Origin of the sequence: Candidatus Pantoea edessiphila (assembly GCF_002933335.1) — a bacterium.
In the GTDB taxonomy this organism is placed as follows: domain Bacteria; phylum Pseudomonadota; class Gammaproteobacteria; order Enterobacterales; family Enterobacteriaceae; genus Pantoea_C.
Genome location: NZ_PDKS01000003.1, coordinates 1 through 57,671 on the forward strand (window position 1 = coordinate 1; position 57,671 = coordinate 57,671).

Sequence of the window (57,671 nt, forward strand, 5' to 3'; positions counted from 1 at the left end):
CGAACTCAGAAGTGAAACGTCGTCGTGCCGATGGTAGTGTGGAGTTTCTCCATGTGAGAGTAGGTAACTGCCAGGTTCTAATATTTATACAAGTTTTTGTTTGAAATTGTTTTCCAAATAACAGATATTAGTATTTCCATTTTGAAATTCTTTATCATTTATTATTTTATTGTGTAGATCTATATTAGTATTTACACCATCTATTATTAATTCTGATAGAGCATTTTTCATACGGACTAACGCTTCATTTCTGTTTTCTCCATGCGTTATTAATTTGCCAATCATTGAATCATAATATGGTGAAATATTATATCCTGTATAAATATGTGATTCCCATCTTATTCCAAAACCACCTGGTGCATGAAAACGATTTATCTTCCCTGCATTTGGAACAAATGTACTTGCGTCTTCGGCATTAATTCGGCATTCTATAGCATGACCACGAAAAACAATATCTTTTTGTTTTATCCATAAGGTTTCATTATCAGCAATCCTTATTTGTCCTTTAATTAAATCAATATCAGTAATCATTTCTGTTAGTGCGTGTTCTACTTGAATACGAGTATTAATTTCTATAAAGTAAAATTTTCCTTTTTTATAAAGAAATTCAAAAGTACCTACTCCTTTATACCCGATTTCGATAAATGTTTTAGAACAAAGTTCTCCTATATGTTTTTTTAGTTCTGGTGAAATATTTAAGGCAGGAGATTCTTCTAATAATTTTTGGTGTCTACGTTGTATAGAACAATCGCGTTCTCCTAAATGAATTGCATTTCCTTTTCCATCTGAAATGACTTGAATTTCAATATGTCTAGGGTTTGTTATATATTTTTCCATATATATAACATCATTATTAAAAATAGATTTTGCTTCTATTTTTGTAATATTGATATATTTTTCTAGATCTTTTTCTGTATAAACAATATGCATACCACATCCTCCGCCGCCCCCTGAAGCTTTAATAATAACTGGATAACCTATTCTTTTAGCAATTTCAGAATTTTTTTGTATTTTATTGCTTAATGGTCCATCAGAACCTGGTATACAAGGGATACCAAATTTTTTCATTTTATTAATTGCAGATATTTTATCGCCCATTAAACGAATAGTTTCTGATTTAGGGCCAATAAATATAAAACCTGAATGTTCAACTTGTTCAGCAAAATCAGCATTTTCCGAAAGCAAACCATAACCTGGATGAATAGCTGAAGCTCCAGTAATCTCAGCAGCAGAAATGATGGCAGGAATATTAAGATAACTTTTAATTAATTGTGCTGGCCCGATACACACTGTTTCATCTGCTAATAACACATGTTTAAGATCTCTATCTATATCAGAATGAACCGCTACTGTTTTGATACCTAATTCTTTACAAGCTCTTAAAATACGCAATGCAATTTCACCACGATTAGCTATTACTATTTTATCTAGCATCTTATGTCCTAATACTCAATAATAATTAGAGGTTCATTAAATTCAACTGGTTGGCCATTTTCTACTAAAATTGCTTTTACTATCCCGGAAGCATCAGCTTGTATTTGATTCATCATTTTCATTGCTTCTATTATACAAAGAGTATCACCTATATTAATTTTTTGGCCTATTTCAATAAATACTTTAGCTTCAGGACTAGGAGTAAGATAAAATATACCTACCATTGGAGAACGTACAATATAATTATTATTTTTGTTTAATATTTCTTTACTATCTGTTTTAGATTTAACTATATTTTGAGCAATAAGTGATGTATCAGAAGTAGAAAAATGTTGATTTTTTGTAAAATTATTATTTTTGTAGAATCTATTAATAGTAATAGATTCTTTTTTATCCGATATTTTTAGTTTAGAAATATTGTGTTTTTCTGCTAATTCAATTAATTTTTTTATTTTATAAATATCCATCTAGAATGTTTCCGCATTTTATGTGATTAATTGATTTTAGAAAGTTTTTGTATCGCTATTTTTAAAGCCCATATATAACTCTCAGTTCCAAATCCACATATTAAACCTTCTGATATATCAGCAAGATAAGAAATTTGTCGAAAAGACTCACGTGAATATATATTAGAAACATGTATTTCAATGAAAGGAATACTTGATGCTAATAAAGCATCCCGTAATGCTATACTAGTATGAGCGAACGCAGCAGGATTGATAATGATGTAATTTACATCACCAATAGCTTCATGAATACGATCTATTAATTTAACTTCAGAATTAGACTGTAAGTGGCTTAATTTTATATTTAAATTGTTAGCATATTGTATTAAATCATTTAAGATATTGTTTAGACTTATATAACCATATTTTTCTGGTTCTCTTCGTCCTAATAAATTTAAATTAGGTCCATTTAACAATAAAATATGAGATTTATATTCCATTAAGATTATTGACTCCTTTTAATTATTAACTAATAATTATTCTAAAATAATTTTTGGTTTATAAAAAATTATAGTTATATTTTATCGATAAAATACTATAATATTTGATTAAAATAATTAATTATTATGTTCATATAGTTTTATATGTTTCACATGTATAAAATAAAAGTAATTAAATATTTATTTATTTGACTAGATTTATAATTTTACTTGTTAATTTTATCTAATTAAATTAATTTATGCATAATTAATTTAATTAGATAAACTTGTATAATTTGATTTTAAGTAGTAAGCTTAAAATTTAACGGGGTATTTATTTTTAAACAAATATTGAGAGTTTTGTTTCTAATTAATATTTTATATAAACAGTAAACATTTAAATGTATTTGGGTGTGAACTTGTAATTATTTAATCATATATTATATATTGATTATTAACATCAAGTATTTCAACGATATTAAGATATAAAGACTCATTTAATGTATTATTTTTATTGTAGTCATTAATTGAATATATTTTATTAAATTAATTCAAATAGCTGTATACCATATTTTTTCTGATTCATTGTATGGGATTTTTTCTTAAAAGTATGTTTAAAAAATTTCGCGGTATGTTTTCTAATGATTTATCTATTGATTTAGGCACTGCAAATACTTTGATATATGTTAAAGGTCAGGGCATTGTGCTTAATGAACCTTCTGTGGTTGCAATTAGACAAGATCGCACTGGTTCACCAAAAAGTGTAGCAGCTGTTGGATATGATGCAAAACAAATGCTTGGCAGAACACCAGGAAATATTGCAGCCATACGTCCGATGAAAGATGGTGTTATAGCAGATTTTTTTGTAACAGAAAAAATGCTTCAGCATTTCATTAAACAAGTACATAGCAATAGTTTCATGCGCCCAAGCCCTCGAGTTTTAGTTTGCGTTCCTGTAGGAGCTACTCAAGTTGAAAGACGGGCTATTAGAGAATCTGCACAAGGAGCAGGAGCCAGGGAAGTTTTTTTAATAGAAGAACCAATGGCTGCTGCTATTGGCGCAGGTCTTCCAGTTTCTGAAGCTGCAGGATCTATGGTCATAGATATAGGAGGTGGCACCACTGAAGTAGCAGTAATATCATTAAATGGAGTTGTTTATTCATCTTCAGTACGTATTGGTGGTGATAAATTTGATGAAGCTATAATCAATTATGTTCGTCGTAATTATGGATCTTTAATAGGGGAAGCAACAGCAGAACGGATAAAACACGAGATTGGTTCAGCTTATCCCTGCGATGAGGTAAGTGAAATTGAAGTTAGAGGTCGTAATTTAGCTGAAGGAGTGCCTCGCAGTTTTACATTAAATTCTAATGAAATTCTTGAAGCATTACAAGAACCTTTAACAGGTATTGTAAGTTCTGTTATGGTAGCATTAGAACAATGTCCTCCCGAGCTAGCTTCTGATATTTCAGAACGAGGTATGATCTTAACTGGAGGAGGTGCTTTATTACGTAATTTAGAAAGATTACTTATAGAGGAAACTGGTATACCAGTGATCATTGCTGATGATCCCTTAACCTGTGTTGCAAGAGGAGGAGGTAAAGCATTAGAAATGATAGACATGTATGGCGGTGACTTGTTTAGCGAAGAATAAATAAATTTTTACTTGTTTTATAGATTATATGTTATGACAAAATGAATTTCACAAGGTTTTTTTTTATTAGGTTACGTTTATTTCTGGCGATAGTGTTAAGTATTATACTTATTGTTGTAGACTGCAAGATAGGTTTGTTTACTAGGATTCGTAGCTATGTAGACACATCTATAGGTACTTTGTATTCTTTTATTAAAAAACCTTCACAATTTTTAAATAACACATTAAGAAACTTTTCTTTAAATAATCAAATACAATCAGAAAATAAAAAATTAAAACATGAAATACACTTAAAAAATATTGAAGTAATTTTATTAAATCAATATAAAAAAGAAAATGAGCATTTGCGTAAATTATTAGATGCTAATTTACATCAAGATGAACGTATAATGCTAGGTAGGGTCATGTTTTCTAGCTCTATTCCATATGCTAATCAGGTAATTATAGATAAAGGTAAAATAGATGGTGTATATAAAAATCAGTCTGTTATTTCAGATAGGGGTATTGTAGGACAAATTATTTCTGTCAATCGCAATACGAGTCGTGTTTTGCTATCTTGTTGTTCTTTAAATGGAATTGCTGTAAAAGCAATACGTAATAATGTACATGCAATTGTATTAGGAAAAGGATGTAATAAAGATTTTCAATTAAAATATCTAACTAGCAATGATATGCAACGTAGTAAAGATCTTCACCTAGGTGATATTATTGTTACATCTAATTTAGATAATAATTTTCCTGAAGGTTATCCAGTTGGTATAGTATCTTCAATAAAAATATATAACAAAGCACCCTATGTTTATATTCAGATACATCCTATGACTAATTTTAAAAATTTAGACTATTTATTGCTATTATGGAAAAAGGATAATGCCAATAATCACAATATAAAACTAGATTCTAGCGATAACACAAGTGATTCTAGCGATAACACAAGTGATTCTAGCGATAACACAAGTGATTCTAGCGATAACACAAGTGATTCTAGCGATAACACAAGTGATTCTAGCGATAACACAAGTGATTCTAGCGATAACACAAGTGATTCTAGCGATAACACAAGTGATTCTAGCGATAACACAAGTGATTCTAGCGATAACACAAGTGATTCTAGCGATAACACAAGTGATTCTAGCGATAACACAAGTGATTCTAGCGATAACACAAGTGATTCTAGCGATAACACAAGTGATTCTAGCGATAACACAAGTGATTTAAATCATCAAAACACAAATGATTAAGTAATGTAGCAGAATAAAATGAATGGATAAATGATTGATAACAATAAAATATGCCTGCCAAGTTATTACTACTGATAAAATTATTAAATTAAATCAACATATAATAATTACCAAAATAAATACATTTATTCTATCTAACAGGTTCTGTTATAGTTAAATTAGGGTCTCATAATTGAATAAATATTATTTTCGAAACAATAGTTTTATTTATTTATCTTTTGTTGTAGCTTTTTTATTACAAATAATGCCTTGGCCACATATCATTTACATATTATGTCCTTCTTGGTTTTTGTTGTTTTTGATATATTGGATCTTAGCTCTGCCACATTCAATCAATGTAAGTGGTAGCTTTTTGTTAGGTACAGTGATGGATATCACTTCAGGATCTAAATTAGGTATTGGTTCTTTAATATTTAGTGTTATAGCATATTGTATAACTTTAAATTTTCAATTAATTCGTAGTTTAAATTTGATCAAACAAACCTTTTTAGTTATTTTTATATCTATATTTATGAATCTAACTATATCTGTTATTGAATTTTTTATAATCAGCGCTTCATTCAGGAATGAAATTTTTTTAAATAGTATTGCTAACGGAATTATTTGGCCCTGGTTTTTTTTATTATTACAAAAATATTATAAATAGCATAAATTATACTAATATTTATTATTTCTTATAGTAAAACAGGAATTAAGGATGAAAATTTCTATTTTAGGTGCAGCTGGAAGTATAGGACAAGCTCTTTCACTATTATTAAAACTTTATTTACCAAAACATTATGAATTACTATTATACGATATTAGACCTGTTATAAACGGTATAACATTAGATATTAATCACATTCCTAGTGACGTGGAAGTAAGAGGTTTTAGCGGAGATAATATTTCATCAGCATTAATCAATGCAGATATAGTTATAATAGCAGCAGGAAAACCTCGTAAGCCTGGTATGAAACGAGAAGATCTATTTAATATTAATGCTAATATAGTTATTAATTTAACTAAGCAAATAGCTTTAACATCACCTAATGCTCTAATAGGGATTATTACTAATCCTATCAATAGTACTGTAGTAATTGCTGCAGAAGTACTAAAACAACATGGTTGTTATCATAAGAATAAATTATTTGGCATCACTACTCTTGATATTATGCGCGCTAAAATATTTGTAAGTGAAAGTAAAGAGAAAAAATTAAATAATATTCATGTGCCAGTAATAGGTGGTCATTCGGAAAAGACTATTTTACCTTTGCTATCTCAGATAATGGATACTAATTATAATGATAAAGAAATAATTAAAATTACTGAACGCATTCAACAAGCTGGAAGTGATGTAGTGAATGCTAAAATGGGAAATGGTTCAGCAACCTTGTCCATGGGATATGCTGCCACATGTTTTTGTTTATCTCTAGTAAATGCTCTACAAGGTGAAGAAAATATTGTAGAATTTGCATATATAGAGGGAGATGGCAAATATGCAAAATTTTTTGTTCAACCTTTTATACTTGGAAAACATGGAATTCAAGAACATAAAAATATAGGATTATTGAGTATTTTTGAGCAAACTATCTTAGATGAGATAGTACATGATATAAATAGAGATATTTTTCTTGGGGAAGATTTTGTTAGAAAATATTTTGAAAAATCTAATTCATAAATTTGAAAAATTTGCTATTAATCTGTTTATTTGTAAAGTGTTTTTCTTTTACTGATTCTATTCGCATTTGAAAAGGTGGAAAAGGTATTGTTATATTGTTTTGAGTAAATTTTTCTATAATTAATTGATTTATTTCATGACGTAAGGGCATACGATGACCCATTTCAGCTACATATACACGCAATTCAAATAACATAACACCTTGTTGTAAATCCACTAAAAATACTTCAGGAGAGGGATTTTTTAGAACATAACTGCAGCATTCAGCAACATGTTTTAAAATTTTTGTCACTTTATAACTGTTATTAATATTAATTGTCGGAATAGCTATAACTACACGTGTAACTGAATCTGATAATGACCAATTTACGAACTGTTCAGTTATAAATGCTTTATTAGGTACTATTATTTCCTTTCGATCCCAGTCGGTAATAGTAGTAGCACGTGTATTAATTCTAGTAATACTACCAGTTAAATCACGTATAGTAACAGTATCTCCAATACGTATAGGTCTTTCAAATAGAATAATTAATCCAGATATACAATTAGCGAATATTTCTTGTAAACCAAAACCTAAACCAACTCCCAATGCTGCAACTAACCATTGTAATTTAGACCATTCTATTCCTATAACAGAAAAACCAAATAACACACCAAGTATAATCGTAATATATTTGATTAACGTAGAAATAGTATAATTTGTTCCCGGTCTTAAATTTAAGTGTTGCAATAGTACTAATTCAATTAAAGCAGGCATATTACGAACTAATTGTAATGTAATAATAAAAGTAAGAACAGCAGCTAGCAGGGCACCTAATGTAATTGGGTGATAATTACCATGATTTGAATTAGTTGTATTCCATAATAAAATATTGTCAAAAAAACCAAGCGCCAAATGTATTTCTGACCATGAAAAGATTAACAATAATAATGCAAGTAAAGTTAAAATCCATCTGACAAGTTTTAATGATTGAGCACTAATTACGTCTAAATTAACTACTGGTTCTTCAATTTCTATAGAATCAGCATTCTGCATACTTTGCTCTTTTTCTTCATCACTTCGCGCTCTAAGAGCCAATATTTCGGCACGTTTTTGTTTTGCACGATCAAAGCTTAATCTACGATGTTGAATAAGCATCCAACGTCGAATAACATGGTACACTATTAATATCATTAACCAAATGGTATTAGATATTTCTATGTGTAATAAAATAGATTTAGCAGTTGATAGGTAACCTAATGCAGAAGCAATTGCAGCAATAATTGGAATTACAATTATAATATTCCATATTGTATTGTTTATAAAATTATTACTTTTGCCTCCTTTATTAATATAAAGTGGAATATGTGATTTTTTTAAACTCATACTACCTATACTAATACTAATACATACAAGGATAAAACATAAACGACCTAAAGATGAAGATAAATTATGTTCTTCTAGATTGTCTAGAATAGTTAACAAAATAACAAGTGGCAAAATAAAACATAATGTTACTAAGTAGTTATTAGTTCCACGGCGAACTAAAATCTGCGACCAACGAAAATGCATGATAAATAGACCATTTGATCTAGAAAAAACATTTAGGACAATCAATATTGTTATGATAGGTGTGGTTTTAATTATACCATCACCTAAAGCGATCACACTCGGATAAGATGATGATTGTTGTAAACCATAACCTATCTGTAACCAAAGTAATGGAAGCGCCATAGCCATTAACAGTGATAATATAACGACACGAATAGTTAATATAAATCTATCTTGTGTTACTTTACCTACTTTAGCGGCATAATGTTCTAAAAAATCATCACATTTATGACGTAAAGCAAAACTTAGAATTACCAATAGTAATGCACCTATAATTGGTAATACCGTATTTAAATGTAAAAAAGTATTCAGCACTCCTTCTCTTATATGAGTTAAAATACCTAAAGATAATAAGTATTTTATGTCCCTGATAATATCGATTATATTATTAAAACCTATAGGATATGTATCAGCAATCCAAAAAAGATGTTCTTGTGATAACTTTTTTACTTTTCTTAAGGCATCTTGTAATTTTATAGTTGATGTTTTTAGTTTTGTATTTTCAATAATCAAGCTATCACAACCAGAAATTAATAAATTGATTAACTCATGTTTAATCAATATTTGTTTTCTTAAAAAATCATCGGAAGCAATAATAGATGTTGTATTTAAAATATTTCTTCGTTCTTTTTTAATTAGATTTTCTTTATTTTTTATTAAATATTCATAATGTAATCGTTGTAAACGGGTTCTAGTTATATTTTGCTCAATTGTGTTTAATTGGGGCATTTCAGGAAGCTTAGCTATACGTAACCTCAATGTTTCACTTAATAAAATCGAATAATTTAATCCATTTGATTGTTCATTTAGCATAGAATTCAAGTATTTAATTTTATTGATTTGATTGTTTATCAACTTTTGTTTATCGCTTGTTTGGCATATTAATTTAATTTGATCAGCTAAAGCGATAGAAAAATCTTGGTTTAAACGTATATAATTTAAGATTGATTTTTTTAATTTATCATGTTTGGTAATTTTTCTAATTTCTGTAAGTGATTTTATTTGGTATGTGTTCTTTAAGTTATTACGTAACTGATGAAGATGGTTCTTTAAATAAATCACCTTAATATGATGAATTTTAGAACGTAATCGAGCTAGTTCTTGTCTATTGTTTGCTGATATTTGTTCTAATTCTAACTCATCAGCATATAATTCTTCATTAATAATTTCTTGCTGATTAATATTTTTTTGATAGTTATGTTGATTTTTATTTCTTATTAGAAGTTCTTCTGTTTCTGGATTTTTATAGGTATATATATAATGATTTATTTCAGTGATTTTCTGAGGTAATTGTGATAATGAATTGCTTATTTCAGCTATTTTATCTTTTTCTTTTTGAAACTGATGTCCTTCTTCCATGAGTTGGATCATTGTTTGCAAAATTTCTTGGTTTTCATTACCGTAATGTGATTTATTTATATATCTATTGAAATTTTTTAAAATATCAATCTGCTGTTCCATGTTAACATGTAACCTTGGAAATATATTGATAATTTCTTTATATTTGTTTATATTTTTTATATGTTGATTTTGGTTGAGAAAAAAATCTTTATTTTTTTGAGATAATAAAAATATTCCATTATTTTGATTATTCGTAGTGTCTACTTTCTCTTTTGTTTGTTTTTTTAATTGGTAAAAATCAGAAAAATTAAGAGCAATAGCTGATTTATTAACCCATAAACATAGAAATATAAAAATGATTACACGCATGAGTGATTATACTTAATTTATTTGGTCTTTTTAGAAAAGATAGGTGATTTTACTACAGCAAGAGATGTACCTACAGTAACATGTTTCTTATATTCTAATCCAGCAATGAATTCCATTCGATCAGGAGTAAATAAACTAATTACAGTGGAACCTAACTTAAAAAATGCCATTTCCTGGCCTTTTAACAATGTTATTGAATTTTTATTATTAGCTTCAGGATAATACCATTTTTTAATCAATCCGCCGTGAGGAGGAATTATAGTTCCTGCCCATACAGTTTCAATACTGCCTACAATAATAGCACCTACCATAATTTGTATTAAAGGTCCAATATAAGTATCAAAATAAAAAATTATTCTTTCATTCCGAGCAAATAAGTTAGGTATCCTATTTGTAGCAATTGAATTTACTGAACAAAGATTACCAGGAACATATATCATAGAACGCAATACGCCATTACAAGGCATATGAACACGATGGTAATTATTAGGTGCAAGATAAATAGTAATAAATTTACCATTAAAGAATTTGGCAGACATTTTTTGATCACCAGCTAGTAATTCTTCTATATTATAATAATGACCTTTAGCTTGAAAGAGTTTATTGCCTTTTATATCCCCAATCTGGCTAATTTTACCATCAGCTGGAACAGTGATTATATTTGGATCAGGATTTATCGGACGTAAATGTGCCTTTAGAAGACGCACAAAAAAACTATTAAAAGTTATATATTCATGATTATTTTGTTTAACAGCTTCTGACATATCTATCTTGTAAAACCAAACAAATATCTTTATTATTAATTGTGTCAATAAACTAAAGTTGCTATTAGCAATTCTACCTACAATTGTAGTTAACCATTTTTTTTTAAAATTATTATCTAAATAAAATTTAAAACAATTAAACACTTTACATCCTGTTTTACATCCTATTTCTATGTGTCTATTTTTATGTATACTGATCTAATAATTTTTTACTAAAAAGTATTTTTAGTAAAAAATTAAAAATAGAAACAAAATCCAAATTTTTAATTAATTCAAGAACTAACTATTAACAGATGTAAATTTAATCAAGTATTTAAATTTTTAAGATAATAACACCATAATTACATTACAACAAATATAATTAACATGGGATATAAATATAAGATATATATTATAAAAATGACAATTTATTACTAAATGCAATACATTAAAATTAATATAATAGTATTATTATTTTCATTTATATTGTGAATTATGTGTTTATGAATAACTTTTATTATAGCATATGCATTTTATATTAATAATTTTTTTTGAAATAAGATTAATAAAATAAAAAAATCATTCGCAAATGTTTATTTAATAATTAAAAAACAATTAAAATTTATAAACTATAATCAAATGATGTGATTGTAATTTTTATATATTAAGTAAAAATTAAGGTCAAATTTTATGATGATTTCGGAAAATAATTTAATTTGGATAGATTTAGAAATGACTGGTTTAGATCCAGAAAAAGATCGCATTATTGAAATAGCCACGGTAATCACGGATATAAATTTAAATATTTTAGCAAAAGGTCCTGTGATTGCTGTATATCAAAGTGATAAACAAATTCAACATATGAATGATTGGAATTTGCAAGTTCATACTAATAGTGGTTTGCTAAACAGGGTAAAAGAAAGCAAGTATAAAGAAAAAGATGCAGAGGAATTAGTTGTGGAATTTTTAAAACAATGGGTTCCAGAAAAAAAATCTCCGATATGTGGTAATAGTATATGCCAAGATCGTCGATTCCTTTTTAAATATATGAATAAATTAGAGGCTTATTTTCATTACCGTTGCCTTGATGTAAGTACATTAAAAGAATTAGCAACTCGTTGGAAACCAGAAATTTTATATAATATAAAAAAAACTTGTTCGCATGTTGCATTAAATGATATACTAGACTCCATAGCAGAATTAGCTTACTATAGAAAATATTTATTTACACTTTAATCTTAAATAATTATTGAGGCTGATATTTAAAAAGATAATTCACATACCTCCCTAGCATCATTTATATCACATAGCGATTTTGCGGGAATAGCTCAGCAGGTAGAGCACGACCTTGCCAAGGTCGGGGTCGCGAGTTCGAATCTCGTTTCCCGCTCCATATCTATATAACTATTTATTAGTGTTATTCAATAATAAAATTTCATTATTTTCCTGTTTAGTAAATGTATTTTTAAATATATATGATCAGTTATTATTGTAATGATCATATATATTTATTCATCTCCTGAAAATGTAAATCATATTGATATCATCTATAATCATCATGATATTACTTAAAAATTGGATAAATCAAATGATAATTATCTTGAATAACATTTGGAGATCTTATAGTTGATTAAAAAAACAAAAAACAATTACATAAATCATCTACCATTTTCTGTTTGGCCTGTGCATTCGTTAAATCAATTAGAACAAGATGGTGCTAAATACCTTGGCATTAATTTATATGAATTTATGTTGCGTGCTGGCAATGAAATTTATAAACACATTTCTATTCACTGGCCCAATGCAAAACATTGGTTGTTTTTATGTGGCAATGGAAATAATGGTGGGGATGGATATATAGCAGCTCGCATAGCTAAAATATCTGGAAAACAAGTCACATTAATTTCTTATACAGGAACTAGGATAACACATTCTAAAGAAGCTCAATTAGCCTACAAATCTTGGTTATTAATACATGGAACAATTAATGAACCAAGTATATCTTGGCCTGATAATGTAGATATAATTATTGATGCTTTATTAGGTACAGGTATTAATCGTATTCCTGATCAAATGTGTTCACAATTAATTGAAAAAGCAAATAATTATTGTGCTCCAATTTTATCTGTTGATATACCTTCTGGTTTGTTTGCATCCACCGGTTATGTACCTGGAGCTGTTATTGCTGCATCACATACTTTAAGTTTTATTGCATTGAAACCAGGACAGTTAACAGGAAAAGCCAGAGATTATATTGGAAAACTTTATTATATTGATTTAGGATTAAAATCTTTTTTGTTTAATAAAAAAGCACCAATATTACGTTGCGATTCTAGATTTTTATCACATTGGCTAAAACCACATAAACCAACTTCACATAAAGGTGACAATGGTAAATTACTAGTAATTGGTGGCAACATTGGAACTGTAGGTGCTATCTTTATGACAGCAGAAGCAGCACTTAGGACAGGCAGCGGAATGGTTAGATTACTCACTTATAAAGCAAATATGATTCCTATAATTACTACTCGTCCTGAAATTATGATAGATGAATTAACAAACGATGATTTACTGAAAAAATCATTATCGTGGGCAGATGTAATAGTTATTGGTCCAGGGTTAGGAAATAATGACATGGGAACAGAGATATTAAAAAAAATATCTGAGAGCACTAAACCCATGGTCTGGGATGCTGATGCACTGAATTTTCTTTCTGTTTTCAAAGATAAGCGCAATAATAGAGTTATAACACCTCATCCTGGTGAAGCAAGTATTTTATTAGATGTAAACACCTCTACAATAGAACAAGATCGGTTATATGCTGTAAAATCTTTAATTGATAAATATGGTGGGGTTGTAGTATTAAAGGGCTCAGGCACTATAATTGCTGATGAAAAAGGTAATACAGCGATTGCAGATGTTGGTAATGCAGGTATGGCATCAGGCGGTATGGGTGATGTATTAAGTGGTATTATAGCATCCTTGATAGGTCAAAACTTGACATTATTTGATTCTGCTTGTGCAGGCTGTGTAATACATGGTTCTGCAGCAGACGAATTAGCTTCTTATAAAGGTTCACGAGGTATATTAGCTACAGATTTATTTAAGGTTCTCTGGAAATTTGTCAACCCTAATATGAAAAATAAATATGAAAAACTATATTTGCCGACTATCTAATGAAAAAAATACGATAGAACTAGGAAAACAATTAGGTAATATATGTTTTAATTGCTCCGCAAATATTTATCTTTACGGTGATATAGGAGTTGGAAAAACAACTTTTGTACGAGGCTTTTTAAATGCAATAGGTTATTATGGTTTGGTTAAAAGTCCAACATATACATTTATTGAATCTTATACAATAAATAACAATATATTACACCATATCGATCTTTATCGAATTACTAATGAAAATGAATTAGATTTTATAGATATTTATGAATATTTCGATAACAATACTATTTGTATAGTGGAATGGCCTCAAAGAGGAAATAATATATTACCTTTGCCTGATTTAGCATTAATTTTATCTTATTCAGATAATGAACGTGAATCAACAATAATTCCATATTCATCTGTTGCTATAAATTGGATCAATCAATTATGTAATATAAGAAATTAGTTTTTATCTGACATCAATGATTTTTATATATAATTATGCATTATTTGATGTTTTGCTGTGAGTTAAATGCCTATTAATCTAAGATCTTTAACTTTATTTTTAGTCTGTTATTACTTATAAATAAATTGATTAAATAACACTTATGTGTTTTTTATTTATAACTGGCATTATCAACAAATAACTGATTTATGATACACTATCATTTTATTTATTACTCTTATAATATGTAATTATAATAATTAAATAAAAGATAAAGTATTTTTTAGTTATGGTTTTTGTGGGATAACTAATCATGGCAATCAAAGTTTTACCTCATTATTTAATCAATCAAATTTCAGCTGGAGAAGTTATTGATAGTCCTGCATCAGTTGTTAAAGAGTTAGTAGAAAATAGCATTGATGCAGGTGCTAATCGTATAGATATTCATATTAAACAAGGTGGAAAAAAATTAATTCAAATTCAAGATAACGGTTATGGAATTGTTAAAAATGAAATATCTTTAGCTCTACAACGGCATACAACTAGTAAAATAACTTCAATAGAGGATTTAGAATCACTAACAAGTCTAGGATTTAGAGGAGAAGCTTTAACTAGTATAAGTTCTGTTTCGCGTTTAACATTAACTTCGAGAACTCAGGCACACAATCAAGCCTGGCAAATTTACACAGAAGGTAATCAAATAAATCACCAAATAGTACCAGCAACTCATCCAATTGGAACTACAGTAAAAGTGTTAGATTTATTTTATAACACACCAGTTCGTCGTAAATTTATGAAAACAGAAAAAGCTGAGTTTAATAATATAGATAATATATTGAAACAATTATTATTGTCTCGTTTTGATATTTCTATATCCTTAAGTCACGATGAACATCTTGTATATTACCAGCCAGTAGTAACAACCGAGACAGAAATACAAAGAAGATTGAAATTTATTTTTGGAGCTGATTTTAATAAACATAGTTTGTCTATCAATCATAGAAGTAATGATCTATTTATTCATGGTTGGATAGCAGAGGTAAATGTTTATAGAATAATTAACGATTTACAATATTCTTATGTTAACAAAAGAATAGTAAAAAACAAATTAATTAACAATGCTATTCGACAATCATTTCGTTCTATATTGCAAAACAATTCACGTCTTGCTTATGTAATTTACTTAGAAATCAAACCTTGCCAAATTGATATCAACATCCATCCTACAAAAAAAGAAATTCGTTTCTATGAGCCTAGATTAATAAATCATTTTATTATTCAGGGTATTACTAATGTAGCAAAATGTATTATTGTAAATAATCCTACAATTAAATCATGTCACAAAGAAAATAAAAATGAATTAGAAATCAATAATAGCGAATCTCAAAATAATACTTTTTCCCTACCAGATTGGTACTTTAAAGAAGATGTATCTAATGCCATAAAAAACAATATGACAGGCATTTATAAATTACCAAGTTCATTTACTTATTCAAATTATTTTGGTCAGTTGTTAGCTATACTATATAATAGTTATGTTTTATTGAAAAAAAATCAAAAATTAATTTTAATGTCAATACCTACTTCCTTATGTTATTTAAGAAAAGCACAATTAAAACATTGTGAAACTTATTTTAAATCTCGTCCATTATTGTTTCCATTAAAAATTAAAATTAATGAGCTATACTGTAAAATTTTAAAAGATAACCATACATTAATAAAAAAAACCGGAATAGATTTAATGATAGAAAAAGATCATTTAACATTACATGCAATACCTTCGACTTTTCATGAATATAATTTAAAAAATTTAATATATGCAATGTTAAATCATTTGAATCAGCAAAAGAAAAATTATTTCAAACAACTAGTACATTGGTTAGGAAATTATGAAGACAAAAGTAAAGTTATCAGTTGGAATATTTTAAAAGCAAATATTCTATTGGCTGAAATTGAATATTTTTGTCCTGATTTACTCACAAAACCTCCAGCAAATTTGATTCAACATATTGATATTAAAAATACAATAAAAATGTTTAATGATGAATAAATTAAACATTACTAACAAGCCTAAAGCTATTTTATTGTTAGGACCAACTGCTTCAGGAAAAACTAAACTAGCAATCACATTACATCAGATGCTACCCATAGAAATTATAAGTGTAGATTCAGCATTGATATACCGTCAAATGAATATTGGCACAGGAAAACCGACACCGGAAGAATTGTCATCAACACCTCATCGCTTATTAGATATAAAAGATCCATCTGAACGTTATTCTGCATCAGAATTTAGACAAGATGCATTAATAGAAATGAAGCAAATATTAAAAAATGATCGAATTCCCTGTCTTGTTGGTGGAACCATGTTCTATTTTAAAACTTTAATTGAAGGTTTATCAATTTTACCTTCTGCTGATTTTTATATTCGTCATAAAATAGATCAAATAGCAAATGAAAAAGGTACTAATTTTTTACATGAAAAACTATGCAAAATAGATCCAAAATCTGGATATCTTATTCATCCTAATGACTTACAGAGAATTCAGAGAGCTTTAGAGGTGTTTTATATTACTGGAAAAACGTTTACAGAAATGAAAAAATTATCTAAAGAACCTTTACAATATGATTTATATCAATTTGCTATTATGCCTTATAGTCGAGAATTATTGCATAAACGTATTGAATTGCGTTTTAAAAACATGCTAGCATCAGGATTTGAAGATGAATCTAGATATTTATTCGAAAGGGGTGATTTAAATATTAATATGCCTTCTATGAGATGTGTAGGCTATCGTCAAATGTGGTCCTATATAAGTGGTGTAATAAAATATGAAGATATGGTTTATAAGGGAATTTGCGCAACCAAACAACTAGCCAAGCGTCAAATTACTTGGATGCGTAAATGGAATAACCTTCACTGGTTGGATAGTGATAATATTCAAATAGCTGCAAGTAAAGTATTAAAAATATTCAATAATAGTACTTATTAAATTGCTATTTATTATTAAGAGTGTTATAGAACAAACTATAAGATGAGTAATCTTATTGGAAAATAAAATATATTTTAAATTATACCGAATGATTATTGTATCATTTACATAAAATTTCTCAATTTTTAAATAGATAATAATCTATGATATTTTTTATTTAAGAAATATTTTAATCAACTTAAAATATATTTAACCATGAATTACAAAATATTTTCGTTAAATAATTTAACAAAAAACCAGATAGTAAACTAAACATATTTAAATGGAGTGAAGCACATGGTGTGCGATCATAACGAAAATAACAAACAAGATCATAATCCATGGAGTCAAGATAAAAATCGCAATAATAAAAACAAGAACAACAGATCAAATTTAAAAATTTATAATGTGGTGTATATATTAAAAAAACTAATAAATAAACTGAAACAACTTGGTAGTAAATCTAATAACACCCAAAAATATAATTTTGTAACTTTCAAATTGGTTTTAACAATATCAGCAAGTTTATTAGCCATTTGGTTATTAAGTGGCTTGTATACTATTCAAGAAGCAGAATGTGGCGTTGTAACTCGTTTTGGTAAATTTAATTGTTTTGCCAAACCAGGATTAAATTGGAAGTTAAATTTTATAGATAACGTTAAAATCATAAATACAAAAAAAATACGTGAATTAAATATTTCAGGTCTTATGTTAACTTCAGATGAAAACCTGGTATATGCTGAAGTTAATTTGAATTATACAATTATTAATCCAAAATATTACTTGTATTCGGTAATAAATGTCGAAGATAGCTTATTACAGGCTACTAAAAGTTCTCTCCGTAATGTTATAGGTAGAACAAGCATAGAAGATATTTTAAATAAAGGATATAGCATTATTTGTGATAACACAAAAAATCAAATTGATGAAGTTATTCGTCCTTATAAAATGGGTATTAATATAATTAAAGTTGATTTTCGATCATTAAATCTTCCTGATGAAATACAATCAGCATTTGACAATGTCATTAAAGCAAAAAAAAATCGAGAACAATCTATACAGAAAGCAAAATCTTATTTTAATAAAACTCAAATAATTGCTAGAAAAAAAGCTAAAAATATTATTGAAGAAGCTAACATGTACCAAAAACATAAGCTATTAAAAGCTGAAAGCGAGGCAAAAAAAATAGCAAAAATACTTGCACAATATAAATCTTATCCAAAAATCACTAAAGAATTTTTATACATTGAAGCAATGAAAAATATCTTGAATCATTCTACAAAAATTTTAGTTAATAATAAAAAAAACCAACTAATCTTAATACCCTCTGATCTATTATCAAATAAAAGCTCAATATTTACAGACAAAAAAACTGCAATAAATAATATCAATCATTTACCAATAGTTTCTGATAACACAGGTTGTAATAAAAATAAAATTTCAAGTAACAATGATAGTAATAATATTATGGATCAACGTAGGCAAAATGCTATAAGAGACGATATTAAGCGTGAAGAGAGAATACATTCATGCATAGACAAATAACTTTCATATTAATATTGATAATTTTAATAATATTTCAATTATCGTTTACTATAGTACACGAAGGAAATAACGCTATTTTAACACGTTTTAATAAAGTTGTAAAAAATCAAAATCATGATCCCATAGTATTAGAATCAGGTATACATTTTAAGATACCATTTATTGATGTCATTAAAATTTCAGATAATCGCATTCATACATTAAATGTACAATTAAATCATGTTTTTTCTAAGGAAGAAAAGGAAATTATTGTTAATTATTATATTAAATGGCGTATTAGCGATTTTCAAAATTATTACCTGTCTACAGGAGGGAATGATTATAAAACAGAAATATTATTAGATCATATATCTAATGATATTTTACGAACAAAAATATCTAATTTAAATATCAAAGATATTATAAGAGATTTGAATATTAACTTAGTAAAAGATTTTTGTGATTCATTAAAAAATTCAAAAACAAGCAAAACAAAAAAAATGATAGATACGGTAAACTCAGAGCATTCAAAAAGACACACATCTGTATTAAATTCCAATATTATGCAAATGTTAGGCATTAAAATCATAGATATGCAAATTAATAATATTGATTTACCTAATAATGAAATATCTTATTTGTTTAATAGAATTAGTTCTGAACGTCTATCAATAGCGCAAAACAAGATTTTGGAAGGAGAAGAAGAAGCGAAAAACATCCAAAAAAAAGCTGATTATCAAGCAACTATTATTATAGATGAAGCAAAACGTGATGCATCAATTATTCGTGGAGATACCGATCTTCAAGTAACAAAAATATTTACTGATTCGTTTAAAAATGACATAGAGTTTTACATGTTTATAAAAAGTCTCAATGCTTATAAAAAAATATTTGATAAAAATAGAGATCTGATAATATTAAATTTTGATAATGAATTCTTTAAATATATGAAACACCCTTTCATTAATATACATTAAAAATTATTGGTTATAAAATAACTAGTAACGATTCAATTGATATATTTTATTTTTAATTAGATTAGTATATAAACATTAGTTTTTGCATTAACTATGTGTTTTTAATTTATTAAATATGATTATTTTTATAAATTGGACAATTATTGACTTAGAAACAAAAATTTTATTTTCAATTTAGAGGTGATTTTGATCAATGGTTAAAAATGTAGTAATCATCGGAACTCAATGGGGTGATGAAGGTAAAGGTAAGGTAGTTGATTTACTTACTGAACGAGCAAATTATGTAGTTAGATATCAAGGAGGACATAATGCTGGTCATACAATTGTCACCAATGGCCAAAAAACTATTTTACACTTAATTCCTTCAGGAATTCTAAGAGAAAATGTGATGAGTATTATTGGCAATGGTGTAGTTCTATCTCTTGATGCTCTAATAGCAGAAATAAAATTACTAAAAAATCAAAACATTCCCGTACTTAAACGTTTGTTGATTTCTTCATCCTGTCCTCTAATCCTTGAATATCATATAGCCATGGATATTACAAGAGAAAAACATAAGGGAATTAAAGCAATTGGTACGACTAGGAGAGGTATAGGTCCCGCTTATGAAGATAAAGTATCAAGACGTGGTTTACGCCTAGGTGATATATTTGACTCAACTACTTTTGCAAATAAATTAAAAGAACTAGTCGATTATTACAATTTTCAATTAGTACATTACTTCAAATCGAACACAGTAGATTATAACAAAATATTTAGTAAAACAATGTTTATTGCTGATTATTTACGCAATATTATAGTAGATGTTCCAGAAATTCTGCATGCTGCTTGTGATCGTGGTGATTCTATCATATTTGAGGGAGCACAAGGTGCTATGCTAGATATTGATCATGGAACATATCCATATGTTACTTCTTCAAGTACTTCAATAGGGGGAGTTTTAACTGGCACCGGGGTTGGTCCATGTCATATCAATTATATAATGGGTATTATGAAAGCTTATTCTACAAGAGTAGGATCAGGACCATTTCCTACTGAACTTTATGATGACATGGGAAAGTTATTATGTCATACAGGACAAGAATTTGGATCAACTACTGGTCGTAAGCGTCGAACTGGCTGGTTAGATGCTGTATTATTACGTCGATCAATACAAATAAATTCAATTTCAGGTCTTTGTTTAACTAAACTAGATATATTAGATAAATTAGACGAAATAAAAATTTGTACAGCTTATAGAATGCCAGATGGCAATAAATTATTTAACACACCATTGACTATTGAAAAATGGAAAAAAGCTCATCCAATATATGAAACATTATCAGGATGGAATCAACCAACATATGGAATTAGAAATCTAAATCATTTACCCAAAGATGCTCGTAAATATCTAAATCGCGTAGAAGAATTACTAGGAATACCAATTGATATAATTTCAACTGGTCCGGATAGACAGGATACTATAATAATCAGAGATCCTTTTGATATTAAATAACAAATGTAAATAAAATTATACATTTTTTTACAAATCATATTAAAATTTATCATTTTTATTAGTTCACAGAATAACTTTAGTTAATTATTTAATTAATAATATTCTATTGTATTATCCTGATAAATCATTTTAAATAAATTTTATATTTTACAATTTAGTAATATAATTACATATTTAGAGGTATCCTAAATAAATAAAATTTTTATTAAACTACAATAATTTGAATATATAACATATTATTTAAATACATAATACTATAATTTATGTTTTTTTAAATTAAAATTAAATGAATTAAAAAATGATGTGATTTTAAATAACAGTGTTTATATATTTTAATAAATTAAAATATTACTAATTTATAATTAATGAATATTGATATTAGATGTTTAGTGATGTCTTAGGAACTATTATGCCAAAATATTTTTCTCATAAAAGGGAAACTAAAATACATAAAAATTCTATTCCTGGTCGTGAATTTATAATAAAAATTTTTAAGCAACAGAAAAAGCCAATAAATTTTATAGAACTAACTAAATTAATGGGATTAAGTGATAAAAATAAAATTGAGGCTTTACGTTATCGTATTCTAGGAATGAAACGTGATGGTCAATTATTACTGACAGATTGTCAGAAGAATTATATTTTACCCAAAAGAAATGTTAATTTAATCCAAGGTAAAGTAATTGGTCATCGAGATGGTTATGGTTTTTTACGAGTAGAAGGTCATAAGGATGATTTTTACTTATCAACAGAACAAATGAAATATTGTATGCACGGTGACTTTATCATAGCACAATTAATAAATAATGATCGTAAAGGACGTCAAGAAGCACGTGTAATCAAAATAAACAAACCACGTAATAAAAACATTGTTGGTCATTATCGTCAAAATAAATTAGGTGTTGGTTTTGTTGTACCAGATGATAGCAGATTAAACTTTAATATAATTATACCATCAAATTTAAATTTGATGGCTAGTGAAAATTCTATAGTAGTAGTAAAATTACTGCAGCGCCCTAAACCTAACGATAAAGCTATTGGTAAAATAATTGAAATAATTGGTAAGAATATAGGAACCAATCTAGCCATTGACATAGCAATAAGAAGCCATGAAATTCCATATAAATGGTCAGCAGAAGCAAAATTACAAATTAATAATTTCACTCAACAGATCACAGAAGACGCTAAAATAGACCGAATTGACTTAAGAAAATTACCATTAATTACTATCGATGATGAAGATGCAAGAGATTTTGATGATGCATTATATTGTGAAGAAACATATGATGGATGGCGTTTATGGGTTGCTATTGCAGATGTTAGCTATTATGTGAGACCAGGAACACCTTTAGATAAAGAAGCATTTTTACGTGGTACTTCAGTATATTTTCCATCAAAAGTAATACCTATGTTGCCCGAAATACTTTCCAATGAGCTATGCTCTCTTAATCCCCAAGTAGATTGTTTATGTATGGTGTGTGAAATGCACATATCTTCTGAAGGTAAATTAATCAAATTTAAACATTATGAAGCAATAATGAATTCGCATGCAAGATTAACTTATGATGAAGCTTATAATATACTAAAAGAACATAACAATTTACGTGATAAATATGTATTATTAAAAAATATTATTCAAAATCTTCATAAATTATATCAAGTATTGGAGAAAGCTCGTCAACATAGAGGTGGTATTTCTTTTGAAACTGCAGAAATTAAATTCATTTTTAATTCAGAAAATCGTATTGATCAGATAAAACGAGTTTTTCGTAATGACATACATAAAGTTGTGGAAGAATGTATGATTTTAGCTAATTTCGCCACAGCTAGTTTTGTAGAAAAAAGTAAAGAACCTACTTTATTTCGAGACCATGATCGTCCTAGTGACGATAGTATTAAAAATTTTAATGTTGTATTAAATGAATTAGGTATTGGACTATCAAAAGGCAAAAAACTTAAACCAATTGATTATTCTTTGCTATTAATGAAAATTGCAACCAGGCCCGATGCTGAAATGTTACAAATTATGCTATTACGTTCTATGAAACAAGCAATTTATGCTCCACAAAACAGAGGTCATTTTGGTTTAGCATTAACTTCTTATACACATTTTACTTCTCCGATTAGACGTTATCCAGATCTTATATTACACAGAATTCTTAAATACTTATTATCTCAACATAAAATAAAAAATCTATTTGTTGATACTGGCGGATATCATTATACTATTAAAGATATAACAAAACTAGGTTATCAGTGTTCTCTTACTGAACGTCGTGCAGATGAAGCTGTTCGTGATGTTTCTGATTGGTTGAAATGTGATTTCATGAAAAAACGTATAGGAAAAATATTTGATGGAATTGTTTTTAGCGTAACCAATTTTGGTTTGTTTGTCCGTTTAAACGAGTTTTTTATTGAAGGATTAATACATATTTCAACTTTAAAAAAGGATTATTATAAATTAGATATAATATCTCAGCGTCTGATAGGTCAATCCAGTGGTAATATATATAGATTAGGAGATGCAGTAAAAGTTCATATTTTAGCTGTAAATATGAATGACAGAAGAATTGATTTTACATTAATTTCTAGCCCAAAAATATTTAATAAAAAAATGCAATTTCAAAATAAAAATATAGAACATTCTAGCGTATTAGCATGAAATTTTTATTATATAATAGTTTCTCAACAACTTTTAAAAATTGTGTTAGTATAAAATCAAACATCAATAAAAATATAATATATTATGACAAATATTGTTTTTGGAATTAACGCTATACAAATTATACAAAATATAAATATTAAAAATTTAAAAGAAGTTTTTATTGTCAAAAATACAAATAACTATCGTTTGCATTTATTACATTCATTACTAAAAAAAAAGGTGTTAAAATTAATTTAGTAGACCGCAAATATATTGACAGTAAATTAAAAAAAGGTGATAACCATCAAGGTATATTAGCAACAATTAAATATATAAATCAATATTCTGAAAACTTTCTTAAAAATATTATTGATGATGTAAAAAAACCATTATTATTAGTTCTAGACTGTATTACTGATCCTCATAATCTTGGTGCTTGTATACGTACTGCTGATGCAGCTGGAGTAAACGCGGTAATAGTACCAAAAAATCGCTCAGCTTCACTTAATGAAACAGTACAAAAAGTATCTAGTGGTGCTGCAGCACATGTACCATTAATAAGAGTTACAAATATATCTAGAACTTTATGCTTATTGCAAAAACACAATATTTTAGTTGTAGGTACTACAAATACATCAGAGTCTAATTTATATCAAAAGAAATTAAATCTTCCTTTAGCATTAGTAATGGGTTCAGAAAGTACTGGTATACGTTATTTAACTCGAAAGTATTGTGATGAATTAGTAAGTATTCCAATGTATGGTTGTATATCATCATTGAATGTATCAGTTGCAACTGGTATATGTTTGTTTGAAATAATGAGACAAGAAAAATTTTACAATATCATTTAGATAATTAAAATCAGCAAAAATTTTATATCATGATATTATATAATTATATATAATTTTACTATTTAAAATATTATTGATATAATTAATTTTTATGTTTAAATTATAATTGTTTAATAAATAATTAAACTATAATTTATTAGTCATTGATTTATTTGTTTAATACTAATATCTTATTTATATTTTAAAATCGTTCCTTGCTTCTAACAGTACTTTAAAGTTAATCTAATATAAGAAGCTATAAACCTTAAGGAGCAACTACAATGCGTCATTATGAAGTTGTGTTGATGGTACATCCTGATCAAAGTGAACAGGTTTCAACCATGATAGAGCAATATACCAAGTACATAAATAAAGCTAAAGGGATAATACATCGTCTTGAAGATTGGCGTCGTCGTCAATTAGCTTATCCAATTCATAATATTAATAAAGCTCATTATGTTTTGCTTAATATTGAAATACCTCAGGAATCAATAAAAGAACTAGAAAATAGCCTGAGATTAAATGATGCCATACTACGTAGTATGGTTATACGGGTAAAAAATGCAATAACTGAGCCGTCTTGTATAATTAAAATAAAAGATGAACGTCGAAATAAACGCGAAGACTTGACTAATGAAACTAATATTTCATCTGAAATTCAAGATTCTGAAGAGTAATTTCCTCATTATTTAATATTTCATTAATAGTTCTATATTGGCATAATCATAAAAAAATTAGATATCTATATGTTAAATAATAAAATTATAATAACATAAATTAATATATTCAAAGGATAAATTATATGACACGTTATTTTCGCCGCCGTAAATTCTGCCGTTTCACTGTAGAAGGTATTAATGAAATAGATTATAAAGATATTATTATGCTTAAAAATTATATTACTGAAAACGGTAAGATAGTGCCAAGCCGTATTACTGGTACATGCGCAAAATATCAACGTCAATTATCTAGAGCAATTAAACGCGCGCGTTATTTATCTTTAATACCCTATACTGACCGTCACAAGTAATAGTTTCTATTTTTACAAAAATATTTATACGATTTGGTGGATTATATAGTGAAAATTATCGTTATTGATAAAATAAATAAACTAGGTAACATTGGTGATATAGTTAATGTTAAATCTGGATATGCTCGAAATTTTTTAGTACCAAAAGGAAAAGCTCTGATTGCTACTAAAAAAAACATTGATTTATTTGAGATAAATCAAAAAAACATGCAAGCTAAATTAGCTGAAAATATAATTTTTGCACAAGATAGAGCAGAAAAAATCAGACAATTAGGCATAGTTACAATTAAGGCCAAAGCAGGAGAGAAAGGTAAACTTTTTGGCTCTATTGGTATACGTAATATTGCCGATGCTATTACTTCTTTAGGAGTTAATATTACCAAAAGTGAAATAAGATTACCAAATGGCACGTTACGTACAATAGGGAAACATGAAATTTATCTTCATTTACATAATGATATATCAGAAAAATTAATTGTAAATATTATAACCTGCTAATTTAAGTGGTTCATATTAGGATGTTATTAATAAATTATATTGGTTAATAATTTATCCTTCTATAATACTATTATAAAACAGTATATGAATGAAAATGAAAAAAATATAATAAAAAATATTTGTGTTTTAGCTCGATTAGCTGGTGATGCTATTATGAGTATATATAACAACAATATTAATTGTAAAATTAATAAAAAAAATGATAAATCACCAGTGACAAATGCTGATATTAAATCAAACGATATAATAATTAGAGGGTTAAGTAGTTTAACACCCTCAATTCCTATATTATCAGAAGAAAATTTGATTCCGTGGGAAGTCCGCAAAAATTGGCAAGTGTATTGGTTAATAGATCCTTTAGATGGAACAAAAGAATTTATTAAGCATAATGGTGAATTTACTATTAATATTGCTTTGATTGAACAAGGAATACCTAAATTAGGAGTTGTTTACGCGCCAGCACTAAATGCTATGTATTATGCTATACAAGGAAAAGCATGGAAAATGTTAGATGGCAAGCCTATAAAACAAATTCATTCCTGTTATATATATCCTCCTTCAGTAGCAGTAAGTCGTTCACATAACTGTATGAATGAAATGAATGAATTTTTACTTGGTTTAAATAATTATAATATTATTAAAATCGGATCATCTCTTAAATTTTGCTTAATAGCTGAAGGAAAAATACAATTTTATCCAAGATTTAGTTTTACCAATATTTGGGATACGGGAGCAGGACATGCAATAGCCTTAGCTGCTGGAGCACATATTCATGATTGGAATGGAAAAACATTAAATTATATACCACGTCAATCATTATTAAATCCAAAATTTTTAGTATCTGTTAATTCATGTTATTTATGATTTTATTTTTTAAATCGCTGAATAGAAGAAACAATTTCATTTTTAGCTGTTTCAGCATCATCCCAACCAATTATTTTTGTCCATTTTCCTGTTTCTAGATCTTTATAATGTGTAAAAAAATGTACTATTTGAGCACATAACAGATCAGGAAGATCTTTCACATTATAAATGTGATCGTATTCTTTAGATATCGTAGTATGTGGAACAGCAATTAATTTAAAATCTTCACCGGAATCATCTATCATTTTTAGCATCCCTACAGGACGAGATCTGATCACAGATTTTGATTTTAATGGATAAGGGGTAGGTACTAATACATCAATAGGATCTCCATCAAGAGATAGAGTTTTATTGATATATCCATAATTGCAAGGATAAAACATACTAGTTAACATAAAACGATCTACAAATAAAACACTTGATTTTTTATCTATTTCATATTTAATTGGATTATCATTTGCAGGTATTTCAATAATAACATAAATATCATCAGGTATGTGTAAACCAGCTGAAACATTGTGTATGCTCATTCTATATATACCTCTACCTCTAAATATAAACTCAACACATCATTATAACATATTTATAAAAATAATTAATAAATATTTTTATAAAAATTTATTAATTATTATGACATAAAAAATAAAATATGATATTATATTATCATAAAGTCAACTAGGCAATCGCCGCTTTTTATGTCCATTTAAAAAGGATAATAAAAAGAGGAGGAAAGTCCGGGCTCCTAGGGTAGGGTGCCAGGTAACACCTGGGAAGTGAAAGCTTACGAATAGTGCAACAGAAAAAAAACCGCTTATTGTTCATTTATGAATAAGCAAGTAAGGGTGAAAAGGTGTGGTAAGAGCGCACCGCTCGACTGGTAACAGTCCGTGGCAATGTAAACTCCACCTGGAGCAAGGCCAAATAGAGGTTTTTTATAAGGTATGACCCGTACTAAACCTGGGTAGGCTGCTTGAATCAATAAGCGATTATTGATCTAGATGAATGATTGCCCTCGACAGAACCCGGCTTACCGGTTGGCTTTTAATTACTAATATTAAACAAACTTAATAATGAATCTAATGAAATACCTTACAATTTTATAAATAATATAGATTCCTAAATATCCGAATTTAATAGATCTTATTATTAAATTAAATGTGTGAAATCTAGTACAAAATATTAACAATATACTACTACCAATAAGTAAATATTTTTTTATACTCATTAGACTGTTCCAATAATTATCATATTTTGACATTACTGTAATCCATTTTCTTTTTAATTCTAATAAATTCATGCGTTGCTTATTTATTTCATTACATATCGAATTTATCGATTTAAACTTTTGATATTGCATTAATTTTTATCCTTAAGTATGCTCTGATCAGTTTTTAGTTCTTTACAAGAATATTTTAAGACAGTAGATTCTCTGAATTTTCTAAAAGTTCTTAATCCAAAAAAGAATGAAAATAAAAATAAAACAACACTCATTGTAGTCATAGTCATAATTCGGTATTGTGGTTTCACAGACCAAACTACTACCATTAACAGACAACAACCTCCAAAAAAAATAAACATAAACATTATTAAAATCATTAGTAAAATTTGTAAAATTTTAGATTTTTCCTCTTCTATTTCTGCACTTGCTAAATGCAACCTTGTCTCAATCATTTCTATAATTTTAGTAATAATATCTTGAGTTATTTCTATAATACTGCTACTAGGGATTTGTTTGTTTTTTGAAGTATCCATAATAATGTCTTAATATAATATCAAATAATAAAAACTTGTTTCCGCTTAATATTAATTTTTTAATAAGGCGATACAATATTTATTAATATGTATCATTACAACATTTATATCCGATATCAAAACATAAGAGTAGCCTCTACTATTACAGTTTTTAATGCTCTTTATTATTGTTTAAATATAAAAAATTAAATAATAATAAATTATATACATTGGTAGCAAAAAATTCAAAGCAAATTGATGTTTATTATTAAATAATAAATGTTCATTACTTATGTAATAATATAAAATATATTTTATAGCTTATTTTTTATTTTGTTTTTATTGAATTTATGTTTGCGATATAACACTACTAGTAAACTTATTATACCAAAAAATAGTAATATTAATGGTAATAATATTAATACAAACATTAGTTTATCTTCATAATGAATAAAAATCTTTGTTTGACTCAATACGAATCCTATAGTAACAAGTATTGAAACCCATAATAATCCACTAATCCAATTAAAAAACTGAAAACGGATGTTATTTAATCCAGACATTCCTGCAATAGTCGGTAATAAAGTACGCACAAAAGCTATGAACCTTCCGATTAGTAACGCAGCTAGTCCATGACGATAAAAAAGGCTATATGCACGTTGGTGATATGTATTAGGCAGTTGTGAAAGCCATTTTTGTACTATTACGGTATTACCTAACCATTTACCTTGCATATAACTGATCCAATAACCTAAACCAGCACTAGTACTAAGAATAATAATTATAAGTGTAAAATTAACTATTCCCTTACCAACAAGAACACCAACTAAAATTAATAGACTATCTCCTGGTAAAAAAGCTGCTGGTAGTAAGCCATTTTCCAAAAATATAATTACAAATAAAACTCCGTAAAGAAACCACATTATAGATGGATCTGATAAAGTATTATAATCTTTCTGCCATAAAGCATGTAATAAAGTTTGTAAAATATTCATTTATACTTCCTAAATTATTCATCAAATAATTTTTCATATAAAATGACGTTTTATATCCATAGGATTATTTTGTACTATAGTACATTTTGCCGAAATAGCAGAAAGTTATATAAAAAACTAAAGTTTATAAAATTAATTTTTAGTTAATTTGTTTATTTTCATAAAAAATATATAACATATAATATAAATTATTTAAATAACTGATTGATAATAAATTATTTTTATGTTTTATTTAAAATAATATTAATTGTATATTAAAAATTATAAAAATAATTTTTAATATTTATTAATTTAATAATTATGAAAGATAAATTTAACAATTAATGAAAGGATTGTATGTTTAAAAGTTATTATCATTAATAATAATGGCCCCTGCTGGATTTGAACCAGCGACCAAGCGATTATGAGTCGCCTGCTCTAACCACTGAGCTAAGGGGCCCAAGGCTAAATAATGATTTTATTTTTCAGTAAAATAAAATTTTATCTGCAGATGTAACAAATTTATTTACAAATATACTTAAAAATAATCAATATTATTTATTAAATAACTAATCATAACATAAAAAAAAAAATATTACAGCTAGTTAGAGGAAAATTTTAATCATCTAAAAAACTTCGCAAAATATCACAACGACTAGGATGACGTAATTTACGTAATGCTTTTGCTTCTATTTGTCTAATACGCTCTCTAGTAACATCAAATTGTTTACCTACTTCTTCTAAAGTATGATCAGTATTCATATCTATACCAAAGCGCATTCTCAATACTTTGGCTTCGCGAGTAGTAAGACCAGCAAGTATATCATGCGTTGCTAAGCGTAAACTTGCAGCAGTTGCCGAATCTAAAGGTAATTCTAAAGTAGTATCCTCAATAAAATCACCTAAATGTGAATCTTCATCATCACCAATTGGAGTTTCCATAGATATTGGTTCTTTTGCTATTTTTAACACTTTTCGAATTTTATCTTCAGAAATCAACATACGTTCAGATAATTCTTCCGGTGTCGGCTCTCGGCCTATTTCTTGTAACATTTTGCGAGAAATACGATTTAACTTATTAATGGTTTCAATCATATGTACAGGAATTCTAATTGTTCGTGCCTGATCAGCAATAGAACGAGTAATTGCTTGTCTAATCCACCATGTCGCATAAGTAGAAAACTTATAACCTCTTCTATATTCGAATTTATCTACTGCTTTCATTAAACCTATATTGCCTTCTTGAATTAAATCTAAAAATTGCAAACCACGATTAGTATATTTTTTTGCAATTGAAATAACTAAACGAAGATTAGCTTCTATCATTTCTTTTTTAGCTCTTCTAGCTTTAGCTTCTCCTATAGACATACGTTTATTAATATCTTTTATTTGATATACACTTAATCCTGTTTCTTGTTCTATTTCAAGTAATTTTTGTATAGAATTTAAAATATCATTTTTATATTCCAAAATTTTTTCAGACCAAGGTTTGTTTATTATTATGGCATTTTTAAGCCAATTTTGATTTGTTTCGTTTCCAGAAAATAATTTAATAAAGCTTTTCTTAGGCATTTTACAGAGAGTTACGCAAAACTTCATAATTATACGTTCTTGAAGACGAATACGTTCAATCATATTACGCATATTATTTACTAAATAATCAAATTGTTTTGGTACTAGACGAAATTCTTTAAATATATCTGAAAGTTTTCTAATTTTAGAAACAACATCTACATGATTACGGTTGTTAATTTTAATTGCAGTTCTAGTAATTTCGTATTGAGTTCTTAGAGCTAAAAATTTTTCTCGAGCTAATTCTGGATCTATATTTTCATTATGTTCATCATTTTCATCACAATCTTCTTTGCAATCTTTATCACATAACTCTGATTCTATATATGCAGATATGGGTGTTAAATCTGCTGTTACATTAGGGTCAACAAAATTTATTATTAAATCAGATAATTTATATTCTCCTAACTCAACTTTATCATATTGATCTAGGAGGTAAGTAATTGCTTCGGGATATTCAGCTACCGAACATTGAACTTGATTAATTCCTTCTTCTATTCTTTTAGCAATATCAATTTCTCCTTCACGAGTAAGTAATCCAACTGTACCCATTTCACGCATATACATACGAACTGGATCAGTAGTGCGACCAATTTCAGATTCAACGGTTGATAATACTTGAGCAGCAGCTTCCTCTAACGCATCATCATAAGTACTAGAATTGCTTTCATTCAATATTAAATCGTCAGCATCAGGAGCTTTTTCAACTACCTGAATTCCCATATCATTAATTGTTTGAATTATATCTGCAATTTGATCGGAATCATTAATATCTTCTGGCAGATGATCATTAACTTCAGCATAAGTTAAATATCCTTGCTCCTTGCCTCTGGTAATAAGAATTTTAAGCTGAGACTGTGAATTTTGTTCCATAAGACGGTATCTAAACTCCTGTTAATTAAATTGATATCTATTGGTTACGAGCTAACTTGTGGCTCATAAATGAAGCAAGAGTACTACCTCTAGCAGAACAATATTTAAATGAAACAAGGCTTAAACGGTGATTAATCGTTTAGCATGTTAGTAAATTTATTAAAATGAATTATAATTTCAAAAACTACAAAATAAGCTATTTTTTTGCAAATGTCTTGCTTAAGATCCAAAATTGGTTACGTTCTTCACTATTCAATTTTTTTATGCGATCTCTTGTAATTAATGACTCAAGTTGTTGTTCGCGTAAGTTATCGCGAATTTTACTTAATGAATCTTGAAATACTACCTTGATTTGTTCATCTACTATCATGTGGTTCCATAATGCTAATGTTTCAAGCTTATTAATAAAATTTGTTCCTCGATATAATTCTAATAATTGTGCTGTATTTGATATGTAATTTTTATTACATTGATTTACTAACTCTATAAATATAGACAAACCAACTATTTTATGGTCTGAAAAATCACTAAAAGATGGAACCAAAATTGCTAGTTTTGGGTTCTGTATTAGTAATGCTAGCAAAATTCTCATGGTAGTAAATTTAAAAGATGGTATGACAGGAGTTGTTTGTTTGTTTTTTATTTTAGGTATCAACTGCTCAATACAATAATCATCAAGAATACCCAATTTTATTCCTAGCAGTTGGCGCATGTAAATCCGCAACGTTTTACCTGGGACTTGAGAAATCAATGGTAATGCTAATGCGCTTAATTTAGTTCTACTATCATAAGAATTAAGATCTACTTGTGTTAATAATGTATCAAATAGAAAAGAAGAAAGTGGTATGTTTTTTTTGATTCTTTTTTCAAACGCCTCTCTACCTTCCTTGCGAATTAATGCATCTGGATCTTCGTTATCAGGTAGAAAAACAAAACCAAGTTGATAACCATCATTCATATAAGGTAATGCTGTTTTTAATGTTTTCCAAGCAGCTTTACGTCCAGTGAAGTCACCATCAAAACAACAAATTATATTTGTTGTTACATAAAATAATTGTTTAATATGCTCAGATGTTATTGCTGTACCAAGTAAACCAACAACATAGTTTATGTTATATTGTGATAACGTAATTACATCTATATATCCCTCAACTATTATTAAAAAATTCGGTTTTGGATTATAATTGAGTGTTTCATATAAACCATATAGTTGATTTCTTTTATGAAACAAATCTGTTTCCGGAGAATTAAGATATTTAGGAAACTGTTCTGTAAGAGCACGACCACCAAAACCTACTGTTTGACCTGTTTTATTGCGAATTGGAAATATAATTCTTTCTCGAAACCTATCATATAAAACACCATTTTCGTTACTAGTTAACATACCAGCTTTAATCAATAATTCACGGTCTTCATGTGTTTTTCCAAATTGATTGAGAATATTTTTCCATCCTACAGGGGCAAAGCCAATTCCAAAACGTTCTATAGTTTTTGAATTTAAACCGCGATTATTAAGATAATTCAAAGCATATTTTGAACTAACTTTATTTAGCTCAAATTTATAAAATTTATATATGTTATCAATTAAAACATATAATTTTTTACGAAAAAATATATTTTTTTTATGTGCAAATTGACTATTCTCAAATATTATTTCAACATTGTTTATATTAGCCAGTTCTTCTATGGCTGTAATAAAGTTGAGATTTTCGTATTTCATTAAAAAGTCTATAGCATTACCATGGATACCACAGCCAAAGCAATAATAAAATTGTTTCTCACTATTAACTGTGAAAGAAGGATTTGTTTCCTTATGGAAAGGACAGTGTGCGTAGAAATTATTTCCCTGCTTTTTTAAGCTAATACGAGTACTAATTAAATTAATAATATCGGTATTGTCAAGCAGATTAATAATAAATTTACGTGAGATTCTTTCAGTCATAAGCCCTATTAATATTATTGTAAAACAAAAACGGGCTCAAAAAAGCTATTAGTTTCTTTTTAATATTTTTATATTTAAAAATTTTTAAAATAAAATCTAGATAATTTTGTGTAGAGTTTTGTTTAATATAAACGAACATGACGTGCATTTTCACGGGCTATTTTTTTTGAATGACGTTTAATTGCAGAAGCTCTGGCACGCTTGCGTTCTACTGTAGGTTTCTCGTAAAATTCACGACGACGCACTTCAGTTAATATTCCTGCTTTTTCACAAGATCGCTTAAAACGGCGCAAAGCTACATCAAATGGTTCATTATCACGAACGTTGATTATTGGCACAATATTTACTCCTTTTGATATTTTATGAAACTATTAACATTAATAAATTCTAATTTTTTCTAGAAGTTCAAGTTATTTTAGTATATTATAGGTCTATTTGCAAAATATTAATATTTTTAAATGAATTGGTAAACATTTAGTTCATAACTATTTAAATAATATATATAGTGCTGTAAGTATTGCATAGCGTTGTAAGTATTGCAGATATAATAAACATAAAATTTTTATAAAAAATTATGGAATCAAAGATGCGTGTTTTAGGTATTGAAACTTCTTGCGATGAAACTGGAGTTGCAATTTATGATAAAAAATATGGACTATTAAGTAATAAAACATATAGTCAGGCAAAAATTCATGCTTATTACGGAGGGGTAGTTCCAGAATTAGCCTCTCGAGATCATGTACGTAAAACATTACCATTGATTTTATCATCTTTAAAACATGCTGACTTAAAACCAAACCAAATTAACGCTGTAGCATATACTGCAGGACCTGGCTTAGTTGGTTCATTGTTAGTTGGAATATCAATTGGTCGTGCTTTAGCATATTCTTGGGATATACCTTCAGTGCCTGTAAATCATATGGAAGGTCATATTATGGCTCCTATGTTAGAAAATAATCCTCCAAAATTTCCTTTTTTAGCATTATTAGTTTCTGGTGGTCATACACAGTTAGTTAGCGCAACAGGCATTGGGTTATATAAAATATTAGGTGAATCGATTGATGATGCTGCAGGTGAAGCTTTTGATAAAACAGCTAGATTATTAGGTATTAGTTATCCAGGAGGAGCTATATTATCAAAAATTGCTAGAAATGGTCAACGCAAAAGATTCATTTTTCCAAGACCTATGGCCTGTAGTAATAATTTAAATTTTAGTTTTTCTGGATTAAAAACTTTCGCTGCAAATACTATTAACAAAAATAATCTAGACGATCAAACACGTTCTGATATTGCTCTAGCTTTTGAAGATGCAATTATAGATACTTTATTAATTAAATGTAAACAAGCGTTAGATAAAACTGGATTCAATAGATTAGTATTATCAGGTGGTGTAAGTGCTAACTATATTTTACGTAAAAGAATGACTGAGATGGTTAAAACACGTAAAGGAGAAATATTTTTTTCTCGCCCAGAATTTTGTACTGACAATGGCGCTATGATTGCGTATGTTGGTATGTTGCGCATTAATAGTAATATGTCTAAAGATTTATCTATCAAGGTATATCCTCGTTGGTCATTAGCAGAACTATCAAATCCTTAAATATAATAACTAGTATGTGATATTGTATTTGTGTTATTTCATAATAATGAAAATGTTAATTTAATTAACATATATTAATATGTTTACTTTACTTTTAATCAAAAAAATTAATAATAATAATTATGGGAGCTATAACTTAGGACTATAACTTATATGAAAAAATGTTATTACTATCACAGTTAATAAATTATATTAATTAAGATAATGGATATTATATTTATAGAAGAATTAGTCATATATACTACTATAGGTATTTATGACTGGGAAAAAAAAACAAAACAAAAATTAATTATAGACATTGAAATGATGTGGGACAGTTGGTCTTTGAGTAAACAGGAAGATCTTAATATTTGTTTAAATTATTCTGATGTATCTGAAGCAATTGTAACTTTTTTAGCAAATAATCATTTTTTACTTGTTGAAAGAGTAGCCGAAGAAATAGCAAATTTGTTAATGAAACGCTTTCGTTCTCCGGGAGTATATGTCAAAGTTGGTAAACCCAGTGCTATAGCTCAGGCAAAACAAGTTGGCGTTAAAATTAAGAGAGGAATTATTTCTTCTTGTTGATGCAGCGTTTAGTATTTGTTGCTGTATTTAGATTGTACAATAATTTTTAACAATTTAAAATTGGAGCTGTCTAAAACATTTAAGAGAGTAGATGTTTTTTCTCATTTATAATGAGACCACTTTTGATAGCTTCAATTCTTCTTTTGGTTAATTCTTCAAAAATTTTTATTCCCTTCAATCCTTGCTGAATTATATTTTTTGTGGAAACTTTTTTAGCTAATTGAAAAGTAAATCGCAAATAATCACCTTGCGTATATAAAGAATTTTCTAATCCTATGCGTCCTCTTGAATTTGCTTCGATTATAATAGCTATTTGTTCAACTCGGTGTGGTTTTCTCCATGCATCTATACGATTAAAAAATTCTACTAAATATTCTATTGGCTGCTTTTCAATAATATGTATCTGATCATGTAATTCAGTTACTATAATAGCTAATTTACGAGTTGAATTTGGTACAGACCATTTATCACATAGAGATTTAACTAATGATACTCCCAGTAAACTATGACTTTGATGTTTAGGCCATTGATTAATTGGTGTTAGTGTTTTAACTACGTCATGGCAAAATGTTGCAAATCTCACATCTATAGAATCAGAGAGAACAACAGACATTGTTAAAGACATTAATGTATGTTGTCCAGTATCAATTTCAGGATGCCATTGCATAGGAGATGGTATCCCGAATAATCTACTGATTTCTGGTACTAATATTTTCAATGCTCCACATTCTCTTAATACATAAAAATATATTTGAGGATTTATTGATAGCAGAGCTTTGCTAGTTTCACGCCAAACTCTTTCTGTTGTTAAATTAGATAATTCTCCTTCTCTAACCATATGACACATTAGTTTTTTGGTTTCTTTAGCTATCCGGAAGTTCAAATGTGCAAAAGTTGCTGCAAATCTTGCTACGCGCAAAACACGCAATGGATCTTCATTAAAGGCAGGAGATACATGACGCAGCTTACGATTAAAAATATCTTTTTGACCATTATATGGATCAAATAATCTGCCATTATCATCACAAGCCATAGCGTTTATAGTAAGATCTCTTCTTTTTAGATCCTCTTTTAAAGTAATATCTGGGGCAAACCATGTAGTAAATCCATTATAACCTTTTCCTGTCTTATATTCTGTTCTAGCAAGTGCATATTCTTCTCCATTTGTTGGATGAATAAAAACAGGAAAGTTATTTCCTACCTGGTTATAACCTTTTTTGATCATCATATCCGGAGTAGCACCAACTACAACCCAATCTCTATCTTTAATAGGTATATTAAGTAATCTATCACGTACTGCACCACCAACGAGAAATATCTTCATTGATAAACTTCTCTCATAAAATTAAAAAACAACCATATTGATTTTTTAATTTTCTTAAATATGTAAAGTTAATGTTTTACTATTAATATACTATAAATTGACCTTAAATATTACTTTTTGGCATTTGGAATATCAAATGTTTTATATCTAATTAATATTTTATCAAAATTAATTATTTTTAATAAAATTTAAAATAATCTATTTATAACATATAATATAACTTTATATATGCAAATATAGTGTATGGATAAAGGCAAATGTGAATTTTCAATATTTATATATTAAAATAAAAATTAATTTATTATTTTACTTCCTATTAAGTTTCATGTATAAAAATATTTAAAATATAACAATTTTTCTACAAGACCATTGCTCATTATTATATCTTTCATTAATTATTTCAATATGTATAAATTATTATTTATAATTAGATTTAGTGATTATTTTAAAGATGATATATATTTCTAATTTAAGATTATTATATTTTAAATAAATAAAATTTAAACGATAATTTTAAATTATTTCAAGTATTTTACATAATTATACATTTGTGATTTTATATAAAAAACAATTACAGAAAAATAAAAATATTATTTTAATAAATTCATAATTATCATTAATTTATTATTAATAAATAAAATTATATGTTTGATTTTCAAAAAATATTTAAATTGAACTATTCAGTTTATGTTAATAATATCTTATAAAAGTTAAAGGTTGTTTATTGTTTTAATAACTATATCTATATGATATAATTTTTTTTTGTAATCATACTATTCATATATAAAATATTAATTTTGCAATTAATTATTTATATTAATAATAATTTAATTACTGGACAGTCAATAATGATATTAAAACAATTACAAATTATTTTTTAATTAAACAATTTAAGATAAGATCAAAAATAAAAATATGTACTTTTTATCCTAGTAATATATTTACTTTGATTCTAGTAATTCAATATAATTACCAAAAGGTTTATTAACATGAATCAGAAGTTGCTTTCTGAATTTGGAACAATTGAAGAACGTGTAGAACGTTCTATCGCTGCAATGCGCAAAGGGGATGGTGTAATAATAGTTGATAACGAAAATCGTGAAAATGAAGGTGATATTGTTTTTGTTGCTGAAACAATGACAGTAGAACAAATGGCATTAACTATACGTCATGGTAGTGGGATTGTCTGTCTTTGTTTAACTGAAACAATATGTAAAAAATTAAATTTGCCAATGATGGTAGAAAAAAATACAAGTTTTTATGGAACCAGATTTACAATTACTATTGAAGCAGCTAAAGGTGTTACTACAGGAGTATCAGCTAAAGATAGAATTACTACTATTCGTGCTGCAATAGCAGAAAACGCAAAACCTGAAGATCTTAATCGACCTGGTCATGTTTTTCCTGTTTGCGCTTGTACTGGAGGAGTTTTAGTTAGAGGAGGACATACTGAAGCTACAATAGATCTAGTTAAACTAGCAGGTTTTAAACCAGCTGGTGTTATATGTGAACTTACTAATGATGATGGTTCTATGGCACATATGGAAGAAGCTATTATTTTTGCAAAAATTCATAGCATGCCTGTAGTAACAGTTGAAGATTTGATATTCTTTCGTCAAAGAAAAAAGATGTTTTCGATATAACAAATTAAAATATAATTTATCATTTCAGCAGTAAGTTAATCTTTATAGATATTCTGATAATTTTAATATATTGATCACCATGCAATATTACTTTATCATAAATAATAACGATTGAATTGTATATTTTGTATAAATATATCAATTGAAAAGAAATTTATTTAACACATTTCCAAATAAGGAGATGTATATGCTATTAATATTACGTATTATTTTATTTGTTATTTATTTATTAGTGATTTGTATGGTTGGTATGATTTGGTGTTCATTTTCTCCTAGAAATCCATATCATGTATCTATATTTGGACGTATGATTGGAAAACTATCAACATTATTTGGAATCAAAGTTGAGCTCAGAAAATCTCAATTTACTGAAAAGTATATAGGTAATGCTATCTATATAGCAAATCATCAAAACAATTATGATATGATAATTTTATCTAAAATAATACCAGATAATACAGTAACTTTAGGTAAAAAAAGTTTATTTTGGATTCCATTTTTTGGGTTTTTTTATTGGATTACTGGTAATATACTTATCGATCGTAATAATAAAATTAAATCTTACGGTACTATTATGCATATAGTTAAACAACTTAAAAAAAAACGCATTTCGTTTTGGATTTTTCCAGAAGGTACTAGAAGTAACGGAAGAGGATTACTGCCTTTTAAATCTGGAGCTTTTCTGGCTGCTAGATTAGCTGAAGTACCTGTTATTCCCGTGGTTTTTTCAAATACTCATGATAAAATTAAACTTAATCGCTTTAGAAATGGACTAGTAATTATTGAAATGCTTTCTCCTATTCATTTAAAAAATCATAATTTATCAGTTAGAGAATTATCAAAAGTATGTCATGATGTAATGTTAAATAAGTTAAAAACTTTAAATGATGAAGTTGAGGAAAGAGAAAAAAATGGAAATATATAACCATTATTTATGAATATATCTATTATTTAGTAGAAGTTGAAATTTAAATGTTATTTATTATCACGGTATTTTAGTTAAACTTCAATTTAGGTTCTTAAAAAAATAAGAAATTTATTTTTTAGTATAAAAATATTTATACATGTAAATAAGATTAAATATTTCATCGTCATCAGCAATTATCATTGTTATTTAGTATATTGTTAGATAATACTATAACTAATTACTTGTCTTTTTCCTAGCTTATATGCAGCTAAGTTTCAATTAATATCAATATATAATATGATTATAATATAATGTTTATCTTTAATAATTATTCTATTAGATATCTGCTTAAATACATGGTTATTTATGATATATTATTGTTTTAATAGGAATAGTCATATCAAGATATGATAAAACTAAATTAAAATTTGTTTATAACAAATTTTAATTTTATTTAAAATAAATTAATTAAACATAACAATAAAGTTATTTCAAATAATAGAACAATTATTCATTAATTAATAGTATAATGCATGTTTTTTAGATATGATTAATTTAATAATACAATAAAATATTTTATATGAAAGATAATTTATAAAATCGGTTAATAATAAATATATTTATGCATAATCAATTAAATAGTGAACTTAAATGATATTAAAATATTTAAAAATCTATTTATAGATAGTATTTTATTAATTTATATGAGATAAAAAAATTGAGTACATTTAAAAGCAAAGATAAATTTAATCTTTACTATAAAGATTGGGGACAAGGTGAAGATCCTATAATATTTAGTCATGGTTGGCCTTTGAATGCTGATATGTGGGATTATCAAATGTATTTTCTTGCAAATAGCGGTTATCGTTCAATTGCATTTGATCGTCGTGGTTTTGGCCGTTCGGAACAACCATGGATTAGTTACGACTATGATACATTTTCTGATGATATTCATTGTTTAATAGAATATTTAGGATTAAGTAAAGTTACTTTAGTAGGTTTTTCTATGGGTTGTGGGGATGTATCTCGTTATATTAGTCGCTTTGGTACAACTAAAGTAAAAAAAATTATACTATTAGGCACAATAACGCCAATGGTCAGTAAAAACAAAGATAATCCAGATGGTATTGATAAATCAATATTTGATACTATAAAATTAGAATTATTAAAGGATAGACCTCAATTTATTAAGCAATTTATAAAAACATTTTATGGTAATATGTTTGTTTCTGATGGTATAAAGTTTCAAACTTTAAACATCTCTTTATTAGCATCTTTAAAAGCTACTATAGATTGTGTTACATCATTTTCTGAAACTAATTTCTATAATGATTTAAGTAAAATTAATATTCCTACTTTAATTATTCACGGCAGCAATGATCAAATTTTACCATATCAATTGACTAGTGAACAAACCCATAAATTGATACCTAATTCTAAATTAAAATTATATAAAAATGGTCCTCACGGTTTTGTATTAACGCATCAAGATCATCTAAAACAAGATATTATTTCATTTTTACAAGAATAAAATTTTGATTGCTCAAATACAGCTAAACAGTGAGTGATTAATAACGTTATTCATGTATTTAATTATTATATTAAGATTAAATATTATGACATTAATTCAACATAATTTAAATAAATTGATAAAAAAGATCCATGATATTGCTTTATTATATGGTCGTAATCCTGAAAAAATCAAGTTAATTGCAGTAAGTAAAAACAAACCGATAAGTGATATCATGGAAATAGCATCGTTAAAACAGATCAGTTTTGGTGAAAACTATGTACAAGAAGGTATAGAAAAAATTAGATCTATAAAAACGTGTTGTCTTAATCTAGAATGGCATTTTATAGGACATTTACAGTCTAATAAAAGCCGCTTAATAGCAGAATATTTTTCTTGGTGTCAAACAATTGATTCAATAAGTATTGCACGTAAATTAAATGATAAAAGGCCATTTTATTTGCCTCCTCTTAATGTATTAATTCAAGTTAATATTAGTAATGATGAAAAAAAATGTGGAACAATACCAAATAATATATTTAACATAGCAGAGCAAATTATATCTTTACCAAAATTGAGATTTCGTGGATTAATGGCTATTCCTAAGTTAGAAAATGATTATAATAAACAATTTCATGAGTATAAAAAAATGGTTCAACTATTCGATAAACTTAAGCAAGATTTTTCTGATATTGATACTATTTCATTAGGAATGAGTAATGATATGGAAATGGCTATTGCTGCAGGAAGCACAATGTTACGTATTGGCAGAGATATATTTGGTATTAGAGATAACTTTACAGACACCTAATATTATACTACATAAATAATATATTATGAATATTTTTCATCTATTTAGATAGTCATTAATGTAAAATGTATTTACCTCCATTAAGCTTATATATACATATTCCTTGGTGTATAAAAAAATGTTATTATTGTGATTTTAATTCTCATGAATTAAAAAAGAACGTATTATATCTTAACTATATAAATCATTTGTTATTAGATCTAAATAATGACAAATATTTAATTAACGATAGAAAAATATGCACTATTTTTATTGGAGGGGGAACACCCAGTTTAATTGATATAGAAGCAATGAAAATATTAATAAATGGAATAAAAGAAAGTTTAAATCTGTCTATAGATATAGAGATTACCATAGAAATCAATCCTGGAACTGTTAATGTTGATCTTTTATCCTGTTATAAAAATCAAGAAATTAATCGAATATCAGTTGGTGCGCAAAGTTTTAGTGATAAACATCTAGTTCGTTTAGGAAGGATTCATAGTTCAACAGAAACTCATAATGTAATTCATTTAATCAAAGATCTTGGAATACATAATATTAATATTGATTTAATGCATGGGTTACCAAATCAATCTATACAGGAAGCCTTGAATGATTTACACCAAACTATTTTATTTGATATTCCTCATATATCGTGGTATCAATTAACTATCGAACCCAATACCATGTTCGGTTCGAAAAATGTTATTTTACCTAATGATAATAAATTATCGCGTATTTTTAAAGAAGGGCACAATTTATTGATTCAATCTGGTTACAAACAATATGAAATTTCAAATTATGCAAAATCAAATTACTATTGTAAACATAATCTTAATTATTGGTATTTTGGTGATTACATTGGTATTGGCTGCGGAGCACATGGAAAAATAACATTATCTGATGGCAAAATAATACGTACTGTAAAAAATCGCCAACCAAAAGAATTTATGAAAGGATTTTATATTAATAAAAGATATATAGTTTCTGATATAGATAAACCTTTTGAATATTTTATGAATAGGTTTCGTTTGAATAAAATTGTATCTAGAAAAGAATTTGAAATTTTTACTGGCTTGAAGGAAGACTATATCCGTTATAATATGGATAAAGCAATAACTGCTGGTTATGTTATTGAAACTAATAAACACTGGCAAATAAGTAAAAAAGGAAGGCGGTTTTTGAATGACCTATTAGAATTGTTTTTAATAGAAGGATAGAATTATAATAATATTGTGTTGATTTGAAATAATCATTCAACAAGTTTTCTTAGATTACTTTATTGTTCTAAATATTAATTCGTAAATTTTGTGTCCTAAGAGATTACTGCGTTGTTCAAACTTAGTAATAGGGCGATCTTTAGAAAGCATAATATCATCTTGCGAGTAGAGAGATTGGTTTTTGTGGTTGTTTATGCTATCTATCGTTTTTACTATATAAGAAGCATAATTTTTACAATCTGTTACTATATGAAGTAGAGAACCACTATCTTTAAGTTTTTGTCTTGCTAAATTAGCAAACGATGTATTTACAAGTCTACGTTTATGATGACAATTTTTAGGCCATGGATCAGGGAAAAATAGTTGTATTTTATGAAGTGAATTATCTGGAATCATGTTTTCTAATACATCACGAACATCGCAATATATAAGTCGCAGATTTTTAATGTCTGTTTTTTTTAATTCCACTAAACAATTAGCTATTCCTGGCAGATATACTTCGATTCCTAAAAAATTTTGTTGTGAATTATTTTGAGCCATCTGAACTAAAGAATTTCCGTTACCAAATCCAATTTCCATAATGACTAATTTATCAGATCCAAATAATTTAGAAAAATTAATTAATTTTGGTTGGAATTGAATTACTATATCTGACCAATGACTATTTACTGCATTAAGTTGATTTCTAGTTAATTTTCTTTCTCGTAACACAAAAGTACGAATTCGATCATATGATTTACATATACTAATTTTAGTATTTATGTTACATTTTAACGATAAGTTATTTTTCATATTGATATATATTTTTGCAATTTGCTTTTAACATAATTGGTTTATAATAATCATACAGTTAATAATATAATATCTTATATTATTAACTGCAACTAATTTTTTAACGATTTATAAGTGAGTTTATTTTAGTAATTTATTTATATTATTTCTTTGAAGATTACGGTGTTTATACTATGAGTCGTATAATTTTTTGTAATTTTTTAAAACGTAAAGCTGAAGGACAGGATTTTCAAGTTTATCCTGGTAATATTGGTGATCGTATATATAATGAAATTTCCAAAGAAGCTTGGGGGAAATGGATTGAAAAGCAAACGATATTAATTAATGAAAAGAAACTTAAACTTATTCATCAAGAAGACCGAAAAATATTAGAAAATGAAATGATAAAGTTTTTATTTAAATAAAAATCTATTTTATAGATAAGGAAAATTTAATACTTATACTTTATATCAACTGAAAAACATATATATCCTAAACTTAGGATATATATAAAAAATCCAATTAATTATTGCAAGATGAGTTGTTAATCCAATCCTGTAAAATGATTGCTGCAGATTTGGAATCAATATGATTTTTAGACAAAGATCGATATCCTCCACATTTAAATAATTCTGAACAAGCTTCTCTTGTACTTAATCTCTCATCCTGCATGTAAGTATTGATGCTAAATTTAGCATTTAAATTATTGGCAAATTTTCTAGCACAATAAGTAAGATATTGTTCAGTACCATCCATATTTAGTGGTAAACCTACTATAATTACACTAGGCTGCCATTTTTTAATTAACTTTTCAATTTGTATCCAATTTGGTATGCCTTCTTTAGCTTTTAAAGCACTTATAGGACTCGCTATACCAGTAACTAATTGACCGATTGCAACACCAATATTTTTTTTTCCAAAATCAAAAGCTAATATAATTTTCGTATACATTAGGATTTCCTGTATTACTATACTTATTCATTGCTAACTACCCTAATCTAATAAATATTAGAGTAGTTTTACTTCAAACTTTTAATAAAGTGATTTAAAATATTACTTTATTATTTATCACAGTAACCAACAAATTGTCTCTAGTAGTTAATGTGTTACTTGGAGCTCATATATTAAGTAATAATTTTTAGAATTTAAGAATTTTATATCTGCTAATGCAAGAGTTTTTCAATTGAATCCATTAGCATAGAAGTAATAGAAATTGGAACGGCTGCTTCAATTTGACAAATACCAGTAGGGCTAGTCACGTTAATTTCTGTAACTTTATCGCCAATAATATCTAAACCGACAAACATTAGACCTTTCTTTTTAAGATTTAAACCAATAATTCTGGAAATTTCTAAATCACTGGCGCTTAAAGCTCTTACTTCTCCATAACCACCGATGCTAAGATTAGCTCTATGATCCCCTTCTCTAGGAATTCTCGCTAAGCAATAAGGAACAGGTTCTCCATCTACTAATAAAATTCTTTTATCACCATATTTTATATCTGGTACATATTTTTGAGCTATGCAAAAAAAACTACCATTTTTAGTTAATGATTCTATCACAACTGAAAAATTAGAATCATCCTTTCTTAAAAAAAAAACAGATTTACCACCCATATTATCTAATGGTTTTACTACTATATCAATGTGTTTTTGCCAAAAATTTTTTAGTTCATTTTGATTACAAGTAACTAATGTACTAGGGGTAAATTCATTAAACAATGATATATATAATTTTTCATTACAATCTCTCAAACTTTGTGGTTTATTCACAATGATAGAACCTGATCGTTCTGCTTGTTCTAAAATATATGTTGAATATATATACTGCATGTCAAATGGAGGATCTTTCCTCATTAGTATTACATCAAGATCAGAAAGTTTGATATTTTGTTTTTTATAAAAAAAATACCAATGTTTATGATTTTTTTCTACATTTAATAAATGTGTATTTGCATAAGCTACACCTTCATACATGAAAATATCCTTTATTTCCATATAATAGATTGTATATCTGCGCTTTTGTGCTTCTAGTAACATTGCAAATGTTGTATCTTTTTCTATATTAATAGAAGCAATTGGGTCCATTAATACACCAAGTTTAACCATTATTATCCTTTATTCCTTTAAATAAAATAAACTTAATAGCATATTTCTCATAATTTAAATTCATGCTAATTATGATAATTTATTATTAAATGTCTGAAAGTAATTTTAAAGACAGTTATTTACTAATAATCACTTCAATATATCTTATTTTAAAATAATCTTAAAGAGATTTTATATATTTAAACATAATCATACAAATAGCAACCTTATATTATGTATAAATATATATTTATGCTAATATATATTTATACATACATGTATGTTATAAACTATCATGGATCATATCCATGATATATTAGTTAATATTAATCGATACAAATAAAAATACATGATTAATAAATAATAACAGCTTGAATATAAATGCTATTATTTGTTATTAAATAACTATTAATATACTAATTAATAAATTCAAAACTTATATACTAGCTATAATATAATTTTATAAGGAAATCCAATATTTAACTGTTAGGTCAACAATATTTAAATATATCTAATGTTAATACTATATAAATTTGATTATTTATATGATATTTTATTAAGATTGTAACATCATTTATCAAATAATTTTTTTTTCAGCAAGATCAAGAGTAAAATAACTAAATATAATATCTGCACCTGCTCTTTTTATTGCAGCTAAACTTTCTAATATTATTTTATATTCATCTATAACTCCTGATTTAGCGGCAAATTTTATCATAGAATATTCTCCACTTACCTGATACGCAGCTAGTGGTATTTCAGTTTTTTCACGGATATCACGTAAAATATCAAGATAAAAACCTGCTGGTTTTACCATTAGTACATCTGCTCCTTCTGTAACATCAATTAAAGATTCTCTAATTGCTTCTCTGCGATTTATGGGGTTTATTTGATAGGTATTACGATCTCCGTTGATATTAATTTTGGCAGCGTCTCGGAAAGGACCATATAAAGAAGATGCAAATTTAGTTGAATAAGAAATTATAGCAGTTTGATTGAAACCAGATAAATCTAATGCTCTACGAATATTGCATACCTGTCCGTCCATAGAAGCTGAAGGTGCAACAAAATCAGCACCTGCTGCTGCTGCTACTACCGATTGTTTACACATATTTACTAGGGTTTGATCATTATCAACGTAATTATCATATATTACACCACAGTGCCCATGGGTAGTATATTGGCAAAAACAAATATCTGATATTAACATAATTTCTGGAACAGTATTTTTACATATTCGAATTATTCTTGATAACAAACCGTTTTCATCCCACGTATCACTGCCTATTGGATCATTATGATGCGAAATTCCAAATAATAGTACTATATTAATACCTGCATTAGCTATACGCTCTATTTCATATGCTAATTTTTTTTCAGGAATACGCATCACTCCTGGCATAGAATCTATTTCTTTATAAACATTTAAATTTTCTTCAACAAATATTGGCAAAGCTAATTTATTTATACTAATCTCAAATTCTTGGAATATTCGACGCATTAAAGTATTAACACGTAATCTCCTAGGACGTTTTGCTAAATTAATTATCTTCATTATGATATCGTTAACTATATATTAATAAAAAATAAATTGTTATATCCATTAATTAAATAACAACAAGTTTTATTTTGTTTTTTTATTTCAATTAATGCGTATAATCGCATGCAATAATTTTATAAATTTTTATATATTGTTTAAGTATATAAAATAATTTCATTATTTAATAATATTTGTGTTTATTAAATGCAATAAATATTGCATATAACATATGATTATTTTTTTATCCTATATAAACAATAAACTACCTTTCCAGCAGTATTCTTTTTATATAAAATCCAATTATATGGAATATTAACCATTTTAATTTTTTTGCTTTCAATATATATAAGAGCATGATCGCTTAACCATCCGTTATTATCTAATAAAAACATTGTTTCACTAATAAAATCACTATCAAATGGTGGATCAATAAATACTATATCAAATGGTCTACCTTTCTGCTTCAACCAAAATAAGGTATTGGTTTTTATTATTTCACTATTAGATACATTAAAAAATTTTAAGTTTTTTTGCAATTGTTTTACTACTGTAATATTAGATTCTAACATTGTTACAAAATTAGCGTATCGTGATAAAGATTCAAATCCAAGAGCTCCACTACCTGTAAAACAATCAAGGCAATTGGAATTTTTAATTATAGGATTCAACCAGTTAAATAATGTTTCTCGGATACGATCAGTAGTGGGTTGTAATCCTATACTATTTAATACTGGTAATTTATGTCTTCGCCATTGACCACCTATAATTCGAATATATCCAGAGCGATAATTTTTTTTCATAAATATCTATAATTATAAATATGTAATAAAATTAAAATTACGTTAATGTTTTAAAAAACAAAATAATTTTTATTTGCAAACAATATGTTCAATAGATTTAATATTAATTAAATTATTGAATTGATATTATCTTATCTTATTTGTATGATAATAACAAATCTAACTAATATTAGAGGATTGTAGTAATATGGTAAAAAAGAAAAATAATAATTTATTTTCTTGGTTTAAATTCAAAAAAAATGATTCAACTAAAAATGAAAATTTAAATGATACTGATCACCTTTTATCTGAAAATAAAAAAACGATTCATATAAATCAATGTTTACCTGAAAACAAAGACAATAATAAAAATAACGATTCTGCTCATAATGCAATCCCTGATTCCAACTTAATTATAAATGATATTGATATAAACTTAGTAAATACACCAATAAAAAATAAATTAATTAATGGTTATGTAAAATCAACAAAAGCAGAAATTCAATCTCAACATAATAATTATAAAATTGATACTGGTGTAAATATACAGCCAGATAATTTAAAAAAAAAACAAAGTTTTTTTACACGTTTAAAAAATAGTTTAATTAAAACTCATCAAAATTTAGCTATAAATTTAAATAAAATATTTTATGGAAACCTAGTAAGCAATGAACTTTTTGAAAAATTAGAAGAACAATTGTTAATATCTGATATAGGAATAGAAACTACCCAAAAAATAATTAAAAAACTGTCACAACAAGCAAGTATTCAACGTATAAAGGAAGCGAAAGACCTATATGATTTACTAAAAATAGAATTAACAAATATGCTAGTTGGAATAGATATACCAATTGAAACAAACAAAAACAAGCCCTTTGTTATATTAGTAGTAGGAGTTAATGGTGTAGGAAAAACAACTACAATTGGTAAATTAGCCCATTACTATAAAAAAGCAGGAAAATCAGTTATGTTAGCTGCTGGTGATACTTTTCGTATAGCTGCAGTTGAGCAATTACAATTTTGGGGGAAATATAATAAAATTCCTGTAATTTCACAACCGACTGGATCAGATTCTTCTTCTGTAATATTTGATGCAATACAATCTGCTAAATCACGTAATATTGATATCATAATTGCAGATACTGCAGGTCGCCTTCATAATAAATTAAAATTAATGGAAGAACTAAAAAAAACCATTCGAGTGATCAAAAAAATAGATAAAGATGCTCCACATGAAATCATGTTAACCATAGATGCTAATACTGGACAAAATTCCGTTATCCAAGCTAAGATGTTTAATCAATTTATTAAATTAACAGGCATTACGATTACTAAGTTAGATGGTACTGCTAAGGGTGGTGTCATATTTTCAATAGCTAATCAATTAAGTATACCTATTAGATATATCTGTATAGGAGAAACTGTAGATGATATAAAACCATTCAAATCTTCAGATTTTATTGAGGCTATATTTTCTTCACCAAACTAAATAAATATTGATATTTAATGTTACTTTTTTAGATGTTATAATTCTCATAATAGTTCTGATATTACTATTCTTTTGATATAGTTTACATTAAAATAAAATATTTAATATTTCTAAAAATCACTTAACCGAATAATCTATATTAGTAATATCTACAAAATTAAAATTTATCACTAGTATAAAATTTAACTAGGCCTTATATCTTTTAATAGTTTTATTATCTATAGATTATAATTTATTGTATATTATCATTATTATGATAAATACAAATTAATTGTTTTCATGAGACTATTATTAAAATAATTTAAAATTAACAATAATGACTTACACTATTAAAATAATTGTTGTTTTATTTATCATGACAAGATTTACATTAATTAATGTATACTTAATTTATATTAATGCTATAAGGAGTTGTAATGATAAAACACACACAAAATTTAACTGTAGCTCCATTAGGTAACTTAGAATCTTATATTCAAGCTGCTAATATATTGCCTATGTTATCAGCAGAAGAAGAAAAAAGTTTAGCTATACAATTACACTATCATGGAGATCTAGAATCTGCTAAGGTCTTAATTTTATCTCATTTGCGATTTGTAGTTCACATAGCTCGTAATTATTCTGGATATGGATTACCTCAAGCTGATTTAATTCAAGAAGGTAATATTGGATTAATGAAAGCTGTAAGAAGATTTAATCCTGAAGTTGGTGTTCGACTTGTATCTTTTGCTGTTCATTGGATTAAAGCAGAAATACACGAATATGTTTTACGTAATTGGCGGATTGTAAAAGTAGCTACTACTAAGGCTCAGCGAAAATTATTTTTTAATCTTAGAAAAAGCAAAAAACATTTGGGATGGTTTAACCAAGATGAAGTAGAAATGGTAGCCCGTGAATTAGGGGTAAGTAGTAGGGATGTACGTGAAATGGAATCACGTATGGCTGCTCAGGATATGACTTTCGATCTGTTTAATAATGATGAAAATGGTGATGATAAATCCATGGCTCCTGTATTATATCTTCAAGATAAAACTTCTGATTTCGCTAATGGTATAGAGGAAAACAACTGGGGTTTACATGCAGCAGATAAATTAAGTTATGCATTAGAAAGCCTAGATGAGCGTAGCAAACACATTATACGCACGCGTTGGCTTGAAGAAGATAGTAAAACTACTCTTCAAGAACTTGCTAGTAAATACGGTGTTTCAGCCGAACGTGTGCGTCAACTTGAAAAAAATGCAATGAAAAAACTAAGAATAGCAATTGAATCTTAAAAATAATATTAAAGTATTATATGTTATATTTACATTTTAATGTATGATTAATAAATCCTATATATTATATGTTTAACATTAACTAAATGCATTCAAATCAAGTAATTATATTTTTATGGTTTGTATTTGAAGTAAAATATTATTAAATTAATTAAATATTTATAATTTTTATTTTTAATAATTTAATAAAACAATATACGAAATTTAAATATTAAAGCTTCATATACTTATAGCATATAATTTATAATTTTAAGTAAACTCTAATACCATCTAAGAACATTTGCGTTGCTAATATAACTAATACCAATCCCATTAGTCTCTCTAGTGCATTAACGCCTTTTTCTCCAAGTATGCGTAAAAATAGTTCTGAAAGTAATAAGATTATTAATGTCAATAACCATGCAATTAATATTGAAATTATAATAACATGCATTTGATTATAGTATTGATGAGCCAACATCATCAAGGTAGCTAATAAAGACGGTCCAGCAACTAATGGGATTGCTAAAGGTACTAAAAATGGTTCTTCATCACCTGCTGTAAATACCGTATTATTGTCTTCAGATGAAGGAAAAATCATTTTAATAGCTATTAAAAATAAAATAATGCCACCAGAAATTGATACAGACTCTGTACGCAAATTTAAAAAATTTAATATTGATTCTCCTAAAAACAAAAACATCACCATAATTATCAAAGATATGATCATTTCGCGAATTAAAATTACTTTCCTGCGTTTAGGATCAATATATTTTAAAATTGACATAAAAATAGGTAAATTACCTAATGGATCCATAATTAATAACAATAGTATCGTTCCAGAAATTATTTCGTTCATTTATTTAATGCCTTATTTGTAAATAAATTTTATTAGTTGAGTTTGCAAAATACTTATTTTAAATAAATTGTTTTTATTTATTAAAATAAATATACTTTTAAAATAAATACTGTGTATGTCTAATTATTACACATAGCATTAGTAAAATTAATACCCTATTGTTTACTTTAAAAGAAATTAGATATTTAAATAATTTAAAATGGATATAATATGAAAAATGTTGGTTTTATAGGTTGGCGTGGCATGGTTGGTTCGGTATTAATGTCTAGAATGGTAGAAGAAAATGATTTTAATGTTATTAATTCAGTATTTTTTTCTACTTCACAAAAAGGAGAAACATCACCAAATTTTGGAGGTGATCATAATGATGTTCTTCAAGATGCTTTTGATATAAAATTATTAAAAAGTTTAGATATATTAATTACTTGTCAAGGCAGCGAGTATACTAAACAAATATATCCTAAATTAAGAAATATAGGTTGGAAAGGATATTGGATAGATGCTGCTTCTATTTTACGTATGCAAAAAGATACAATTATTGTTCTAGATCCAGTTAACTATAAATTAATTTGTCAAGGGATAGATCAAGGTATCAAGACTTTTGTAGGAGGTAACTGTACTGTAAGTTTAATGTTAATGGCATTAGGTGGCTTATTTTCTAAAAATCTAATTGATTGGGTATCAGTTGCAACTTACCAAGCGGCTTCCGGCTGTGGTTCTCTACATATGAAAGAATTATTAATGCAAATGGGAGTTATTTATAATCATGTATCTCAAAGTTTAAATAATCCAGCAGCTCTTGTTTTAGATATTGAACGTAATATTAGTAATATTATAAACTCTAGTGTTTTTCCTAAAGATAATTTTGTAGTACCTTTAGCAACTAGTTTAATTCCTTGGATAGATAAAAAATTGATAAATGGTCAAAGCAGAGAAGAATGGAAAGGTCAAGCAGAAACCAATAAAATTCTTAACAATCAAGTAATTATTCCCATTGATGGATTGTGTGTACGTATTGGCACATTACGTTGTCATAGTCAAGCATTTACTATCAAACTAAATAAAAATATAACATTAGAGGAAATTGAAATAATACTAGATTCACATAATAAGTGGGTTAAAGTAATTCCTAATGATCCTGAATTAACAATGTTGCAATTAACTCCTGCTTCAGTTACCGGAACATTATTTACCCCTATTGGTCGCTTAAGAAAACTTAATATGGGTCCTCAATATCTTTCTGCTTTTACTGTTGGTGATCAATTACTGTGGGGTGCTGCAGAACCGATACGACGAATGTTATTTTTATTAGTAAATTAGAATATCTTAAAAAACAATAAATAAACATTTATTAATTATTAACTATATTAACTATTTAATTACTATCAATAATTATCATAATATCATAAAATAAAAGTAATTTTATTGAATATAATTCACTCAATTATCGTTATTAAATAAATATTGTTTATTATAAATAACAATATATCTTGAATTTAGTATAACTAATATATAAAATGAATGACATACTAGCTGATATCAGGTTAAACTATCATTAGTTCATTACATGTAATTATATAGTCATGTTTGAAGAAATTATTAAAAATAAGAATGTCTTCCATGTAGGTGTTCAGTGTTATCAATTACTCCTTTTAAAAAGGGAAAAGCTAATAGTATTTCTTTTTCTACGCTATCCTTTAAGGTAACATTGATCATTGCACATCCATTGCATCCCCCTCCAAATTTTAGTACAGCATAATTATCATCAGTAATTTCAACTAATGACACATGTCCACCATGTTCAGCTAACCTAGGATTAATTTGTGTATACAATAAATATTCTACTTTTCTATAAATTGGTGTGTTCTCCGGTAATTTGTAAGATTTTGTAGCATTTGGTGCTTTTAATGTCAGCTGAGATCCAAGATCGTCCACTGCTAAGTCAATTTCAGCTGATTTTAAATAAGGTAAACTTATAGGATCAATATAAACAGATAATTTTTTAAATTTTAGTTTAGTATCTGTATCCTTAACATTATGTGGTTGACAATAAGAAACAGTACATTCGGCTTCAGGTTTACCAGGATTGTTTACAAAAATGCGTATTTGCGTACCATTTTCTTGTTGATCTAATAATTTTAAAAAATATTTTCTAGCGGAATCACTTATTGTAATCATCGTTAATTACTCAATTTTTATGATATAAATATACAAGATATATTAGCAATTATTTATAATAACAATTATATTTTATCTGAATATAAACAACAAATAATTATTTATATTAATAATATTAAGTAAACAATATTTTATAACTCAAACTCAAAGATATCCTATGTACTTGCAAACTTTTGGAAAAGGTGATATTAATCTAGTTTTTTTACACGGTTGGGCAATTAATTCAAAAATTTGGAATACTATCATACCTCTTTTTGAAAAAGAATTTCTTTTACATCTAATTGATTTACCAGGTTATGGCTGTAATCCAACATTCAATTTTTTAACCTTAAATGATCTAGCAAAACAATTGATACCATTTTTGCCTGATCAATCAGTGGTAATTGGTTGGTCATTAGGTGGATTAATAGCTATGCAATTAGCTTTAATTAAACCCAAAAAATTGAGAGGAATTATTACTGTGTCATCATCACCAAAGTTTATATCTACAAAATCATGGCCAGGGATAAAACCTAAAATATTAGATAATTTCAAGTACCATGTTCAAAATAACTTAAAGCAAGCAATAGAACGTTTTTTGATATTACAAACATTAGGATTAAAAAATTCTCATATCAACATTTTGAATTTGAAACGAATGATTTTTTCTCAACCTATTCCATCAATAGAAGTATTAAGTAATGGTTTAAAAATTTTATATGATACTGATCTAAGAAAAGAATTAGCTTTAGTGAAAATTCCATTTTTACGTATTTATGGATCTCTAGATAGTTTAGTTCCGCGTAATATTGTACCAATATTAGATGATATTATTCCGAAATCTTCTTCTATTATATTAGAAAAAGCAGCTCATGCTCCTTTTATTTCACATCCTTATATGTTTTATAAATATGTTGTTGATTTCTTAAATATATAATTCTTAATTAAGATTAAGTTTTATATGGAAAATAACAATTAACTCAATATTATTTTTAATAATTCATAATATTGATAATAATCTTGATTAATAACATATGTGATATTACCAATTTAGGAGTATTATACTTTAAAAGTACTATTATAATATTAGTAAGAATAAGTTTATTTGATTAAATCATAAATGGCAATCATGAAAAAACAAAATAAAAAGCCTGAAATTATTGATGTAAAAAAGGTAGGAACGTCTAGATTATTTAACATTGAATCAGTAGAGTTAATTTTTCATAACGGTGAATATCGAGTTTATGAACGTATTAAATCAACTAATCTTGAAACGGTAATCATTGTACCTATAATTAATGGCAATTTGGTATTAATTCAAGAATATGCTGTAGGGATAGAAAATTATACTATTGGTTTTCCTAAAGGTCTAATTAATTTTGGTGAATCAACCACAGAAGCAGCAGATCGCGAGCTTAAAGAAGAAACAGGATATGGTTCTACTGAATTAGAATTTATCGGCAAGTTTAATATTGCTCCTTCTTATCTTTGCAGTATTAATAATATTTTTTTAGCAGAAGGCCTTTATGAAAAAAAATTACAGGGAGATGAACCTGAATCGCTAATTATATATAAATGGCCTTTAAATAAAATGATGGATTTACTAAAAGAACCAAGTTTTTGTGAAGCTCGTAATATTAGTGCTCTATTTCTTGCACGAGAATGTTTATTAAAAAAAACAAAATTTAACTGTTAATATTTAAATCCTGTAATTGTTAATAATTTATAATTAAATCATAATAATTAATATATTAAATACAAATTAAATAATGATGAAGATATTTTATAAATAATCTTTTATAAGAAATATTTTTATTGATATAGATATCTTTTTCTTATTATAGAAGAAATAAAATATAACTGTTTTAGGTAAAATAATTAAATTTTATTTAAGATTAAAAAATTTTATTGCATAAATAATGTTATGAATATAATATCATAACATATGATGATTAATAACTTAACAATCTTAATGAAATTAATATCATTTTATTAGATAACTTGAATTGTTTATCAGTTTGTGTTTGGTTCTATTATAATAAGTAACATGGGTTTTAATACTCAAGATATTTCAGTTCTTTTATCTGGCCAGCTTAAAGCGATTGCTGGATATCATTAACAAACATTATTAATACCAAAAACATGGCAGAGAAACGTAATATCTTTCTAGTTGGTCCTATGGGTGCTGGAAAAAGTACTATTGGCCGTCATTTAGCTCAACAGCTAAAAATGGATTTTTTTGATTCAGATCAAGAAATTGAACAGCGCACAGGAGCAGATATAAGCTGGGTTTTCGATGTTGAAGGAGAAGAAGGTTTTCGCGAACGAGAAGAAAAAATTATCAACGAACTAACTGCAAAACAAGGTATTGTACTTGCAACAGGCGGAGGTTCAGTAAAATCACAACATACTCGAAACTGCCTTTCCGCTCGAGGAATTGTAGTTTATTTAGAAACAACTGTAGAAAAACAATTATCCCGTACAAAAAGGGATAAAAAAAGACCTTTATTGCAATTGCAAGTTAATTTATCACCCATCAAGATACTCAAAACTTTAGCTAAAGAACGTAATCCCTTATACAGAGAAATAGCTGATATTACAATTAGCACTGATAATCAGAGTACTAAAATTGTAGCAAATCAGATCATGCATATGTTGGGGAAAACAAACAATTTAAGATCTTAAGTAAA

The 57,671-nt window shown here is 26.9% G+C and carries 51 protein-coding genes, 2 tRNA genes, 1 other RNA gene and 1 pseudogene; 34 read left to right on the forward strand and 21 right to left on the reverse strand.

Annotated features, from left to right (window positions below; all coding sequences use genetic code 11):
• Positions 1–84: 84 nt before the first annotated feature.
• The 3 genes from accC to aroQ are packed head-to-tail and all read right to left on the reverse strand — an operon-like array spanning position 85 to position 2,380.
• Entirely contained in the window at positions 85–1,434 is a 1,350-nt protein-coding gene (accC, locus tag CRV11_RS02305) for an acetyl-CoA carboxylase biotin carboxylase subunit (protein ID WP_136131728.1), read from the reverse strand.
• Positions 1,435–1,442: 8 nt separating this feature from the next.
• A complete protein-coding gene (gene accB / locus CRV11_RS02310) occupies positions 1,443–1,901 on the reverse strand; it encodes an acetyl-CoA carboxylase biotin carboxyl carrier protein (RefSeq protein ID WP_136131729.1) in 459 nt (152 codons plus the stop codon).
• Positions 1,902–1,927: 26 nt separating this feature from the next.
• The gene (aroQ, locus tag CRV11_RS02315; protein WP_136131730.1) at positions 1,928–2,380 is read right to left on the reverse strand and encodes a type II 3-dehydroquinate dehydratase; all 453 of its coding nucleotides are present in this window, start codon (positions 2,378–2,380) and stop codon (positions 1,928–1,930) included.
• A 589-nt stretch (positions 2,381–2,969) separates the two neighbouring features.
• Here aroQ and mreB point away from each other — a divergent pair.
• The 4 genes from mreB to mdh all read left to right on the forward strand — a co-directional run bounded on the left by mreB (position 2,970) and on the right by mdh (position 6,911).
• Positions 2,970–4,013: a rod shape-determining protein MreB gene (gene mreB, locus CRV11_RS02320; protein WP_136131731.1), complete on the forward strand. Its 1,044-nt coding sequence runs from the start codon at positions 2,970–2,972 to the stop codon at positions 4,011–4,013.
• 41 nt (positions 4,014–4,054) lie between these two features.
• Entirely contained in the window at positions 4,055–5,254 is a 1,200-nt protein-coding gene (gene mreC, locus CRV11_RS02325; protein ID WP_136131732.1) for a rod shape-determining protein MreC, read from the forward strand.
• A gap of 172 nt (positions 5,255–5,426) precedes the next feature.
• Positions 5,427–5,900 (forward strand): rod shape-determining protein MreD, encoded by a 474-nt coding sequence (gene mreD, locus CRV11_RS02330; protein ID WP_136131733.1) that lies wholly within the window; start codon positions 5,427–5,429, stop codon positions 5,898–5,900.
• A 51-nt stretch (positions 5,901–5,951) separates the two neighbouring features.
• Positions 5,952–6,911 (forward strand): malate dehydrogenase, encoded by a 960-nt coding sequence (gene mdh, locus CRV11_RS02335; RefSeq protein WP_136131734.1) that lies wholly within the window; start codon positions 5,952–5,954, stop codon positions 6,909–6,911.
• Here the strand turns inward: mdh and mscM are convergent.
• Both mscM and asd (CRV11_RS02345) read right to left on the reverse strand, forming a co-directional pair.
• Entirely contained in the window at positions 6,901–10,212 is a 3,312-nt protein-coding gene (mscM, locus tag CRV11_RS02340; protein ID WP_136131735.1) for a miniconductance mechanosensitive channel MscM, read from the reverse strand. The two genes, mdh and mscM, sit on opposite strands and share 11 nt — an antisense overlap.
• Before the next feature lie 17 nt (positions 10,213–10,229).
• On the reverse strand, positions 10,230–11,120 hold the full coding sequence (gene asd / locus CRV11_RS02345) for an archaetidylserine decarboxylase (RefSeq protein WP_136131736.1): 891 nt from the start codon (positions 11,118–11,120) through the stop codon (positions 10,230–10,232).
• A gap of 525 nt (positions 11,121–11,645) precedes the next feature.
• Here asd (CRV11_RS02345) and orn point away from each other — a divergent pair.
• From orn to cysQ, 15 genes and pseudogenes are all read left to right on the forward strand, one after another.
• Positions 11,646–12,191, forward strand: a complete 546-nt coding sequence (gene orn / locus CRV11_RS02350) for an oligoribonuclease (RefSeq protein ID WP_136131737.1) — start codon at positions 11,646–11,648, stop codon at positions 12,189–12,191.
• 81 nt (positions 12,192–12,272) lie between these two features.
• Positions 12,273–12,348, forward strand: a tRNA-Gly gene (locus CRV11_RS02355).
• Positions 12,349–12,581: 233 nt separating this feature from the next.
• Positions 12,582–14,132, forward strand: coding sequence for a bifunctional ADP-dependent NAD(P)H-hydrate dehydratase/NAD(P)H-hydrate epimerase (nnr, locus tag CRV11_RS02360; protein ID WP_136131738.1), 1,551 nt, complete (start codon positions 12,582–12,584; stop codon positions 14,130–14,132).
• Complete coding sequence (tsaE, locus tag CRV11_RS02365; protein WP_136131739.1) at positions 14,104–14,577, forward strand: tRNA (adenosine(37)-N6)-threonylcarbamoyltransferase complex ATPase subunit type 1 TsaE; 474 nt, start codon at positions 14,104–14,106, stop codon at positions 14,575–14,577. Before nnr ends, tsaE begins: the two co-directional genes overlap by 29 nt.
• 292 nt (positions 14,578–14,869) lie before the next feature.
• Complete coding sequence (mutL, locus tag CRV11_RS02370; RefSeq protein WP_136131740.1) at positions 14,870–16,606, forward strand: DNA mismatch repair endonuclease MutL; 1,737 nt, start codon at positions 14,870–14,872, stop codon at positions 16,604–16,606.
• A complete protein-coding gene (gene miaA, locus CRV11_RS02375; protein WP_136131741.1) occupies positions 16,599–17,549 on the forward strand; it encodes a tRNA (adenosine(37)-N6)-dimethylallyltransferase MiaA in 951 nt (316 codons plus the stop codon). Before mutL ends, miaA begins: the two co-directional genes overlap by 8 nt.
• A gap of 276 nt (positions 17,550–17,825) precedes the next feature.
• Positions 17,826–19,073, forward strand: coding sequence for an FtsH protease activity modulator HflK (gene hflK, locus CRV11_RS02380; RefSeq protein WP_136131742.1), 1,248 nt, complete (start codon positions 17,826–17,828; stop codon positions 19,071–19,073).
• The gene (gene hflC / locus CRV11_RS02385; protein WP_136131743.1) at positions 19,058–20,029 is read left to right on the forward strand and encodes a protease modulator HflC; all 972 of its coding nucleotides are present in this window, start codon (positions 19,058–19,060) and stop codon (positions 20,027–20,029) included. The genes hflK and hflC overlap by 16 nt, the downstream gene beginning before the upstream one ends.
• Before the next feature lie 193 nt (positions 20,030–20,222).
• Positions 20,223–21,524 carry an adenylosuccinate synthase gene (locus tag CRV11_RS02390; RefSeq protein WP_136131744.1) on the forward strand — a complete coding sequence of 434 codons (1,302 nt, stop codon included), beginning with the start codon at positions 20,223–20,225 and terminating at the stop codon, positions 21,522–21,524.
• A 409-nt stretch (positions 21,525–21,933) separates the two neighbouring features.
• Positions 21,934–24,186 (forward strand): ribonuclease R, encoded by a 2,253-nt coding sequence (rnr, locus tag CRV11_RS02395; protein ID WP_136131745.1) that lies wholly within the window; start codon positions 21,934–21,936, stop codon positions 24,184–24,186.
• A gap of 84 nt (positions 24,187–24,270) precedes the next feature.
• Positions 24,271–25,019 (forward strand): annotated as a pseudogene (gene rlmB, locus CRV11_RS02400) (23S rRNA (guanosine(2251)-2'-O)-methyltransferase RlmB).
• Between the two features lie 260 nt (positions 25,020–25,279).
• Positions 25,280–25,675, forward strand: coding sequence for a 30S ribosomal protein S6 (gene rpsF, locus CRV11_RS02405; protein WP_136131747.1), 396 nt, complete (start codon positions 25,280–25,282; stop codon positions 25,673–25,675).
• A gap of 125 nt (positions 25,676–25,800) precedes the next feature.
• On the forward strand, positions 25,801–26,028 hold the full coding sequence (rpsR, locus tag CRV11_RS02410; RefSeq protein ID WP_136131748.1) for a 30S ribosomal protein S18: 228 nt from the start codon (positions 25,801–25,803) through the stop codon (positions 26,026–26,028).
• 48 nt (positions 26,029–26,076) lie between these two features.
• Positions 26,077–26,526: a 50S ribosomal protein L9 gene (gene rplI, locus CRV11_RS02415; protein ID WP_136131749.1), complete on the forward strand. Its 450-nt coding sequence runs from the start codon at positions 26,077–26,079 to the stop codon at positions 26,524–26,526.
• Positions 26,527–26,631: 105 nt separating this feature from the next.
• A complete protein-coding gene (cysQ, locus tag CRV11_RS02420; RefSeq protein ID WP_136131821.1) occupies positions 26,632–27,390 on the forward strand; it encodes a 3'(2'),5'-bisphosphate nucleotidase CysQ in 759 nt (252 codons plus the stop codon).
• A 2-nt stretch (positions 27,391–27,392) separates the two neighbouring features.
• On the opposite strand, the gene ppa is transcribed toward cysQ, so the two are convergent.
• Positions 27,393–27,920, reverse strand: a complete 528-nt coding sequence (gene ppa, locus CRV11_RS02425) for an inorganic diphosphatase (RefSeq protein ID WP_136131750.1) — start codon at positions 27,918–27,920, stop codon at positions 27,393–27,395.
• Positions 27,921–28,057: 137 nt separating this feature from the next.
• Here ppa and rnpB point away from each other — a divergent pair.
• Positions 28,058–28,436: RNase P RNA component class A (rnpB, locus tag CRV11_RS02430), an RNA gene on the forward strand.
• A gap of 8 nt (positions 28,437–28,444) precedes the next feature.
• Here the strand turns inward: rnpB and CRV11_RS03795 are convergent.
• The 7 genes from CRV11_RS03795 to rpsU form a co-directional block, all read right to left on the reverse strand.
• On the reverse strand, positions 28,445–28,747 hold the full coding sequence (locus CRV11_RS03795) for a YqjK family protein (RefSeq protein ID WP_136131751.1): 303 nt from the start codon (positions 28,745–28,747) through the stop codon (positions 28,445–28,447).
• Positions 28,747–29,142 carry a phage holin family protein gene (locus CRV11_RS02440; RefSeq protein ID WP_136131752.1) on the reverse strand — a complete coding sequence of 132 codons (396 nt, stop codon included), beginning with the start codon at positions 29,140–29,142 and terminating at the stop codon, positions 28,747–28,749. The genes CRV11_RS03795 and CRV11_RS02440 overlap by 1 nt, the downstream gene beginning before the upstream one ends.
• Positions 29,143–29,435: 293 nt before the next feature.
• The gene (locus CRV11_RS02445; RefSeq protein ID WP_136131753.1) at positions 29,436–30,116 is read right to left on the reverse strand and encodes a DedA family protein; all 681 of its coding nucleotides are present in this window, start codon (positions 30,114–30,116) and stop codon (positions 29,436–29,438) included.
• A 366-nt stretch (positions 30,117–30,482) separates the two neighbouring features.
• Positions 30,483–30,555, reverse strand: a tRNA-Ile gene (locus CRV11_RS02450).
• Between the two features lie 158 nt (positions 30,556–30,713).
• Positions 30,714–32,540 carry an RNA polymerase sigma factor RpoD gene (gene rpoD, locus CRV11_RS02455; protein ID WP_136131754.1) on the reverse strand — a complete coding sequence of 609 codons (1,827 nt, stop codon included), beginning with the start codon at positions 32,538–32,540 and terminating at the stop codon, positions 30,714–30,716.
• Positions 32,541–32,736: 196 nt separating this feature from the next.
• Positions 32,737–34,482 (reverse strand): DNA primase, encoded by a 1,746-nt coding sequence (dnaG, locus tag CRV11_RS02460; RefSeq protein ID WP_136131755.1) that lies wholly within the window; start codon positions 34,480–34,482, stop codon positions 32,737–32,739.
• 122 nt (positions 34,483–34,604) lie between these two features.
• The gene (gene rpsU / locus CRV11_RS02465) at positions 34,605–34,820 is read right to left on the reverse strand and encodes a 30S ribosomal protein S21 (protein ID WP_136131756.1); all 216 of its coding nucleotides are present in this window, start codon (positions 34,818–34,820) and stop codon (positions 34,605–34,607) included.
• Between the two features lie 248 nt (positions 34,821–35,068).
• Between rpsU and tsaD the strand changes: the two genes are divergently transcribed.
• Both tsaD and folB read left to right on the forward strand, forming a co-directional pair.
• Positions 35,069–36,082: a tRNA (adenosine(37)-N6)-threonylcarbamoyltransferase complex transferase subunit TsaD gene (gene tsaD, locus CRV11_RS02470; RefSeq protein WP_136131757.1), complete on the forward strand. Its 1,014-nt coding sequence runs from the start codon at positions 35,069–35,071 to the stop codon at positions 36,080–36,082.
• Positions 36,083–36,286: 204 nt separating this feature from the next.
• The gene (gene folB, locus CRV11_RS02475) at positions 36,287–36,649 is read left to right on the forward strand and encodes a dihydroneopterin aldolase (RefSeq protein WP_136131758.1); all 363 of its coding nucleotides are present in this window, start codon (positions 36,287–36,289) and stop codon (positions 36,647–36,649) included.
• Positions 36,650–36,728: 79 nt separating this feature from the next.
• On the opposite strand, the gene CRV11_RS02480 is transcribed toward folB, so the two are convergent.
• Positions 36,729–37,973, reverse strand: a complete 1,245-nt coding sequence (locus CRV11_RS02480) for a multifunctional CCA addition/repair protein (protein ID WP_136131759.1) — start codon at positions 37,971–37,973, stop codon at positions 36,729–36,731.
• Positions 37,974–38,962: 989 nt separating this feature from the next.
• Between CRV11_RS02480 and ribB the strand changes: the two genes are divergently transcribed.
• The 5 genes from ribB (at position 38,963) to hemW (ending at position 44,046) form a co-directional block, all read left to right on the forward strand.
• A complete protein-coding gene (gene ribB / locus CRV11_RS02485) occupies positions 38,963–39,616 on the forward strand; it encodes a 3,4-dihydroxy-2-butanone-4-phosphate synthase (protein WP_136131760.1) in 654 nt (217 codons plus the stop codon).
• A gap of 187 nt (positions 39,617–39,803) precedes the next feature.
• Positions 39,804–40,541: a 1-acylglycerol-3-phosphate O-acyltransferase gene (locus tag CRV11_RS02490; protein ID WP_136131761.1), complete on the forward strand. Its 738-nt coding sequence runs from the start codon at positions 39,804–39,806 to the stop codon at positions 40,539–40,541.
• Positions 40,542–41,241: 700 nt separating this feature from the next.
• Positions 41,242–42,054: an alpha/beta fold hydrolase gene (locus tag CRV11_RS02495; RefSeq protein WP_136131762.1), complete on the forward strand. Its 813-nt coding sequence runs from the start codon at positions 41,242–41,244 to the stop codon at positions 42,052–42,054.
• Between the two features lie 85 nt (positions 42,055–42,139).
• Positions 42,140–42,844 (forward strand): YggS family pyridoxal phosphate-dependent enzyme, encoded by a 705-nt coding sequence (locus CRV11_RS02500; protein ID WP_136131763.1) that lies wholly within the window; start codon positions 42,140–42,142, stop codon positions 42,842–42,844.
• Between the two features lie 65 nt (positions 42,845–42,909).
• On the forward strand, positions 42,910–44,046 hold the full coding sequence (gene hemW / locus CRV11_RS02505; protein ID WP_136131764.1) for a radical SAM family heme chaperone HemW: 1,137 nt from the start codon (positions 42,910–42,912) through the stop codon (positions 44,044–44,046).
• Positions 44,047–44,100: 54 nt separating this feature from the next.
• Here the strand turns inward: hemW and trmB are convergent, their stop codons facing one another.
• On the reverse strand, positions 44,101–44,838 hold the full coding sequence (gene trmB, locus CRV11_RS02510; protein ID WP_136131765.1) for a tRNA (guanosine(46)-N7)-methyltransferase TrmB: 738 nt from the start codon (positions 44,836–44,838) through the stop codon (positions 44,101–44,103).
• 173 nt (positions 44,839–45,011) lie between these two features.
• On the opposite strand from trmB, the gene CRV11_RS02515 reads away from it, so the two are divergent.
• Complete coding sequence (locus tag CRV11_RS02515) at positions 45,012–45,242, forward strand: oxidative damage protection protein (protein WP_136131766.1); 231 nt, start codon at positions 45,012–45,014, stop codon at positions 45,240–45,242.
• A gap of 97 nt (positions 45,243–45,339) precedes the next feature.
• Here CRV11_RS02515 and ruvX read toward each other — a convergent pair whose 3' ends face one another.
• The 4 genes from ruvX to rsmD form a co-directional block, all read right to left on the reverse strand.
• Positions 45,340–45,768: a Holliday junction resolvase RuvX gene (gene ruvX, locus CRV11_RS02520; RefSeq protein ID WP_136131767.1), complete on the reverse strand. Its 429-nt coding sequence runs from the start codon at positions 45,766–45,768 to the stop codon at positions 45,340–45,342.
• 212 nt (positions 45,769–45,980) lie between these two features.
• Positions 45,981–46,925, reverse strand: coding sequence for a glutathione synthase (gene gshB, locus CRV11_RS02525; RefSeq protein WP_136131768.1), 945 nt, complete (start codon positions 46,923–46,925; stop codon positions 45,981–45,983).
• 556 nt (positions 46,926–47,481) lie between these two features.
• The gene (hemB, locus tag CRV11_RS02530; RefSeq protein WP_136131769.1) at positions 47,482–48,459 is read right to left on the reverse strand and encodes a porphobilinogen synthase; all 978 of its coding nucleotides are present in this window, start codon (positions 48,457–48,459) and stop codon (positions 47,482–47,484) included.
• Between the two features lie 218 nt (positions 48,460–48,677).
• Complete coding sequence (rsmD, locus tag CRV11_RS02535) at positions 48,678–49,244, reverse strand: 16S rRNA (guanine(966)-N(2))-methyltransferase RsmD (RefSeq protein ID WP_136131770.1); 567 nt, start codon at positions 49,242–49,244, stop codon at positions 48,678–48,680.
• Positions 49,245–49,431: 187 nt separating this feature from the next.
• Between rsmD and ftsY the strand changes: the two genes are divergently transcribed.
• Together ftsY and rpoH are read left to right on the forward strand one after the other, a co-directional pair.
• Entirely contained in the window at positions 49,432–50,712 is a 1,281-nt protein-coding gene (gene ftsY, locus CRV11_RS02540; protein ID WP_136131771.1) for a signal recognition particle-docking protein FtsY, read from the forward strand.
• A 416-nt stretch (positions 50,713–51,128) separates the two neighbouring features.
• Positions 51,129–51,986: an RNA polymerase sigma factor RpoH gene (gene rpoH, locus CRV11_RS02545; RefSeq protein WP_136131772.1), complete on the forward strand. Its 858-nt coding sequence runs from the start codon at positions 51,129–51,131 to the stop codon at positions 51,984–51,986.
• 241 nt (positions 51,987–52,227) lie between these two features.
• Here rpoH and CRV11_RS02550 read toward each other — a convergent pair whose 3' ends face one another.
• Positions 52,228–52,824, reverse strand: a complete 597-nt coding sequence (locus tag CRV11_RS02550) for a YhgN family NAAT transporter (RefSeq protein ID WP_136131773.1) — start codon at positions 52,822–52,824, stop codon at positions 52,228–52,230.
• A 210-nt stretch (positions 52,825–53,034) separates the two neighbouring features.
• Between CRV11_RS02550 and asd (CRV11_RS02555) the strand changes: the two genes are divergently transcribed.
• The gene (gene asd / locus CRV11_RS02555; protein WP_136131774.1) at positions 53,035–54,144 is read left to right on the forward strand and encodes an aspartate-semialdehyde dehydrogenase; all 1,110 of its coding nucleotides are present in this window, start codon (positions 53,035–53,037) and stop codon (positions 54,142–54,144) included.
• 279 nt (positions 54,145–54,423) lie between these two features.
• On the opposite strand, the gene nfuA is transcribed toward asd (CRV11_RS02555), so the two are convergent.
• Positions 54,424–55,002 carry a Fe-S biogenesis protein NfuA gene (gene nfuA / locus CRV11_RS02560; protein WP_136131775.1) on the reverse strand — a complete coding sequence of 193 codons (579 nt, stop codon included), beginning with the start codon at positions 55,000–55,002 and terminating at the stop codon, positions 54,424–54,426.
• 157 nt (positions 55,003–55,159) lie between these two features.
• Here nfuA and bioH point away from each other — a divergent pair, with 157 nt between their 5' ends.
• From bioH to aroK, 3 genes are all read left to right on the forward strand, one after another.
• On the forward strand, positions 55,160–55,918 hold the full coding sequence (gene bioH / locus CRV11_RS02565; protein ID WP_136131776.1) for a pimeloyl-ACP methyl ester esterase BioH: 759 nt from the start codon (positions 55,160–55,162) through the stop codon (positions 55,916–55,918).
• A gap of 192 nt (positions 55,919–56,110) precedes the next feature.
• The gene (gene nudE, locus CRV11_RS02570; protein ID WP_136131777.1) at positions 56,111–56,677 is read left to right on the forward strand and encodes an ADP compounds hydrolase NudE; all 567 of its coding nucleotides are present in this window, start codon (positions 56,111–56,113) and stop codon (positions 56,675–56,677) included.
• A 446-nt stretch (positions 56,678–57,123) separates the two neighbouring features.
• Positions 57,124–57,666 carry a shikimate kinase AroK gene (gene aroK, locus CRV11_RS02575; RefSeq protein WP_136131778.1) on the forward strand — a complete coding sequence of 181 codons (543 nt, stop codon included), beginning with the start codon at positions 57,124–57,126 and terminating at the stop codon, positions 57,664–57,666.
• Positions 57,667–57,671 lie beyond the last annotated feature (5 nt).

Coding starts and splice junctions, on each gene's coding strand:
- accC (WP_136131728.1), bottom strand. CDS start 1,434: ATGCTAGATAAAATAGTAATAGCTAATCGTGGTGAAATTGCATTGCGT.
- accB (WP_136131729.1), bottom strand. CDS start 1,901: ATGGATATTTATAAAATAAAAAAATTAATTGAATTAGCAGAAAAACAC.
- aroQ (WP_136131730.1), bottom strand. CDS start 2,380: ATGGAATATAAATCTCATATTTTATTGTTAAATGGACCTAATTTAAAT.
- mreB (WP_136131731.1), top strand. CDS start 2,970: ATGTTTAAAAAATTTCGCGGTATGTTTTCTAATGATTTATCTATTGAT.
- mreC (WP_136131732.1), top strand. CDS start 4,055: ATGAATTTCACAAGGTTTTTTTTTATTAGGTTACGTTTATTTCTGGCG.
- mdh (WP_136131734.1), top strand. CDS start 5,952: ATGAAAATTTCTATTTTAGGTGCAGCTGGAAGTATAGGACAAGCTCTT.
- mscM (WP_136131735.1), bottom strand. CDS start 10,212: ATGCGTGTAATCATTTTTATATTTCTATGTTTATGGGTTAATAAATCA.
- orn (WP_136131737.1), top strand. CDS start 11,646: ATGATGATTTCGGAAAATAATTTAATTTGGATAGATTTAGAAATGACT.
- tsaE (WP_136131739.1), top strand. CDS start 14,104: ATGAAAAACTATATTTGCCGACTATCTAATGAAAAAAATACGATAGAA.
- mutL (WP_136131740.1), top strand. CDS start 14,870: ATGGCAATCAAAGTTTTACCTCATTATTTAATCAATCAAATTTCAGCT.
- miaA (WP_136131741.1), top strand. CDS start 16,599: ATGAATAAATTAAACATTACTAACAAGCCTAAAGCTATTTTATTGTTA.
- hflK (WP_136131742.1), top strand. CDS start 17,826: ATGGTGTGCGATCATAACGAAAATAACAAACAAGATCATAATCCATGG.
- hflC (WP_136131743.1), top strand. CDS start 19,058: ATGCATAGACAAATAACTTTCATATTAATATTGATAATTTTAATAATA.
- CRV11_RS02390 (WP_136131744.1), top strand. CDS start 20,223: ATGGTTAAAAATGTAGTAATCATCGGAACTCAATGGGGTGATGAAGGT.
- rnr (WP_136131745.1), top strand. CDS start 21,934: ATGCCAAAATATTTTTCTCATAAAAGGGAAACTAAAATACATAAAAAT.
- rpsF (WP_136131747.1), top strand. CDS start 25,280: ATGCGTCATTATGAAGTTGTGTTGATGGTACATCCTGATCAAAGTGAA.
- rpsR (WP_136131748.1), top strand. CDS start 25,801: ATGACACGTTATTTTCGCCGCCGTAAATTCTGCCGTTTCACTGTAGAA.
- ppa (WP_136131750.1), bottom strand. CDS start 27,920: ATGAGCATACACAATGTTTCAGCTGGTTTACACATACCTGATGATATT.
- CRV11_RS03795 (WP_136131751.1), bottom strand. CDS start 28,747: ATGCAATATCAAAAGTTTAAATCGATAAATTCGATATGTAATGAAATA.
- CRV11_RS02440 (WP_136131752.1), bottom strand. CDS start 29,142: ATGGATACTTCAAAAAACAAACAAATCCCTAGTAGCAGTATTATAGAA.
- CRV11_RS02445 (WP_136131753.1), bottom strand. CDS start 30,116: ATGAATATTTTACAAACTTTATTACATGCTTTATGGCAGAAAGATTAT.
- rpoD (WP_136131754.1), bottom strand. CDS start 32,540: ATGGAACAAAATTCACAGTCTCAGCTTAAAATTCTTATTACCAGAGGC.
- dnaG (WP_136131755.1), bottom strand. CDS start 34,482: ATGACTGAAAGAATCTCACGTAAATTTATTATTAATCTGCTTGACAAT.
- tsaD (WP_136131757.1), top strand. CDS start 35,069: ATGCGTGTTTTAGGTATTGAAACTTCTTGCGATGAAACTGGAGTTGCA.
- folB (WP_136131758.1), top strand. CDS start 36,287: ATGGATATTATATTTATAGAAGAATTAGTCATATATACTACTATAGGT.
- CRV11_RS02480 (WP_136131759.1), bottom strand. CDS start 37,973: ATGAAGATATTTCTCGTTGGTGGTGCAGTACGTGATAGATTACTTAAT.
- ribB (WP_136131760.1), top strand. CDS start 38,963: ATGAATCAGAAGTTGCTTTCTGAATTTGGAACAATTGAAGAACGTGTA.
- CRV11_RS02490 (WP_136131761.1), top strand. CDS start 39,804: ATGCTATTAATATTACGTATTATTTTATTTGTTATTTATTTATTAGTG.
- CRV11_RS02500 (WP_136131763.1), top strand. CDS start 42,140: ATGACATTAATTCAACATAATTTAAATAAATTGATAAAAAAGATCCAT.
- hemW (WP_136131764.1), top strand. CDS start 42,910: ATGTATTTACCTCCATTAAGCTTATATATACATATTCCTTGGTGTATA.
- trmB (WP_136131765.1), bottom strand. CDS start 44,838: ATGAAAAATAACTTATCGTTAAAATGTAACATAAATACTAAAATTAGT.
- CRV11_RS02515 (WP_136131766.1), top strand. CDS start 45,012: ATGAGTCGTATAATTTTTTGTAATTTTTTAAAACGTAAAGCTGAAGGA.
- ruvX (WP_136131767.1), bottom strand. CDS start 45,768: ATGTATACGAAAATTATATTAGCTTTTGATTTTGGAAAAAAAAATATT.
- gshB (WP_136131768.1), bottom strand. CDS start 46,925: ATGGTTAAACTTGGTGTATTAATGGACCCAATTGCTTCTATTAATATA.
- hemB (WP_136131769.1), bottom strand. CDS start 48,459: ATGAAGATAATTAATTTAGCAAAACGTCCTAGGAGATTACGTGTTAAT.
- rsmD (WP_136131770.1), bottom strand. CDS start 49,244: ATGAAAAAAAATTATCGCTCTGGATATATTCGAATTATAGGTGGTCAA.
- ftsY (WP_136131771.1), top strand. CDS start 49,432: ATGGTAAAAAAGAAAAATAATAATTTATTTTCTTGGTTTAAATTCAAA.
- rpoH (WP_136131772.1), top strand. CDS start 51,129: ATGATAAAACACACACAAAATTTAACTGTAGCTCCATTAGGTAACTTA.
- CRV11_RS02550 (WP_136131773.1), bottom strand. CDS start 52,824: ATGAACGAAATAATTTCTGGAACGATACTATTGTTATTAATTATGGAT.
- asd (WP_136131774.1), top strand. CDS start 53,035: ATGAAAAATGTTGGTTTTATAGGTTGGCGTGGCATGGTTGGTTCGGTA.
- nfuA (WP_136131775.1), bottom strand. CDS start 55,002: ATGATTACAATAAGTGATTCCGCTAGAAAATATTTTTTAAAATTATTA.
- bioH (WP_136131776.1), top strand. CDS start 55,160: ATGTACTTGCAAACTTTTGGAAAAGGTGATATTAATCTAGTTTTTTTA.
- nudE (WP_136131777.1), top strand. CDS start 56,111: ATGAAAAAACAAAATAAAAAGCCTGAAATTATTGATGTAAAAAAGGTA.
- aroK (WP_136131778.1), top strand. CDS start 57,124: ATGGCAGAGAAACGTAATATCTTTCTAGTTGGTCCTATGGGTGCTGGA.